The organism is uncultured Methanobrevibacter sp., assembly GCF_900314615.1.
In the GTDB taxonomy this organism is placed as follows: Archaea; Methanobacteriota; Methanobacteria; order Methanobacteriales; family Methanobacteriaceae; genus Methanocatella.
Map to the genome: position 1 here is coordinate 1 of NZ_OMWA01000012.1, position 57,188 is coordinate 57,188.

Below are 57,188 nucleotides of genomic sequence, written 5' to 3' on the forward strand. Positions count from 1 at the left end.
ATAAATTATACCATTAACAATATAAAGAGATAATCCAAGAGAGCATTTGAAAAGTAATACCCTGTTATTACAAAAAAATTCAACTCCTACACCTTAAAAATGCAATTCATCTCCGGCTTAAAGAAGCTGGAGAATTCTTGCACAACAATGTTAAAGTATTAATTAATAATAAAAGCAATATTAATAAGAGAAAATAAAAAAAAGAAAGTTTAAAAATTAATTTTAAACTTATTCACTGGACCAGAGTCCGTGTTGGTTACAGAATGCTAATGCTTTAACATCATCGGTTGAGTTTACAGTGAAAGTTGCTTCTGCAACATCTCCTGGTTTAAAGCATTTTGCGTATTGTTCAGCGCCTGCTTCAACAATAACAAATTCAATGTAGTGGTCGTCATCCATAGGGTGTGCTGCTTCACCGACTTTTACGGTTACTTTGTCACCATCGATTTCAACTACTGGTTTGTGTTTTGGAGATTTTTCTCCTTCAGTCTGTACAGGAAATTCAAGCATGTGGTCTGAACATACTTTTTCATCTCCTTCAGCTAAAACTTGGATAATACTTCCACAATCGTCACATTTTAATATTTTTGCCATAATAAACATCTCCTAAAAATTAGGTTAAAGATATTTTATTACTTAAAGTATTTATTATTATTGATTGTTTTCATAATAGTTTTCAATAGCTGCCTGAAGGCCGTCTGCAGCAAGGTTTGAACAGTGCATTTTAATTGGTGGAAGACCGTCCAGTTCATCTGCAACATCATTTCTGGATATTTTCAATGCTTCTTCCAATGTTTTTCCAACAGCAATTTCTGTTATCATACTGCTTGTCGCTATCGCTGCACCGCATCCGAAAGTCTGGAATGAAATGTCTTCAATTACTTCATCATCATTGACTTTAATATATATTGTCATCAAGTCCCCGCAGGTCGGGTTTCCGACAGTTCCAACACCGTTGGCGTCTTCCATCATTCTACAGTTTCTTGGGTTTGCAAAGTGGTCCATTACTTTTTCTGAATAATCCATAATTAACATCTCCTACAGTCATCGTGATCTTTTTTACACATTACACCATCATAGTCAAGTTCCTGATTCCATAACGGTGACATCTGTCTTAATCTTCCAACAGCTTCTGCAATTGTATTTACAAATTCATCAACATCAAAAGTATCGCTTTCAGGTGCCAATGATATCCTTAATGATCCATGTACATCAACAGGGTCAAGACCCAATGCAGTCAGTACAGGGGACGCTTCCAGAGTATTTGATGAACATGCTGAACCGGTTGAAGCCTGATAACCTTTCGCATCTAAAAGAAGAATTAATGATTCTCCTTCAATAGCTTTAAATCTGAAGTTTACAAGGTTTGGCAATCTGGTTTCTTTAGAACCGTTCAGGTAGGATTCAGGAATGGTAGTTAAAACTTTATCTATGAGTTCATCACGGATTGATGATAATTTTTCGTAATGTTCATCTAATTTGGCGGCTGCAATTTCGCAGGCTTTTCCAAATCCTACAATTCCAGGCACATTTTCAGTTCCTGATCTGATTCCTTTTTCCTGACCTCCTCCATGAATAAGAGGTACAACACGAGTTCCTTTCTTGATGTATAATGCTCCAACACCTTTCGGACCGTTGATTTTATGAGAAGATAACGAAAGCAAATCGACATTCAATTTCTCAACATCCACTTCAATTTTTCCGAAACTTTGAACGGCATCTGTGTGGAATTTGATTTTTTTCTCACGGGCAATCTTTCCAATTTCTTCAATTGGCTGAATAGTACCAAGTTCATTGTTAGCGTGCATAATGGTTATCAGGATTGTTTCATCAGTTATTGCATCTTTTAAATCTTCAATACTTATGATACCCTCTTCATTGACCGGCAGATAAGTTACTTTGAAATCAAGTGATTCCAGAAATCCTAAAGTATTTTTAACGGCAGGATGTTCGATATTTGTGGTGATAATATGTTTACCTTTTTTAGCTAATTTAAAAGCAATTCCTTTGATTGCCAAATTATCAGATTCTGAACCTCCGCTTGTAAAAATAATTTCTTCCGGCTTTGCATTAATTGCATCTGCTACTCTTTGGCGAGCCTGTTCTAAAGCTTTTTTAGACTCACGGCCAATTCCATAAAGAGTGGAAGGATTTCCGTACTCTTCAATGAAATATGGTTTCATTTCTTCAAAAACTTCTTCGCTAACTTGTGTAGTTGCTGAGTTGTCTAAATACATTTCATTATCTCCCAATTGTCTTTTTTAATATGGTAAAAACATTAACATTATAAATTAAATTAGATAGTAATTAAATACTATCTAAAGCCTGACTTAAATCTGCTATTAAATCATCCACATCTTCCAATCCTATAGATAAACGGATGAAATCTGGAGTTACACCAGTTGCCTCCTGCTCTTCAACACTTAACTGCTGATGAGTTGTACTTGCAGGGTGAATTGCCAGACTTTTTGCATCACCGATGTTTGCAAGTATGGAGAACAGTTCCAGTTTTTCAATTACTTTTCTTCCGGCTTCTTCTCCACCTTCAACACCGAATCCTAAGATGCCTGCAAAGTTATCTTTTAAATATTTCTTGTTGATTTCATAAGTTGGATGTGATTCAAGTCCAGGATAGTTGACCCATTTAACTTTAGGGTGTGATTCTAAAAATTTAGCTACTTTTAAAGCATTTTCGGAGTGTCTTTTTACTCTAACATCAAGGCTTTCAAGTCCCTGGAGGAATATGAAGCTGTGTACAGGTGCCTGGGTTGCTCCAAGATCTCTTAAAAGTCTTGCTCTAATTCTTACAGTAAAAGCAAGATTTCCGAGTTCAGGAACATCACCGAATGCATCCCAGAATACAAGTCCGTGGTAACTTGGGTCAGGTTTTGTGAAGTTTGCAAACTTGCCGTTTCCCCAGTTGAATTTACCGGAATCAACAATGTATCCTCCTATTGCAGTACCGTGGCCTCCGACATATTTGGTTGCTGATGATGCAATGACATCTGCACCATGTTCCAAAGGTCTGACTAATCCTACACCGACAGTATTGTCTACAATCAATGGAATGTCATGTGAATGTGCGATTTCTGCTAATTTTTCAAAGTCAGGTACGTCCAGTTTAGGGTTTCCGATTGATTCAACATAGATTGCTCTGGTTTTTTCATCAATTGCATCTTCAAAAGCCTGCAAATCCTGTGAGTTTACAAATTTGACTTCTCTTGCGAGATCCTTGAAAGTGTAATTGAATAATTGGTAAGTTCCGCCGTAGAGGTTGTCTGCAGAAACGATGTTGTCTCCAGGTTCTGTTACATTTAAGATTGCATATGAAATTGCTGCAAGTCCGCTTGCAGTTGATATTCCAGAGTTTCCACCTTCGATAGCAGCTATTCTTGCTTCAAATACATCGCTGGTAGGATTGGTTAGTCTGGAGTAGATTTGTCCAAACTCTTGAAGGGCGAATCTCCTAGCAGCTTCATCTGAGTCTTTGAATACGTATGAAGTGGTCTGATAAATTGGAACTGCCTGTGCCCCAGTTACGGGGTCTGGTTGTTGTCCTGCGCGTACACCTAATGTTGCTAATCCGTAATTTTTATTATCTGTCATTAATAATCACCTTAATTTTTGATTTTCTGTAAAATATATCACGTGTTATATTTACTATATAACAATAGTTATTTTTTATATATAAATGTTTTGTATGCCTAAATGCAAAACAAAAAAATAAATTATAACTAATGTTATACAGACATAACATATGTTATTTTTAGTATATAAACATTGTTATATTTTGAAAAAAAATTTGATAAAAAATAATTAAAAATCTCAAAAAAGAAAAAAATAAAAATATAATAAATAAAAAAACTAATTTAAATTTAAACCATAAATCTAATTTCAATCAAAAATTGACAATATTGCACATATACAAAAATAATACTATCAATTTTTATCGCCAAAATATTATCAAAATAACGTAATTACACTAAAAAAAAATAAGAAAAATAAAGAGAATAATTCTCTTTAGTCATTGATTTCATAACCTAATGCCTGCAGGTTATCACGGATTTTATCTGATAAGTCATATTGCTTGTTGGCTCTTAACTCTAATCTAACTTCTGAAATTAAGTTAAGCAAATCGTCAGATCCTGCAGAGACTTCTTCAATCTCAAAGCTAACTCCCAAAATATGAGCAGCATCATCAAGGAATGCTTTGATAGCTTTTTTATCCTCATCTGAATAACCACTTAAATCGTTTTTGGTGTCATTAATCAAACCGAATATTGCAGCAATGGCTTTTGGAGTGTTAAAATCATCATCCATGCTGTCAAAGAACTCTTTTTTGTGAGGAGCCAGTGCATCGAATTCATATTCTCCGTCATCAACTTCAACATCCAATAACTCATAGTATTTTCTGATTCTCTCAAGACTTTTTTCAGACTGGTGAAGAGAATCTTTTGAAAAGTCTATAGGGCTTCTGTAGTGAGTGGACAGAACAAAGAATCTGAATGTATCCGGTTCATAGGTTTCAAGAAGTTCACGGATTGTAATGAAGTTGTGGAGTGATTTTGACATCTTTTCTCCGTTAACATTTAAAAATCCTGTATGTAACCAGTATCTTACCATCGGTGATTTTCCGCTGACAGCTTCCATTTGTGTGATTTCCGCTTCGTGGTGAGGGAAAATCAAGTCCAGCCCTCCACCGTGCACATCATACTGTTCTCCGAAGTAGTATTCGGTAATTGCAGTATCTTCAATGTGCCATCCAGGTCTTCCGTCACCCCATGGAGACGGCCAGGTCGGTTCATCAACTCCTTCACGTTTTTTCCAGAGCGCAAAGTCCTGCTGATTTTTCTTGGAAGTTTCTGCGATTTCACGATGGGATTCCAGCTCTTCAACATTCCTGTTTGAAAGTTTTCCAAATTCTTCAAATGTATCTATTTCAAAATAAACACCGTCATCGGTTTCATATGCAAATCCCTTATCAATTAACCTTTGGATTTGGTCTATGATTTCAGGCATATGATCTGTTGCTCTTGCAAATAGATTAACGCCGTCCACATTTAATCTGTGCATGTCTTCACGGTATCTTTTTTCAAATTTGCGGGCAAGTACATCTGCAGGAATTCCGCTTTCTTTTGAACGGTTAATAATTTTATCATCCACATCCGTGACATTTTGAATGTAGAATACCGCATATCCTTTGTACTCCAAGTATCTTTTTATTGTATCAAAGGAGATGTAGGTTCTACCATGTCCAATGTGAGCATCATCATAAACGGTAGGACCGCATACAAATAAGTTAACTCTGTTATCGTTAATAGTCACAAAATTCTCTTTACTGCGAGATAAAGTTGAATAAATTTCCATAAAAAATAACCTCAAAAATAGTAATTGTAAAAAGGCAAGTGAGGGATTTGAACCCCCGTATTATGGTCTGCAGCCACACACCTAAGCCACTCGGTAAACTTGCCACTAAAATTAATAGGATAATAAAATATTGGTAATTAATAGTTTAAATAGTTTACTATTTTTTCCAATATTTTACAAATTTACTTAGCTTCAAGTTCAGAACCGATGCAACTTTCACAATCTTCACTAAGTTCAGATTTATCAATGTTGAGCTGTTCTAAAACATCAATAGTTCTTACGTTTTTGCATATCTTGCATGTTCTTGGAATCAAATCCGCTTTGGTTGCTTCACCTTCAGACAATTGGCGTGCGAATTCATGAATCATGCCTCTTACATTATCATCCAGTTTTATTCCGCTACCTCTTTTATCTGTAATGTACTGGGAAACTGCAGGTTGAGTAATGTCCATAAGTTCGGAAACATCTTTCTGCTTCATCCCCAAATTTAAAAGTTCTTTTGCTAGTTCTGATCTAATAGCTGGTATTACATACCATACTACGATTTCACAAGGTGGTTTCATAAAAATCCCTTCTATTTTTTAAACAAATCCTCTAAATCCTGTTGTTCATCTCTGATATCTTCAGTTAAACAAATTCCATGTTTTTCAAATAAAATCTCAAAGCGTTTATCATTATCTTGAAGATGTTTTTCAAGTGTCCTTAATGCGTCAGCCACTGGGTCAGGAAGTTTGTCGTGATCAAGGTCAACTTTCTTGCGTACCCCTTTATGCTTGACAATACGGCCAGGAACTCCCACACATGTAGATTCCGGAGGAACATCCTTCAGGACAACTGCTCCAGTACCTATTTTTGAGTATTTTCCAATTGTAATGTTACCCATTACTTTAGCGCCGGCTCCGATAATCACTCCATCTTCAATAGTTGGATGTCTTTTTGTTTTTTCAGTACTAGTTCCTCCAAGAATTACACCCTGGTATATCAGAACATCATCGCCAACAATCGCTGTTTCACCAACAACAACACCCATCCCGTGATCAATGAAAACTCTTTTTCCAAATGTTGCGCCTGGATGAATTTCAATTCCAGTTATAAATCTGGCCAAATTTGAATTCATACGGGCAAGAAGTTTAAGAGAATGATTCCACAGCCAATGACTTACTCTGTGGAAAAGCAATGCATAAAAACCTGGATAGCACAAAAATATTTCCAGTGTGGAACGTGCCGCCGGGTCCTTATCTTTTACAGCCTGAATCTCACTTCTTAAACCATCAAACATTTGAAAACTCCAAGTTTTATAATATTATATAATATAACATATAGTATAAATATTATTCTAAATATGATTAACAATTGTGCTCTCTCTGTTTGTTTATTTCTGTGTTTTGAGAGATAAATAACTGATTATACATTGTTGTACATAAATGTACATCAAAGTTTTTAGTTCACAATTGTTATATAGCATTTTATAACACATAGTATAAAAACTTTTAGGACAACCCAAAAAAAATAAGGGGGCCAACCAACTACAAAAATGTAGTCAATTGACCCCCTAAACCTAAAAGAGATAGTGTATCTATAGAAACAAAAACCCAACAAAACATCATACCATGAGCAATTTATAGAAAGTTGTGAGAGTAACTCTCAAATTATAATAATTCTATAAGCTTTTAAATAAAATTATTTTACCATCATTCTTTTATGATTTAATAAACGTAGGAATTAGTTTATTTAAATATTTTAGTTTTACATCCAACAACATTTCACATTCGCTGCTACTAATCATGCTAGATGGTCCATAAAAAACCCCATGACATAAATATTCAATTGGGTACTGTTTCTACAATAATATAATCTATACAATCTTTAACCAAATTGTAACAGATTGTTCTATAAACTATCCAACTTGAACTGCAGACGTGCAATCTCGGACTCAATCTCATCACGCTCATCATCCAAACAAGTCAACAAACGAAAATTCAAAGCCTTAATCTTAGCACGAATAACATTCCGTTGATTAGTCTCCTTCAAAACCTTATTCTCTTTAATAGTTAACATACTACCACTTTATTGAACATATTTATCATAAACAAGTTTAGATTCATCAGTAATATCATGTTTATGTCTTGCCTCATTTATCGCAACTTGTTTTTCCAAAACTTCATCGGTGAAACCTTCTTCCTCCATCAACTTTTCAACCTCTGCTTGTTTACGATTCAAATTCCATCCAATAACCTTCTTAATAGGATTAAACATAAAAGATTTACCCCCTTGTAATTACCATAACACTTTTCTGTGAAATTCCATTAATATAACTCTGGAATTCAGATTTAGAACGATATTCAATATATCCACAATAACAATCATTACATGACCTGTAACCTAAACTGTTCTGGACATTAATGTTACTGTCATTCACAGCATTAACGACTTCATAATGGCCGTCAGACAGACGATAGAGATTATGGATAATGCAATCTTGATTTTTGGAATTAACGATTTTTTTAATTCCATCCCAACCAAGTTCGCTGAAGCTATACCATTTAACAGTTAATTTCACACCTAATTCTTTAGCTGCTTTTGCAATAGCAGTTTCCAAACCTTGATGATCTGTACCTCCACTACCAGTTCCGGCCCATCCTGCAAGGGTAGCTTGAGGAATCACTTTACCAGTCAAGTTACGTATACATTCCTGCATACTATGAGGTCCACAATAAACTCCATTGTTTTGACCCATATTGTTACAGCCGGATTTGGTTGCATGGCCGTATTTGGATTTAGTGGTTGAAGTATTTTTATTTGAACTAGAAGAAGATGAGGAAGCTGTGAATCTACCGGAATCATAAGTGCAATAATTAGGTAAAGTCTTATTATGACCATAATACCAGACAATAATCCTTGCCAATGCATCAATACTTACACGTGGCCTAACTCTCTTCTTGGATTTCACACTAGTCACATAATTAGGAGCTTGACCATTCTGTTTAATATACTGTACAACCCTTTTGGATTGGTCTTTGAAATCAGATGGATAAACTTCCTCTTTAATATTATCCCCTACTGCTTTAACACAAGATTTAACACTTGGAACAGATGATAAACTTTTTCCAAGATTATTAACATGCCATGAGAAGATATACCATACCTGAGGCCAAGTATACTTCACATTAGCAATAGTTACTGTGGAAGGCAATTTCTTATTTGATTCAATATACTTTTTCACAGTAGTGGCTAAAACCTTAATGTTAGCTGCAGAAATACCAGTAGACTTAGTAGTAGTTGTGGTTTTGTCTTGCAATGAATTGAAGTTAAAATTAACAGATAACCCATAACGGAATAACATTATTCCTTTGGCACCGTTACTTATACAGGTTTTAGCATCATTTAATATTTCAGTACTTGATAATGCAACAGGGTTATCATCAGATTTATAGGACTGCAAACCACTCCAAATCTTAGCTTTACCGCTAAAGAATTTTGTAGTTGATTTCAACCAGTCCGCTCCACCTTTATAATTGCCTTTGTACTGCATTGGGATAACTGCATCAACAATTTTGCCCAATGAGTCTATGTCTTGCCCATAATATTTCTTGCACTCTGTTTCAGGCATTACTGCACAAGACAAGAACACTTTTGGATTTTGAGCACGAACTTTTTTCACAAAATTAGTAATAGCATCTGCGCCACCTTCAGTTTTATATGCAGTTCCAGGATATCTTAAATAATCAAGATGAATTCCTTTAACATTAGCTATACCCACATATTTCTTGATCTCTTTTAACTTCGCATTCAAGTTAGTTGTTTTAGGGTTATGCCATTCACCATCATAGAAGCATTGTACCCAAATATGCACGTTAATATTATTTGTTTTCGCTTTTTTAATCCAAGATGCGACCTTGGATTCTCCATGTGCTGTGAAAGCATAATAGTTTAAGAATATATCTGTAACTCCATTTTTCTTTAGAGTTTCAAGATTTACTTTATTCATGTCTGCTCCAAACAGCCAATAACCAAAGTTTTTCATAGTCTAATTCTCCTTTAATTTTTTTATTCTTTGTTGTTTTCGAGTATGCATTTGTTTTTGACTAGATAACAACACTTTTCCAATTCTTGGTCGCATGTTCTTCTGTAACAGCAACCTTGACAAAAATCAGTATTCTTTCTCATAACAATCATCTAAAAAAAGATTTATTTTAAGTTACTTGGATTTGTACAGTCTCCGATAATCCCATAACATTAGCAGTAATAGTTTTATTTCCTGTACTAGTTGGAGTATATGTTACACTAAATTCCCCGTTAGAATCAGTAGTACCATATAATCCATACTCATCAATAGTTACTGGAATATCTGATAAGATTGCACTTAAATCTCTATTAGTACAATCTACTGTACTACTATATCCTGGAACACTCCATTTGATTATTCCATACTCAACAATAAGACTAGATAAACTAGCAGTACCCAGTCCTCCAGTTCCACTTATATTTTCAACAGTTAGAGCAGTTCCCCCATCATTATATCGATAAAGATATACTTTATGGTCTTGGTCAAGATAAATTACCTCTCCACTAGCTAATGTAGGGATAGTAGGAAAACTATATTTACATCCAACAGGAGTTTCAGTATCAGCAAGAATCGATTTAGAAGTTGGTGTATTTGCTGCAATACCACAGAAATTCACCAATTCATTAGCCACAGGAACACCATTATTAGTTAAAAGAGCAGTAAAAGTAACAGTTTCATTAACATTCAAAGTATCCTTATCACAAGTTAAAACTAACACATAACCGCTAGGTTTTTGGTATAAAACTCCACCATTACTTGTAACAATAGATTGTACTTCTTTGTTTCCAATCATCACAGTTTTCGCATTAGTAAACAATACTATCACCTCTATTTTAACTGGATGGTGGAGTATACACTACAAGATTCTTAGTTTCAGTAGAATCATCAGTATATGTAATAGTAACTTGGACTGTGGAAACATTATTAACATCACTTAATGGATGAGTATGCGCTATTGTTTTCAAATCATAATCTGGCATAAAAAATAACCCCCATTATTTTTCTTCAAATATAAATTCAACAGTTTCACTTTCATCCTCACATTCCACACCAAATACATATTTTTTATTTGGTTCCAGACTGGTTCCTGCACTAATGTTTCCTTTGTCATCTGTCATGGTTGTTGCAAGATGATTTCCGTTAATAGTGAAGGTGATCTGTTTTTGTATGTGACTGGTTTCGGCGTGTATTTCATAGTATTCGATTGGATGGTTTTCTTCTATTTCTTCGATTTTTTTCGATATTTTTATTTGTATTGACATTTGGTTTTTCACCTCGAGTTTTGATTATAAATCAACAGAAAAATGCTGATTATGAAAGTGATAATGTAAAAGATAAAAATAATATTCTTAATTATAATCTTTGGAGCATGGGGGATTATTCAAATACTCTTGGATTTAACAATAATGGTGGAACTGGATTAACAGTAGTTAGAAATAATGAATGGGCAGTTAATGGAAGTTATAGTGCTAAAGCAACATTTTCTACTGATGGATATATAAGATATAAAATGGATGATGCTTCTAGTCTTGCAGGTAAACAAGTTAGTTTTAAAGCAAATGTGAAAAATAATTCATCTGTCCGTCTTGATCTATTTGAATATTATGAAAATAATTTTCATATTCACTCTACTTTGATTCCAGGAAATTCAAATAATTTATTTAGTGTTACTGTTAAACTTAATGAGGATACAAGTAAATTGTTATTAAGTATTAATAGTACTGGTCTTAATGTAGTGTATACTGATAATTGGCAATTAATTGTGTAAGTAAAAGATAAAGATTTAACATACTTATTCTATGATATGGGGGTTATATCAAATTACACTACTAATTATGTCTTATCTACAAATTTACTAGTTAAAACAGTATCAAATGAACATACTCTTCTAAAATGCAACACTAATTATGGACATTGTTTCATTATCAACAGTAATAAAAATTTTTCACACCCTCTTAAAATAGAATTTGACATTGATTCAATAAGTAGCAATCATTATTTCAATATTTTCGATGAGGATGCCGAAGTTCGAGTTACCCTTCCAACTATTGGGCATTACATAATCATTATCCCCTCAAATGGCATAATAACAGCAACATGTAATGGGAATAATGTATCTGTTAATTCCAATAATCCAGTTACAAATCTAGCAAGATTATCATTTTTTGTTGTAAATAATGGGGATTATTTGACATTTAAAAATGTAATAATATATTCCATTTAATAAACTAATTAAGTAAAAGATAAAAATAATCTCATCTCCTTTGATTACTGGAGCGGTGGAGACTACAACGGATTATCAGACTTAACATCAACCCAATATGTAACAATATCTATAGACTCCAATTATTCCACCAAAGGAGACCACTCATTTAAATTAGTTAATACAGAAGCATATCGTAATATCCAATTTAAATTAGACAACATATTAGCTAACACAACATATAATCTCAAAATGGATATAAAAACAAATAATGAATCAAACTTTTCATTAGTTGAAAGATCATCTTCACAAAGTGTAACTTTATTAATCCCTGCAAATGAAAACTGGGAAACATACAATTTAACTTACACCACTCCTAATAATCCAACATGGCTTAATTTCTTTATAAATCCTAGAAACGCAAATGCTACTGTTTATATAGATAATATTCAATGTTATATTCAGTAAAAGATAAAAATCAAACTTACATTAAATATGATTTAGGCGTCCTCACAAATCATAATGATATTTGGACAATTTCAGACACATGTAATTTAACAAGAGGAAATGAACATACATTTATTAAAGAATCATCTGTTTCTGATTGGAACGTTGTAAGAGTAAACACATTAATCCCAGTAAATACCAGAATAGAATATGATTTCAAAGTACATGATGGACTAGTTTCTGACTTCTTTTGCGCATTAAGTAAAACATTAACAAGCGGTTACATCAATGGTGCAGGGTTAGGACATTTCAATGGAACATTTGATACTTGGTATCATATGGTTATTGATATTAACTCCTCATCAGCAGTTTTTAGTTGTAATAATGCAACAAGAAGTATTAATTATGATTCATTGGAATCTGTAAGTTTCTATTATTGGTTATCTCGAGATATTAGTGAGTTATCGTTTAAGAATTTAATAGTGACTATTTTGTAAAAGATAAAACTAATCTTTTAACTCATAATCAATGGAGTAATGGGAGATATTTAAATAATACAACAGGTTTTGATTCTAATAACAATTCATCATTAACCATAGAAAAAGATTACTTAAAAGTTTCAGGCATCGGATATATTATATGTCGGATTAATTATGGATTAAATGCTAATGTTTGGTTAAGAACAATAAATGTCTCTTCAAAGATAATTACATTTAAAAATGCTACCTTTCAATTTAGTTTTGATGGTAATTGGAAAACAGGAATAACAATATCCTCTTCGAATAATTGGCAAACTGTAAATTTATCATATATTATCCCCGAAGATTCAAGTACAGTTTCTATTGCATGGGTTATTAACTCAAATGAACAGGATAATTTATTTTACTTAAAATATATCTCATTAACCATTCAGTAAAAGATAAATTAAATTATTATTCATTTAATGTTTGGTCAGGAGGAGATTACTCACATAACATTTCAAATACAGAATATAGGTTAGGTCCTGGAGCAAATGTTAGTGTATCAAATGATTATTCTTATAACTATAATTATTCTATTAAAATAACAAAAAACGGTTCTTCGGGTAATTGGTGCAGATTCCCAATAAACTTGGATAATACGTTATTGGGCAAAACAATTAATTTATCTGCAATGATCTACACTCCATATGCGTACTGTAATGTGTATCTTCTTCTTATGAATGATACTACTCCAGTAAAAACAATAACATCTGTTTTTGCTAAAAACACTTTATTTGGATTAGTTGAGTTATCTTCAGTCTTTGATGTTTCTGCGGAAAAAGTTTATTTCAATATTCAAGTAATTGACGGTAGTGTTTATGTAGATAATTTAATTTGCACTATTTTGTAAAAGATAAAGATATTAACTACTTCTGTTATGAAAGTGAATTAATATCCTCCAAAACATATAACATTGATTTGAATAATACAGATTTTTATTTAGAATTTATAATCCATCCTACTGCAAATAGTGATACTGCATACATCAACATTGGTGATCCTTTAAATAACCTGCAAATTGGTGATATATATGGTAATGCAAATTGTGGATTAAACTTTACTGGGGGTACTTTTTATGGGAAAGCAATTAGTATGAATGTTGATACAAAGATAACCGTAACTCGTAAAGGTACAAATGTTATTTTAACAGTTGGGGGATCTTCATATAGTATTTCAAATATGAATATTATTTGTTCTACTCTAAAAAATGTAACCATAAATGGAGAAGTTATGGAAAAACTTATTGTTTATTCTATTTAAGAGTGTTTCATAGGGGTTTTAACTAATTTATGTAAAAGATAAATCTAATTTATTAGATTATAATCTTTGGAGCGGTACTGATTATCTTAAAAATATAACTGGTTTCACAAAACATCCTACGTCTTCAACTGAATGGAGTGTTAATGGTGAACGAAGCTTAAAATTAACTCGAACAAGGGACCAATATGATGATTATACAACTGAATGGTTTCAATCAATTCCTACAGGGAATTATTTAGTTACTCTCAAACTTTATGCTCCAAATACTAATGGGCAGGTTTCATTATTTGTAGGGGCAAATGAATCAATTTCTGTAGGTTATTCTAAATCCAATACTGTGCAAAATATATCTATATCTGTTACAGACAATAATATAATTGGAATGAGAATATCAGTACACTCTTCTTTAGAATCAGTATACTTAGATGATTTAAGTGTAATATCTCAGTAAAAGATAAGAATATTAACTATATTGCATATGATATTGGAGTTACATCAAATTATAGTGATATTTGGCAAGATAATAACAATATGATTTCTCGTCAATCCGATGGAACAGAATTAACTGGAAACCAATGGAATAGCATATCATTAAAATTAAACAATTCAACCAATATACCATTTACTGATGATTTATGTATTGAATTTGACTTATTGGCATTAAGTGGGAACTTTAGAATTAATTTCAACGATGGTTCAGACCATTATTACACTTGGAATAGTTCAGACCAATATCAAGACATAGGACATTGGAAATTCATTATAAATAATGGAAAAATCACAAGACAATTAGATGATGGACAAGTGTATGATTTAAGCACTTTCGACAACACAGTAAGTACATTTACTTTTATGTTATATGCTTATCAAAATTTCCAATTTGCTAAATTTACTAATTTTCAAATATATCAAAGTCAGTAAAAGATAAAGATTTGAATTATTTATCTTATGATATAGGAGTATTATCCAACAATAATGCAGGTTATTGGACTGGTAAAGATGATAGGATTACAAGTGAACTAACATCTACTGGAACAGTTTTAACAGGAAATAACAGTAATTTATACAATTGTTATCTTGGAACATCATCTACATCCGGACAAACTTGTTATCAGGGAAAATTATGTGTTGAATTTGATGTTGTGTCAGTAACAAGCGCAAATAGTATAAGACCCCAATTAACAAATGGAACAACAAAAACATCTACATTTTATTTAAATGAGTTAGGGGTTGTTGCTGGAGATCATATTAAAATTGTTGTAGAAAATGATTATGTAGATTGGTATATTGGTAATGCAGTTAATCCAGTTAAACATGATACTGTTACTTTTAGCGAAACAACATATGCTATTGGTTTCAGGGGGAAATATCCATCTGTTTTTAAATTCAGAAATTTTATAGTTTATTCTAATTTAAATATGTAAAAGATAAAGATATCAATTATCTATTTTATGATATTGGAGTAACTAGTAATCACAACGATAACTATTCATTAAGCAACATAATTAAATCAGTTGATAATGGAGTTAAATTCACAAATGATACTTCAGTAGGATATGCTTATTTCAAAAATGGGGACTCCTTCAATTATCCAATAACATTAGAATTTGATTATTTAGATGCTTCCAATAGGTCAAATGTAGGTATTGATTTGCATACTGATGGAATACACAGATGGACTTTTGGAGAGTTTAAACTTAACACAGATACTCATGTTAAACTCATATATGATGGGGAGCACATAACCCCTTATATGGATGGTTCTATTATATCAACTGGAATACAAGAGCAATCTGCATTAACTAATTTTAAATTAGGATTTTATGTTAGAAATGATGGTTACCTTAAACTAAAAAATTTAATTGTATACTCTAATCAGTAAAAGATAAAGATTTAAATTATATCTTTTATGATGTTGGAACAACTACAAATTACAATAATTGGACTAACACTTGGTCTGCTATATTGACCCGTGGTTCAGAATACAGTACAATCGAAGTTGATACTGGACAATCATTAGCAACATATTACAAGTCTGTATCTGGCGATAATATCTGTTTTGAGATTGATGTAATGACTACACAAGCAACAAACAAAGGATTGATTACTTGGAGAAAAGTAACAACAGTACAAGGGTCATTTGTATTATCAGAGTTTAATCTTTCTGCAAATACTTGGTATCATTTTAAAATTGAGTTAAAAGACAAAATGTATGTTTATGTTGATGGAGTAGCACAAACACCTAAAAATTATACAAATGATTATGATAAATTCTGCATACATTGTTCAAGTGAGGGCGCTACAAATCTTAAAACATACTTTAAAAATTTTATGATATATGGAATATAAGACAGTAAAAGATAGAAGTTATCATGGTTGGAATTTATTATGGTATGATTTAGCAGAGGATAACACAAAGGAGTCAAGTTGGTATATAGACATTACAAACACTTCTGTTTCATATGATAGAAATGGAAGAACAGTTACAAAAATAGATAACAGTACAACTTGGAGATATTTCTATTATAACTCCAATGCAATTTCTACAACAACGGTGGGAACTAAATATACTATTCCGACTGGAAATGTTATAGAATTTGAGATTACTGCGATAACTGGAAGTGTTGTCTTTGATGTTTTAGATAATTTAAATAATCACTTGGATAATCAAGGAGCAACACAAACTGGACATTATAAGATTGTACTTGATGGAACAGACTGTAAAATGTACAAAGATAATGCTACAACTCCATATGCAACAAAAACAATGAATGGAACAAATGTAAGGTTCGGATTTATATTCAATGCTTACAATGAAAGCATTACTTATAAGAATTTCTTAATTTATACTCCGTAAAAGATAAAACTTTAACTTATACTTTTTATGATATTGGAACATCTACAAATTATGCCCCCTGGACTAATTCGGATTTTACTGATGGTAAGCTCAATCGTGGAAACGATTATACGATTCTAACTCCACAAGATAGTTTCAATGAACAGGATAAAATTATATCAATGAATGTTTGTATAGAATTTGATGTGAATACTTCATTTACTGCCAATAATCCTATTTTTAGATTTAGAAAGAATAGATGGGCTAGTATTAATGCAGATTTTGATTCAAATGGATTAAGTATGTCTACTGATGTATGGTATCATATAAAATTTGTTGCTACATCAAGTAAGATTACTCCATTTGTAGATGGAGTTGAAAAGCAATATAAAACTCCAAACGATACATTTGATACGTTTATGATTGCTTTAAATAATGGTTCAATTTCAAATATGAAATATAAAAATTTTATAGTGTATGAAATTCAGTAAAAGATAAAGACAAAACATACCTGTTATATGATCTACCTGAAACCGTAATTACAACTAAAAATTATTTTTTATCTACCGATAATGATTATTATGATTTTGAAGTACCATTTAAAATTGAATATGATATAGCAAATATTATTAATCCATCTAATTTTAGATTTAGAGTATATCAAAAAGATGGAGCTGCAAATCAAACAATGGTGGATAGTTTAACACAATATGGTATTTCTGATACAAAATATCATCATGTAAATGTTACTATACTTCAAAATAAGTATAGTGTTGTTGTTGATAATGTAATGGTTATAAATAAGGATACAAATTTCACAGATAAATTGCGTGTTAATTTTACAAGAACAAATACTTCTTCTTCATCTAAAGTTAAAAATATGGTAATTTATCATGATTAACGATTAGGTTTGTAAAAGATAAGAATAAAAATTATATTTTCTGGGATATTGGTAGATCATCAAATTATAATGTTTGGGATAATGTAACTTATTCTGCAAGTGAAATCAATCGTGGAGATGATTTTACCACATTAACCCCCGATAGTGATTGGGAAAGGGTAGACAAGACAATATCAGATGATAATGATTTCATAATGGAATTTGATATTAACTATAATTATTCTACCAGTTTTAGTTCAATTAGATATTATGATGGTAGTACTGGTAAAACAAGTTGGGATATGTTAAATGAGTTAGGATTAATTAGTGGAAATTGGTATCATATTAAATTAGAGAGAAATGGAAATACAATTACTCCAACAGTAGATGGAGTAACATTAACCAACAGAGCAAAGACATTTACTGGGAGCATTAATAAATTCAGTATAATTACAGATAACACAAAATGTACTAATATAAAGTATAAGAATTTTATATTTTATTCTATCTAATTTGTAAAAGATAAGAACAATTTATTAGATTTTAACTATTGGACTATGGGAGATACAGGAGTAAAACCTGTCTTAACAACATGGGGATATTTTACTTCTGAAATATCAATAGAACATGCAACTAATGGAGATAAATGTGTAAAATTAACATTAACAAATAATTCTGAGAAATATTTTAGTTTTAGAAATTCAGAATGTATTGGTAAAAAAGTAAATTGGAGAGTAGATTTATATGCTCCTGATTCTGTGAAATTAGTCATATATTATTATACAACTACTTGGATAACTGCATCTTCAGTAATAGTTCCCTCTGGAGCATCTACTACTACATTATCTGCAACAATTCCATCTAATGCAACAAATATATGGTATAGAGTGGAATGTGGTAATCTAACTACAGGAGATGTTATTTTCACAGATAATTGGAGATTATTCATAGAGTAATTTCCAATTATCAGTATAGATAATTCCACTAGTATTATTTGCAATTCTGAGTTGTAGTTGTGTTTCAGATCCTGTGAATTCATCACTTGTTATTCTTGCAGTTATTGTTTGTGTTGTTGTTGATGGTGCGAAACTTGCTGATTTCATAATAGTGTTGGTACTGTTTGGTTGGTCTCTTGCTATGAGGTATAGTATTCCATGACATTGTGATGTTACATCAACACTTCCAGTATATGACTTTGTCCGGTCTAAATTGTATTTGAAAAATACGGTATAGTCACCTGCGGATAGGTCTGATTTTATGCTTTTCTCAAAATTTGAAGACCATTCATTTGATGAAACAACGTTGGTAAATCCTTTTGAGCATGAGAATTGGATATTATCATCTTTTTCAGCTGAAACAATTCCAAGATAATCTGTTCCGCTCCAAAGGTTGACTCCGCATAAGTTCCGTTTCTCTTTTACAAACATAGTCAAATCATCACTGCACTTATTGATTTTCACATCACTAAAGTAAGTGGTGGTTAAGTCTCCGGTTAATACAAAGCAGAAACTGAAATAACTCATTGCAGCGGATAATGTAACACTTGCTGTACTGACAGCTTTAGTATCCAAATTAACTGCTTTGATGAAAACATCAGTACCTAATACGTTAATGTAGAATTTGTACCATTGACCATTGCTTGCATCTGTTAATCCTAATTGTGATAAGGTTATTCCATTCAATGTACCAGTCACAGTACCTGAACTGTTGGTTTCTATGAGGCCACAGAAACTATCGCTTGCTGCTGCGTCTACAAGTTTGGCTTTGAAACTGATTTCAGTATAACCTGATAAAACTGGACTATAAAGTAAGCTATCAAGACTGTCATCATCTTTATAGATCAATGTGTAGTCATGGTAGATTTCCTGTACGATATTGCCTGAATTACCCCATGTAGCAGTATTATTAAGAATAGCCCCATCATGGAAGAGATAATCTTGTGATAATTTTGCTTGAACGCTGAAGATATCGGAATCTTCCAATCTGAAGTTATAGTATGCTTCTCCGTTTAGGTCAGTTATTCCTTGACCTATGACTTCACGTGTTTTGCGGTTCACGAAATCTACGGGTACACCATAACAATTATTACTGTTACTGTCTGTTACTTTGGCTTTCAAAGTACCCACATCAGCAGTTGTAATCGCATTATTCGGAGTGGTTAAAGCAACATTTGCTGGTTCAGGTAAACCCACATGCAGTACACTATTATTATCCACAGTCACAAAGTTTTCAAGTATTTCTTTTGTCTGATCCCTATCAAAGAAATGATTATTAATCATTTGTCTTAAATTATGTTGTTCTATATTAGGCATGAAAAATCCTCCTCTAATTTTTAGTAGTGGTATAATATGTTCTGGCGAATGTTAATACCAGTGTCTTTGTTTCCTTTACCGCTTATGTTATGTACACAGATGCTCCCGTCGGTTTCCACACGAAATACGAAATCTCCCCTGTAGAATGGTTGGCCCACACGTCCATTTGGTTGGTATGCTTCCGGTATTGCTCCGGCTGTGTGAAGATATATTGACCCGTTGGTTGCTGCACCTACAATCCAGTATGGGCTTGGATTGTTATCCTTGTTTTTACTGTCTTTACTGGAAGCCACTCCTTTTTTAACAGAAGTACGACTATATGTGACTCTTGCTAATCTTAATGCTTGATTGACATATAAATTACAATAATTTGCTACATTATTATGACCTGATAATGTGATTTTTTCCCATTTGCAGATGTTAGTTACTGCTTCGTCAATCTTGTCGGATAAGACTTTTCCTTGATAAGCTGCTAATGCTTCACCATCAATGTAATTGCTGCTTGTTAAGTTATTAATGAGTTTGTTATGTCCATAATTAGCAGGTGTTCCTTTGCCGTATACATCTTGTGGAGTGGCGTGATTGATTTGTGCATATTCACTGTGACTGTGTAATGCACGTGCAAAATCTGCTGGAACATAACCTTGGAATCTTGTTGCATTGATTGTTAATGTTTCACTTGCATTCAATAGGATTGTGGTTAGTTCTTCTCTGTCGATGTAGGTGTCATCCATTTCCAGTACTTTTTCAGCGATTTCTTTTAATTTGGATTCACTTGTGATGACAATATTGTCGATGTTTTCTCCTTCTTCGCTGTATAATTTTACTTCAGCACCCATCATTCCTGTTTCTGTTTCATAGAAAATTCTTGTCTTATAATCCACCATAAATTATCACACCTTGTATTCTAAGTAGTTTGGAAGAATGCTGCATTGTTTGTTTAATGCGGATTCTTTTCTTTTCGCATAATATCCAATTGCTAAACCGGTTTCTTCGATGTTTGGAGTGTACACGACAGTTATGATATCGTTCAAGTTTAAGCTTGTTGAATCGGTTTCAATGTTTAATAGGTTGAATTTTACTGTCTTGGTTAGGTAGTCGACTGTGAAATCAACGTCTTCAACTAATTCTTTTTCATTGTCACCATCTTTGTTGAGGTAGATGTGACGTATTGGATCAACAGCTGATGCTCTTAGAACTATGTATTTGTCTTCAAGTATGTCTTGTGTTACTTGGATTGTTTCTTCGAAGTAGTCGAGGATTACAGGCATTTCTTCGTTGGTTAATCCTTGTATGAATACTGGATTATAGCTTACACTTAATTTACCTGGCACCATGTTATCGAGGACTGTTTCATCAAAGATTATTAAGTCATTGTCGTAATCAACTTTGTAGTCATACCATTCTCCATAAGATTGATAGTATCCTTCTCCGTTTGGTACGAGTTGGCATTCAAGTATTGGATAGGCAGGTATGTTGCTGAATTGGAATCCTGCTATGATTTGATTTTCATCTTCATCTAATCCTCCATCAAAACTGAGATATTCCATTGTGGTTTCATCAGTATAGAGGTATGGTTTGACATAGACATTGGATTTCTTGAATGTTTCAAGGATATCTGGGTTATCAACGAGATATGTGCATCTGGCGTCATCATCGGTTTTGTTTGCAAAGTTGGTTTGATGTGTTTCACTTAACAAGTAGGTGAAGTCTGATACTCCAGAGACATTAATGACTTCAAAGTGTTCCTTGACAACTTTGTCCTGTATGATTTCGGCGCTGCAATCTATCTCCGTTGATTCAACTGTGAATGGTGCATTGGCTTTTCCCCAAACTGCAGCACCTAGCATTGGAGTGATTTTAGGATTGTAAACTTTTGTCCTTACATACATGCTTGTTGGTAGTGTGCAGTAAACTTTAATGTTGACTTCCTGTATAGATGGAGTTAAAGCGTTATTTGTGGATGTTTGCCACATCTTTGCCCTTACAAACAATATTGTTGGTTTGCCGGTTATGGCTGCTCTTTCAGTACCAATGGTATGCCAGTCTTCAGGTTTATTCCTGTTACCTGTTGTGGAGTATTCAAATTCTAGGAATTTACCTTCGGCATGGTCGGTGTCATCCCATCCACTACATCTTGCACTAATGTCAATTCCAGTTATTGGATTTGTGAAAATAGGTTTGAAATATAAGTAATTATAATCCTCTTCTTCACTATCGAATGGAACATACTCTTCACTATGAGCTACGATTTTACATTCAAAAGCAAAGTCTTGTGGAGTGTATTTACCGAGTTTATATTCAATTTTATCAGGGTCATTTTTACCATAACGGGTGAATGATCTACCGTTATTCTCTGATAGGAATGCGTCACCGTTGTTGTATCTGTGACTGCAGTTACGACCCCAACCACCAATACGTGGCGCTTGCTCCCAATGAGCCAATGGACATAAGATTACAATTGCATAATGTTCATTTGCGGTTACGTTACATGGATTGTCAAAGACGAAACTATGGAATCCAGGAGTTGCATATTTAGGGTCGAATTTAGCTTCTGCCAATGGATGGTAAATACTTGCGGAACCTGAACTGTTGACTTTTGTTGCAGGATAATAGATTGTTTCAGTTCTGCGGACATATGCTCCATTTTTGTTTTTAACATATTTTCCTTTGTTTTTACCAGAAGTGATTTTCTTATATCTTTGTTTTGTAGTACCGGCAGGTGCAGCATCATAAACATATTCAGATGATTTTGTTTTCTTGTTCCATGTGGTTACTGCAACTTCTTTAGCTACTGTAGGCCATATTTGAACATATAATGGACTTCCCCATCCTACCCATTTGCTGCCGTTGGTTTCCAGTTTTAATGAAACTGATTCCAACACACCGGAGGATAATGCTTTGAAAGTTTGAGCTCTTACAATAGATGGAATATTATTGGCTTTTTCGTTTTTCATCCATTCCGGATATAAGACATATGGTTTTGTTTTATTGTATCCCACATACCAGAATGTGTTTACATTTCCGTTGGCGGACATGTTTTTAGTGTTGAAATCTTCAGTTACCAGTTCATGTTTTGGTAGAACTGCACGTTTATGTATACTAACTATTCCATTGCTGACGGTGGAGTAGGATTCAATAACACAATCGCTTATGCTCATATCAAGTAATGATTCATCTGTAAAATCAATTGGGATCATCAGTTCAGTATCGCTGTTAAAGTTAACTGTCCCATCCAAACCATTGATTTGATGCCCATAACTTTTCTCATCATCAACAAGTATTGGATTGAATCTTTTGCGGACATATGGGTTTATACGATAGTCCAGTCTTTCAACTTCCTGTTTCAAGTATTCATCATTTTCGCAGTTCTGGTCAGCCCATTGTGTAACGGCATATTTTTGCTCACCAGAGGAAGCGATTTTATTTAAGTTTTTATATACTGGTTTACAGTTTTCTGACATGTTTAATTCACCTGCACAACTATTTCTTCTTCGTTAATGTCTTTTATATGGGCAGAATCTTTAGTAGGTCTGATGTATAAGTTTTGAGACTCAAGGTCGTAGTAGTATCCGCCTTTGATTGTGTGTAAGTCTTGTAAGGTTGTTACTCTTCTGTATCCGTTTCCGGTATTGTTTTCAAATACTCCTATTACATTATTTTTCTCGGATATGTAGAAGATGTTGTTTCCTTGTTGTGATTCCTGCCAACCACGTCTTATGGAACCGGTTGATAATTGGAATCTGTATTCAACAGTAACTTCGCCAATGGCACCGGATAAGAATGTGTCGTCTATCTTTTCGTATCTGTCATGACTTATCATGATTTTATCATTGAATACTCCTATCTCTGATGTTCCTAGCATTTCACTTGCTTTGAATGCAGTTGTTAGGACTAATCTTTTGTTTTTCAAGTCTGCTTCGCAGTTGCATTTTCTCCTGCTGGTTTCATTGCCCAATGTCAAATCGGTTTTTTGTGGTTGGTTGCTACCATTACCGACGGCAATATATTCAATAGGGTCAAAGGCATCATTAATCCACCTATTCAAAAAGAATGATTCTCCAAACTGGGTGATTATATTCTTGTTTGTGAATTCAATCCGTTCATTCAGGAACATTGTTTGAATGGGCATGCTGATTGTGTAAATTCCTATTATACCTAAATTCATATGAACACCACCTTTTTATCGTTTACAGTCATTTCCGTGAACACTCCCACATGATTGTCTGCAGGAACTGTTGTTGAATCAACATTCACATGAATAATCTTTGTCAAAGGCATGAGTTTCTGCAATCTCCTCTCCAAATTATACCCGCTTTCACGTGGAATATTTGAAGGAATTTCCAATGGATTGAAATAAATATCAAAATTGTTAGGAGTCATGAAAGGTTCATTATGGAAACATTTCTTGTTGATCTCTTCACTAAATTCATCACTCATAAATATCACTCATAACCTATAGTTAAAATTAAATCAGAATCAATTGAGATACTGGAGATTTTATTATCCAATGCACCTTTAACAACCTTGTTCTGTACTGGATTTGTACTGCTATCTGATAAGCTGGAATCAACAGTCATTTTGTTTTCAGTTGTAATTTTCCCGTTACTGTCAGTGACCACATTCTTATTGGCTTGAGCGGTTGATCCGACCTGACCATCATTCTGCAAGTTGCCATGAGTATGACTTTTAGGAGTGAATTGGGTGTTCTGATTATCGGTTAATTGTGAAACATCAGATGGAATAGTGATGTTATCAAAGATATCAGTCTCCAAACTCTTCCAGTCATAAGTATTCCCATCTTTAATAGTATAATAAATATCTGTACTGGTAGGACTAACTTCAATGAATAACTTACCCATTGTCGATGCACTTGCCGTGCCTTTATCAGTTGTAACTTCGATAATGCCTCCAGCAGCAATTGCAGCTGCAATTTTACTTAGAATATAAGCTTCTAATTCTAGATTTTTAACAGTTTCAGTCATCTTTATCTCAACTCCATTCAATATTTATAACTTTTTCACAACCAAGATAAGCAACACCATCATCTACGAAACGTTCAAAGACAATACGGACAGTTCGACTGGTGTTCTTGTTTACTGGTATCGTGTAATCTGTATTATCAGCATAAGTGGCACTTGTAACTTCACCGGTGTTTAATTCAAAAGTAATACTTTGTCCGGCTATTGGGTGTAGAACTGATGGACTTAAAACGAGATTATATGAATCTCCACTAGTCTGTGTTAAGCTGACTTGTGTGACGCTGCAGATATGCTGGATTTCAAATTCATCAACTCCACGTTCAGCATATTCATATAATTCATCCCCATATTCACTAACATGAATCAAACCATCACTTGCAACAGAGGATTCATCATCAGTAATACTGAAAACCGCACCGGTTAATTCTGCAACCGGAGCATAAGGAGAATTACGTCTTAAATTATCCTCTCCTTCAGATGAATACTCAATGAATGTTAAGTCATCATCCAACTCCAAATTTAAGTTAGTGACAACACCGTCAAAATCAGATAACTTATTAAAGTCAGATGTAGGCACTTCTTTCCAAGATAAAACACCAGTTTCCTGGTCCAATGTCAAGTCTTTGATGAATTTGTCCACTATCAAATCTTCAATAAGAACATCATACTCATCAGTTTCCAATATGGCCGTAATAGTCTCATTCACACGATTTTCATTAGTGAATATTTGAGTATCAATCAACGTACTATAATTGCCTTTAACAAAAGTAATGTCCTGCACAGTCAATTGTTTATCTTGAGAAATATAGAAAAAACGAGGATTAGTGAGATTGGTTATCTCTGCGGTTTCACAACCAATTATTGTACAATTCTCACGGACAATGCAAGGTTCAGGTATAGTGATGCTTCCATATATTGCAATCAAGTCCAAGTTACCATTAACACTATTCAATGCTTTCTGCAATGTCTTGAATGGAGCATCAATTGCCCCAGAATTGTTATCATTACCACTATTGCAGACATAGAAATCCGCATCATCACAACCTCTTACATTAATTGTTATTTCAACACTATCAACATCATTATTCTCACCATCTTTACAGACAAAAGTGAAAACATTAGGATTATCCTCATCCAATAAATCAGGATTACATTTCCATTGTTGATTAGCATAAATTGGATCATCCAATTCTACAGGTTCATCATTCAGGAATATTGTAACAGTATAATCATTACTGATATCTTCAGCAAGACTGTTCAACACTTTAAAATTGAAAATAACTGGTTGTTTTTTGATTGGTCTTACTGTGCTTGCAGTTGCATAGAAGTATTCTCCAAGAACACTTTTACCATCAACCCATTTATCTTTATGTTCCCATGGTTGTGGAGTCCAGTCATCAACAACTAATGTTTCATATTCCGCACCACTGCAAGGGTCAATTCTTGTCTCTTTGTGGTGCGGGTGTCTTAGGATATCAAACCATTTTAGGATGTATCTTTCACGATTGAGCATTACTGCATCAATACCATATAATTTCCATATTTCCAGTACTGGTGCAGGAGTGTTGTGTAATCTGACGTTATACTCCAACATTCTTTTCATGTAATGGTAATCATCTTCGGTTAGTTGGTTGTTGAATGGTGGTTCTGATGTATAGTAGTCACCAAGGGTATCGATTTGAATATAAGTTTTTCTTGGTATTCTGTTTTGTGCTCCGAAACTATCGAGACTTTCATCATGGTCGTAGTGGTCTTCTTGGATGGTGTCGTTTTCAGGCCATCCTTTGAAGAGATGGTATTCATCATATGTTTCAACTTCGACTAAGAATCTTGATGATGTGATATATGATGCTTCGATTTCTGGTAGATATTTGGTTAAGACATCTTCTATGTCCCATAGTTCCACTTCAATGTAGAAAACATCATCCGGAGTATTGTTTTCTTCATCTTCATCAGTAACTCCCAAGTTTGTGATAGTGTTTCTGTAAGAATATTCAACAACTGTTTCATCTGCACTATCTTCATAGGAGTTAGTGTATATGACAGTATCATTTTTGTATAAAGTTACACTTTTCAGATGACTGAAACACCCATTGACATTAACATCAAAATTAAGATCATCAACATCAATACGCCAAAACAATAATTTATCCAATAAACTTTGAACTTCATCCGAAACAACAACAACATCACTATCCTCATCATCAGGATTAGTGAATAATAACTCATTACGAGTGTCATAAGAGTAATGATACTCACAAAGAGAAGTTCGATTATCGGCAAAATCTTCATTATGAACAAGGTTATCATCCTTGTAAATCTTAACAGTCTTCAAATTAGGGAAACTTGTAACAAAATTAATCGTATAAACATAAGGCACAGTCTGTTCCTTCCAAATCATCAATCTTTTATTCAAACGGAAACTTTCCTTAACCCTAAACAAGTCATTATACAAATCTTTGAAACGATTATTAGTAACATCCTGCGATTTATAAAAATTAGATGCACTATCCTTATCAAAGAGATATGGAAACATATCCAAAAGACTTTTCACACTATTACGAGGCATCTTACATCATCTCAATAACAACATTATTACTAACTCCAATCTCCTCATCAAGAATACTAATATACTCAGTAGGAAGAGAGAAATTAATATCTTTCACTTCAGAAATTTGTTCATCTAAAAAAACAGCAAGCTTATGAGGAATGAAATCCTCACCAATACCTAATCCATTATACCAAACCTTTGTTTCAGATTCACTATCGTAGACATAACCACCATCAATAAAAATCAAAATAGCAGATTTAATCCTTGATTCAATCTCCTCTTTTTCAAGACTACTATATGGGTTAATCTGGTCAATATCAACATTAACTTTAATATAAATATCAATAGGTTTAGCAACTGGTGCAAACATCACAATATCTTCAGTAGCTTGAGAAACAGTTTTCTGCAAATCATTATAAATACTATTCAATTGAGTGGATGTTCCAGGGTCAACAATTACTTTCATAGTACCTGTCTTATCCCAATTCGGAATTACCTTATAATCATCAACTCCATCAACATTAGCAAAATAATACTCATAAGCTTCCAATGAACCTTTAATTAAAATTTTAGTCCAATTCATCAAGAAATACCTGTATTCATCATCAGTATAAGTTTCACTTCCACCAGTACTGTTCTTATGATTAGTTACAGATAATGAATATGATGTTTGAGTTACAACTTCATTTAAACTACCTGCGGTAATTTTACTATCCAAACCAGGAGTAACTGCTCTTGCCATAACAGTAGTGGTAACATATCCGGTTGCAATATAGATGGGTTCTATTGTTTCATACCTAACACCAGAACTTGTTGAAACTATAACTCCTGCAGGAACATTAACATCTTCTTCCAAAATACTGGCTAATGTGAATTCACATTCCACCTCTGCACTAGTAGCTTGAGGTCGTAAAATCCCTAACTTATCCCCAAGATCATCTAAATCCTGACCCTCTGCATATTCAATCTTATCAGATTCATATACAGAAGTCATTGCAGTATAGACTTTGGAAACCATTAATGAGATTACTGATTTATCCATCACATAATAGTTGCTGATGTCCTCATGATTCTGAATGAAAGTGGGGAAGTCTTCAGCATGACTAATCAAGCCTTTTTCAAGACTGTCATTCAAAGCTTCTTCAAAGATTTCTTCATATTGCTTTTCAATATAATTCATAATATTACCTTCTGTTTTACAATTTCATCATTAACACTAGTGATGCTAAATTCAACACTATATCCCTCTGGGATTTCAGCAAGTTTCAAATAATTGATTGTTTTAACTCTTCTCATTGTATTCAATGTCTCTGTTAGGTATGTTTCGATTTTGAATTTAGTTAATTTGTTTTGATTGTCTTTAATAAGTCCATGAACTCGACAACCAAAACCAGTATAAGTGGGATTGTCTTTTAATTCATTGTATCGTGTTAATATTGCGATTATGCAGGCATTCGCCAAAGAATTAACACCAGTAACATTAACATAATCATCATTGTCCATGTCCAAATCATATTTACCATATTCATTACTCACAAGTTTCACGTCTTCATTCAAGGTTTTGTTATATTTGAAATCGTATCCGTTAGTGTCTATTGGCAAAGTCATAAGTATTCTATCTCCCTTTTTTTTATTTTAGTAGATTTTGAACTAATTCGTATTTATCATACCCAATCATTTTATGATCTCTTCGTACTTGGCTTCCTGCCCAGACATAAACTTCCTTGAATTTCTTTTCAATTGCATCATCCATGGATTGTTTGATTAGTCTCCAGTATATCCTTGCATCTTCAGGGTATTGTACAAATCCACCGAAGTAATGAAGGCGGTCCTCTGGGAATCCTAAATCTTGTCCGATGGTGTAAGCTTCTTTATGGTGTGGGCTTTCCCATATTACCCAGTCATAATCTTCAATCTGCAACACATCTAATTTGTTTGGGTTATATGCATCTTTCAAGTAATTGGCATCTTGCATCATTGCAGGAACACGGTCAACATCAGTAACAGATGGTGGGAAAAACAAGGCCATATACAAACCTTTACTATACCTATCCGATTTCACAACAGCCCTTAAAGAGTCACTATACTCACATAACTGTTTGTTTAACCAGAACATCATATCAGCATCATAATTAACATCCCATGATGTGGAGTATTCAGGAATGTTCTTGCCGAATTCATTATAGTATTTATTTCGTGTTGCTAGGTCATAGAAACAAGGAGGTTGGTTTGGTCTGTCGTTTTCATTCCACCACCACCAAGCTTCACCCATCTGAAGTATTGGTTGCATGCCGTTAGCAACAACAATATCCAAACAAGCTTCAGATACACTTTGCATATATGGAGCAACCTCACTATTGCAGGGACTGTAAAAGAATGTGGATGGAACCCAACCGGTTATTGCGTAGTTTCCGTTGCAATCCTTTTGCCTCCAACTCTGTGGACATTGTAAATTCTCCATCGATACGGATACAACAAGGTTAGGACAATCATTAGCTAATAACTCTCGACTGTAACAATCCAACCAAGCAATGAAAGCCTTATTCAAAGGCACAGTCTTATCCAACACCATTTTCTCTGTCCTTGTATGATTGAAAGCACTTGCATCAATCACATCATTAACAGTACCAGACTTTTCATAGAAATGGCTTGCACCAATGTATAAGTCACACCATTCAGTATAACCCAGTTTTCGCATCTCTTTACAGACACGATGAGGATTTAGGTTGTAGAAATCATCATAACCTTCGCAGATACGATATTTATGAGGAGCTAATGGTATATGCTCTTCACAGATAGCCCCATTAGTAACTTCAATGTTAGTAATCTCACAGGTGAAGTCAACATTTTCCATTATATGATATGTTGTTGGATGCGCGGTGTTTGGATCATAATTTTCAGGTATCAAAACAAGCATGATAAACTTGATGTCAGATGCATCAACTTTCTTTGTCTGGCCGTCAGGAACAGTTATTAGTTCTCCAGCAGCATTACGATATTGTCCACCAGCTCTTATGACAAGGTTATTGAATGGTATTGTAGCATGGCCGTTACTGATGAAATTGAACATGTTAAAGTAGTATGTTTCACCATTGCCTCCTGCAATGGTAACGCTGACTGGATAGTTTTCAAGGTCATCATAACTGAAATCTTTACAGCCTTCCATCTCATAATCGAACTCTAATACAACATTCCTATAATCAGTTCTTTTACCATAGCTGATGTAGGGATGAGTAATCAAGTCTTCAGAATTCCAATATATACCAACAAGGTCTTGTTTTGTCCTGAATGTACCAGTAACTTTGAAATCTATTGTGCTTTCACTTGTGATTGCAGCGGAAGATTCGAAATTATTGTTGATAGTCCAGCAATCCCCACGGAAAAGGAAGTATTTGTTCTCATAAGACATTTGCTTATAATCTTCACTGGCCTCTAACAATTCAGTATAAATCTTCTCATCAAGATTAGTATCCTTGCCTTTTTGAGCTTCTTTTATCTTCTCATCCACTTCATCTTTAGAATAAGTTTCATCTGTAGTGTAATGCTCAATTGTCTGCATTTCATCTTCAAAATAACCCACTTCAGTTGAAGATTTCTTCGGTAATTTATATGACAATCCATCTATACCAAACTTAATATAATAATCATTAGTTACTCCTATTGCTGCAAGTTTAGCATTTCCAGGACTGGCCGGATTAAACCCAACAACCTCATCTTTAAGGAAATATCCCAAGACAAGATTTTCCTGACTGTCATCATCATGAATTTTTAAAACAAGAACATTCTGATGAACACGTGGAACAATATACTTCTCACCTAACTTTTCATCAAACTCTACACGCTCAGCTAAAGGAGTGAAAAAATCAATTAACTCTCCACCATACCGGTGTAATATTCTGCAAAGAATTTTTTCATTAGTGTTATCTAATTTAACCTCTGCTCTGTCAATATAAGGATAAAATTTTGTGATAGTTCCGGTTCTTGTCCTGTCATTTTCAACAGCAGTTTTAACTTTATCATTGACCTTTGGCATCATCAATTCTGTTGTTAAACTATCAACTGCCTTTTTTGCACGGCCTTCAGTTACAATTATATCTTGAGAATTAGTCATTTTATGTTGCCTCCTCATCTGATGTTGTTTCACTATCTTCTTCAGTTTCTTCAGTTGACTCTTCTTCTTCAAATGTTCCGAAACTAGGAGGATAATCCACTAATGTGAGACCAGTAACCCAAGGGGTGCTTCCGTCTTCATCTGCAGACATTCTGGTAATATACATGTAATCGTCAATATAAAAAGAGGGTAAGTATACTCTTGCCCATAGGCCAGTTTTCCATTTACTGTCACCTTTGACTTTTAATTCAACTTGTCTTCCATCATCTCTGCGTATCTTATTCCATGCTCTTTGCAGGAACGAAACTGCATCATCATAAGTTTTCACAAATGCATCAACTTCAATAGTTTCAGCATTCACACCAAATCTTTTAATCAACAGATCATCTTGCAAGGTTAACTCATAACCTTTATAATTACAAGTTAATTTATTGGTGGTTTGTGGATTGATGTCTGTTACAGTAACAGAGTCAAATTGAACATTATCAAACTCATTAATAACAAGTTTAGTTTTGGTAGGGTCTTTAATCTTATTGACATAGACTGTGTCTAGTTCAACTCTGATTTCAGCATCACCATCCCAACCACTAACTGCTTTTTTTAAAGCTTCTTTAATGGTTGTTGCTGAAGCATTACTACTATTTTCACTTGAAGATGTGTCCCCACCAATTGCTTTAATGAAATTTTGTATAACATCATTAAAACTACAACCTTTTTTACCACAGGCATATCCAATATACTGCTTATTCGCATCAAAATAAGATTTAGCTGATTTACCAACAGATTCAATATTTGAACCACTATAATTATCATCATGAGCTCTAACAAGTGCTGTATTTGCTAATCCATTACAAGTAATCCATTTATCTGTAGTAGCAGTTTCACTTGCAAAAACAACCCACATATACTTATAATGATAATAACTTCGTTTCAAACCATCACGAAAATCAACATACATTCCGGCATCAGAGCCTCCAACAATAAACACTCCTATCTGTCCTTTTGAGGCATTTGATAAACCATGTGATTGAACAGTATTAGGTCCTACACCTCCATTAGTCGCAGTATGCCCATTTTTTTTTAAAGCTTGACATACCTCATTTATTCGTGAGTTTTCTTTTCCATCAATATTATCACTGCAAACCCAAAAATCCGACAAACGATTCCCCTCCTTTTATTTTAAGTCATATTTGTTACCGCATTTGTTGTTTTCCCAAGTGTCATTGAATGCTCTTTGACTTCTTTGACCTTCAGACCAAGTTAAATCTGAATAATATTTTGTTCCGCCAATTTCAATGACTGTGAAGTAATGTGCAGAGTCACATCTTAATACGATGTATGCGTTTAATCCACCGGATTTCATACAAGCTGTGGTTAATATTGCAGTATCTCCACAATTTAGGTGTTTGTGGTTTTCAAGACAGTTCTCGGGGGTATGATATTTTGAATTATAATAGTATGCATACCATATTCCTACTTCATCTCTTAAACCGGCGTGGATTGCTTTGGCTTTCTCCAAGTCTGATGTTTTGCCTTTACACCATTTTGCGACAAGGTCATCGATTTTAGCATTTCCAATTCCTGGAGTATCACTGCTTCCACTATCCCCACTTGAAGAAGATGTTTTGAAATCGATAACATCATCAACAAGGCCGGTGACATCAACTTTTGCTTTTAAACCGCTAGCTTCAATAATCTGTTTAACAATTTCTGAACGTTTGGTTTGTGTGAACTCAAAAGTATGTTCTGTTTCCATTAATTTATCCATACCGGATATTTTAATATCTGCTTTGTTTTTGTTCCAAGTGAATTCAGTTACAAAACCCAATATTGCGGTTTCCATATGCTCCCAATTCAAAGGCCCATTTTGCCATGCTTTCTTCAAGGCCACTTTTTTACCTTTGAAAAAAAGATTAACATACTTAATAGGAACACTAACAGTTGAATTACTGCTTAATTCACCGTAATCCATCTCATAACTGTCAGAGTATAATTCCCCAACATAATCTATTTGTTTTGTTTCACCATTTTCTAAAGTAAAATTAGTAGAAGGGTCAACATTAGCAGTAGTAGTTTCTTTTGTATCTTCTTTAGCTTCTGATGCAGCATCCCCTGCAACTTTCTCCGCTAATTTTTGCAAGTCAACATCTTTACCCGCTTCTTTTTTCACCATAGGCTCGGTGGTGTACACTTCAAGACCCGCTTTGGAAAGTGAAAATTTAACAGACATCAATATTCACTTCCCTTTACTTTTACTTTTCTTTGTAATAGTTTTATTTTTAAAACCAGCATTCTTTGAAGCAGATTTCATTAGTTTTGTAATGGTACTGGATTGTTTTTTAGTATTAGTCTTTTTAGTAGTGGTCTTAGTTTTCTTTGATTGGACTTTACGAGTTTTAGGAACAGAAAACTCTTCACCAGGAATCAAACTTTTACTATCCGGAACCTCTTTAACACTAATAGTTAACTTTAAAGTGTTCAGTTTATCCCTTTCCGGTTTAATAACAACAATCGCCTTAAACCTACCTCCAAGGTCAGGTGAAACAACCTCTACAGGTTTACTCATCATTTCCTGAAATATACTATTCCATTCATCCGGCCTATCCGGATCAATGAAAACATGAGTAGTAACTGTGAAGTCCAATCCCACATAAGCACCAGGAGTAACATCTTGAGTTCCACCAACAACGGCACTAAAGTTATATTCACGTCTGCGATAAGCCTCATTAGGACTGACATTATCTGCATAGAACGGATAACCCATAATTTCCAAGTTACAACCATCAGTAGGAATACCCTCTTTACTATACATCACATCTGCTGATTCCACCATACTTAAGCACCTCCTGTACCTTCAGGGTCTTTCAACGATTCTAATGCTAAAGTCACAACACCTTGAGCTTCTTGTTTAGTCATATTACGTGCATCAACAGGAACAGCACCTTCATGAACATGCACAATAGTAACATTACCATTACGCATACCATTAACACTATATTCTCCGTTTTCACGGACAACACCAAGTGTGCTCATTTTCATTTGAGGTGCATTGAAACCTTTAAGAATGTTACCTGCGTAGTCTTTTGCAGCATTGTATACATATTCACTTGACTCACCAATACGGCCAGGAATATCTGCAAACTCAATAGCTAATTTACGTTGAATAATACCAGGTGAAGCAATACCAAGAGCACCTAATACTGCATTTTTAATATCATTACCGAAATTGGTTGCAGCAGATACTGCACTACTTACAGAATCTCTGATTCTATCCCCAATTTTAATAAATTCATTATATACTGAATCTGCCAAACCCATAATACCATTAATTACTGCTTGTTTGGCTTGATTAGCAAGACTTGCTGCGGCTGCAGCAGCAGCACCAGCAGCACTTGAAATTCGACCTGGAATTTGGCGCATGAAAGCACCTACTCTTCCAGGTATTTGTCGAATATGATTAATGATACCGTTGAATATTCTTAAACCGGCTTGAACCGCATACATAGCTGCGGTAATACCGAAGGATAATATTCTCATTGAAGTTTGTTGTAAGAATTGCCAAACCATTGGAGCAATTCTTCTTGCAGCATTAGTTATTCCTTGTAATAATAATTGACCTGCTCTTGCTGCAAGCCTACCTATTTGAGTTGATAATATTCCAAAGTTGGTTATGATTCCCATTACGGCCTGTTCAAATGAGATTTCACCACTAAACAATCTTGAGATAACAGTTATGATTCTACCAATTGTTGTTGCGATTGGAGATAATGCTGTGAACACTTGACCTGCGACATTGCTTATTGTACCAAACACTTGAGATGCAATATCTCCTAATGTTCCGAATGCATCGATTATGCCTCTTACAATATCAGGGTTACTTCCACTATCTCCGAATAAATTAGTCCATGCTTCAGTAATCCATGAGAATACTGGTTGCATGAATTGCCATAATTGATTCAATGCATCTTGAACTGCTTTGATAGCAGCTTTAACATGAGGGTTGTTTATGAATGCGCTCCATAACCTTTGCACACCGGCACTTATAGCAGCTAACATAGAGGATACATCTGTCCACCATCCGAAGTAGATTCCCACTTCATATACTGCAACTGCGATTGCTGCTACTGCTGCAACTATTGCCCATAATGGAGCTCCTGCAACTGTTATGGCCATGAAACCACTTGCAGCACCATATAAGCTTGTGATGAAACCAGGCATTAATGCCATTAATCCACCTTCAGCTGCAGCTGCAACCGATAAAGCACCTGCAAATAAACCGAATCCAACTGCAAGACCACCTATGAGTAATGCTCCTTGAGCCCAACCATTATCTTTAACAAAATCAATAGCTCCAATAATTGCATTAGTCAATCCAAGGAAAGCAGGAGTTAAAGGTATGACAACATCTGCTAATAATCGTCCACCTGCAACAGTTAATGCTGACCATGCATCATCTAAATTGGTAATGTCTTTTGCAGTTTGTTCATACCCCATTTCATTCAAGGATTTATTCAACGCATCTATCAATCCTTTTTGGTCATTGAGGTCACCGCTCCAACCATTCTTCTTCAGAGTATCTTGAGTAATACCAATTTCCTGAAGTCTTTTGAATTGCCCATCTAATGCATCACTAACTGCAAGGATAGCATCTTCTTGAGTACGGCCTTCACCAACAAATGTTGATGAAAGTGTAGCAGTCATTTTAGTTAAATCTGCAAGTTCAGACTTTGGCAAACCCAATTTAACTGCAATAGATTCTGCGGTTGCTCCTACTGCAGTCATGTCAACTTTACGGAAATCTTTTTGAAGATCATTAATTTGACTTCTGAAAGTTTCAGTTTCTTTAGCAGAGAGATTTAAACGGCCACCGAAATAATCCAATTGTTGACTTGAATTTATTGCTGCTCCGCCAGCTTCAACTAAACTGTTCACAAGGTCGTATCCAATCATCCCTGCAGCCATTCCTACAGCACTACTAACCATGCTTTTCATACTACTGGCTTTCTGCTCCACACTACTGAATGCACCGCCAGTATTGTCTTGTCCACGGATTCTGATTAAAATATCTGATACTGAAGGCATAAATTCAATCTCCCAAATAATTATAAAAAAAATAATATTTAATTTTTAGTTAAATTCACTTGTTTTCTCCTTAATCTCTTCTGCATGCTTAACTTCCGCTCTAATTTGTTGGGAATACTTCATAATTAAAAATTTAATGTCCCATGTGAATTTTTTCTGTATCACTTCCGAAACAGGAATGTTCAAATGTTTGGACACTCTGAAATAAACCTCTCCATAGAAAGAATTAGCTAGTTGGAAATAATTTTTCATCTTGTTGATCTGTTAAACCAAGTCTATCTTCAACCTTGAACATGATAGCTGATTTAACAATGAATGGGAAATTAACCCAGAATTCTTTTCTAACTTCCACATCGGAACTGGAGTTAGGTAATCTTAATTGAGCTGCGAGGAATGTGTTCATTGAAGAAATTCTATTTTCACTTTGTTTATCTTCAATTTCTTTTGTGATTTTGTCCACGATTTGTTGTTCTTCAGGACTTATCTCATGTCCTTGTTGTGACTTAGTCCATGCCTGCAATTCGTCCCTATTATAATCCTTGAATAAATCAACATGAGTTTGTAATGCAGGAACAACACTACTATCGTCCAATGGAAGTATTTCAAATTCCATAGGATACCATTTTCCGTTTAATGGTACATTCACTTTTAACATTCTTGCGGATTTATCGTTCACTAATGCTAACCAGTCTTTTTCTGTTAAAATCATTTGTTCAGTATTTTCGTATGCTTCAACAGTTTCGGATGGTTTATGTTTACGGATATGTTCACGATATTTCTGCAATGTCATTTTCAGTAATGAAAATTCATCGTCGGATAGCTCTTCATGATTAATACATTTAGTTACAACCGCTTGTTCTTCAGCATCTAATTTGTCGAAAGGTAATTCTTCACATTCTTTAGGGAATTGTGTTTTTAACAAGTGTTTTTCCATTTTTTCTGCTTTTTTGTCTTTTGCCATGTACATGTCCTCCTCAAAAAAAAATAATCCATTAAAAAAAAATAATAATAATAATAAAAATCCCAAAAAAAAATTTAAAAAAAATAAAAGAAACAAAATTAATGGGATATTTAACTTTGTTTCTTATAACCAGTAGCACCAAATTTGATACTGAAAGGTTTAACAGCATTCTCTTTACTTAACTCTTTAACATATGCTCCATACAAGACATCATCTTCAATAAGATTTCCTGTAGATTCTTCAAAATCATATGAAGCAAGAGTATCTCTGATTTTTTGTTCCATTGCTTTTTTCAATGGTTTTCTTAATGCTGGGTCAATACCACTTGCCTCTGCCTCAACGGTTTCTTTACCGAATTGAGTGCCGTAAGGGGTGGAACTATTAGTAGCGGTCAAATCGTCACTATCCATTTTGAAAGAAATTTTAAATGACTCACATACAATTTCAATATCACCAAACATTAATTGAGATTCACCATAATAAATAGTATCAGCCATTATTACCACCTTTAACTAGTTGCTATTGCTTTTACAGCAGGGTTTTTAATTTTAACGTTCACAAGAATTGCATTAGTACAGTTGATTCCTTGGATTTGACCGTTTAACTCCATATCATATTCTTCAGAATCAGATTCAACAAGAGTTAATTTGGTTCCGTCTCCAGTATCACTGTTGTAAGCAATCATTCTTTCAGCTTCAACTTCATCATCAATTACTGCATCAACTTTGGTCTGTGCTTTAACAAGATATGATGCAGTTTCATTTGCTTTGATTTGACTGAAAACTGCTTTGAACACTTCACGTAACAAGTGATCTGCATTAAATCTAGCATGGAATAAACTGTCTGCAGGTCTTGGGTTTAAAGCAAAAGCTGTGGAAGTACTGAGATTAATTCTACATACAACAAGGTCATCAACAACCTCATCAGTACCAAAGATAATACCTGCATTTTGCAATGCTAAAATTTCAGCATCAGTTCTGGCTTTGAATTCACCAGGTTCAACACTACGGAATGGTAAGAAACCAGGTTCAATATAATATGGGGTGCAGCATAATCTTGCAGCATGTTTTCCAAAGAAATCAGGTTCAATTAAACCAAATCTTGATTTTAATATTCCTCCAGGATTTGGATTTAAAGCAATTAATTGAGCATCACTAGCACCGGCTTTGGTGGTGAATGCTGTACGAAGATTTAAGTTTGCAGTTTCAGTACTGATACTTGCACATGCAGCTGCAATGAAATCACTTATAGTATAGTTATTGTCAGTTATGCTTTCTGCTCCAACATAAAATTCAATGGTAGCTTTACGCATTGTTTTAGCAGTAGTTAATGCTGCTAACCATACATCTTTACTGGTTCCTGCACCTACATCAATAACATAGATGTATGGAATTCCAATCTGTTCACTTGACCTGACTTCAGCTTCTTCAAAAAAGTCTTTTAATGCAGCTAATAAAGGGTTAGTAGAAGTATCAGTTCCAATTCCACCATTTGCAATAGTACGGTTCACTTCTCCCCAGTTTCTAAAAGTTAATACTTGAGTACCATCAACTTTATAACCAGTTGCAGCTGAATTCCCAGTTTTACCAATCCATACTGGGATTTTTCCACCATTTCCCTGTAATTCAAACTCAGTAGTTTCATTAAGATACAAACCTGGTCGTTTTGTAATAGGCATAAATATCTAGGCCTCCATAATTTTGTTAAATTCAGTTAAAGTCATACTTGGCTCAATGTCTAAACGGCCGTATACTTCAACTTCTTCTTCATATTGTCTGAGTAAACCTGCACGAGAAAGATTCATTATAATGAGTGGGTAGTGCAAATCGGAATTAGACACTAATTCCACTAAGGTGAATTTTTCTTCTGAGGTTTCCTTTTTAGTCTTTTTTGTCATAATAAGTCCTCATTAACATGTAAGTTTTCACTGACTGCACCACCGATATTATAATATTCGTAGTAGCTAAAGTAGACTCGAATAATACTTCGCAATACAGGTGGATTAGTAGTTGTATCGTCTTGATTATAAGGTGGAGCAACGTGGAATGTTGCTCTTATAATATCAAATGCTGTGAAAATGTTTTTGTAATGATAATCGTATGGTTTGGGGCATTGGTTTTTAATTCCCCTTATAGAATGAGGGTTCACTTTACATTCTGTATCGAGAAATGTACAGTTTCCATTATCGTATTGTTGGCAGAATTTGTAATGATCCGATTGCACCATGTAAAATAATGTCCTGACTTTATTGGTGATTTCTTCTCTTTGATGTTCATCATCACACCAGATGTGAACTCCTAAGTCTATTGCTAATTGTTCTTGTATGACTTGTTGAGAAATAGTTTTATCAGGCTGTTCAGGGTCATATTGAGGATGAGTGACGGGTATAGTGTAGTCACGGTTTGTGATGTGTTTGTTGATAGTTGCAGTTCCACCGGAATCGTCAATCGTAATGCATGGAGTATGGTCATATGGGTAGTCTCTTTTTATCACATTGACTGGAGTACCATCGTTTAAAACGATTCTTCCTTGAAGTATTTTTAATAATGCTTGTATTGGTTTAATCATTTTATTCAAGCACTCCTTTTTTAGCCAATTGAGTTTTAAAAGTTCTACTCATGTAATTCTCACTATACAAACTATTAACAACAACTTGCGGATAGTTACGAGCTTCCATTTTACTGGTTCCAAAAACAACAAACACCCAATAATCCTGCCGGTTCCTGACAGTACCCAACTCAGGAGATATTGAAGTGGAATGACCTCTCATCAAAGCCCCTGTATCATAAGGACAAATCTTTTTACAACGAGATTCCGCTTCCAAAGTAGTGTTCTTGACAGTTATAGCTTCACACTCTTTGATAATCGACCTATTTATCTTCTTACGAAAACTAGGCTCAATTTCAACATCAACATCAATCATCGGTAATCACCTTTGTAGGTTTCCGTTGTTTTTTAAGAACAAGTTTCGTATGTCGTGTAGGTGTAAAATGAGTGTTAACCATAGGGGTTCCGGTAATCTCATAAGTGTCAGGTTCTCCTTTGACTTTAACCAACATGCGAGGATTAACCTCAACATTAGAATCAATAATGGCCTTGTAAGTGTCAGTTAAAATCTCACCAAACTCTTTCAAGGAATCATTAGGAGTCATAGGTTGGAAATTACACGGAACAGTCTCTTTAAGTGTGTATTCTCGCAATGGTTCATAATAAGAATTGAATTCTGTGAGAGAATCAGTATATTCATATAACTCTAATTCAACATTAGGGAAATACACCATCCTCATCACAACCATCTAACTTTTGGAGAATAACAATTAATCTGTTTCAATGCATCAATACGACTGTAAATACGACTACCAAGATTATTCTTAGTATCATAACTAACACTAGTGTCCATTTCATGAATGGAAGTAATCTCTCCCATATCCTTATTATCATTAGAAAGATGATAGAAAACCATATCAGAAATCAAAGGATTAATCTTACCCGCAATCACATCATCAGATATTTTCTGATGATATTCAATAACCAATAGGCCTTGTCTGATTCGAGTAAGATAGAATATTCCCGCAGTTTCATCAATGATATAGTCTTCATCAACAGTTAATTCAACATTATCAATCTTAAAAGAATCCACTTTACAAATAGGATACCAATCCGTTTCGAAAACATCCCCTCTGAAACGTTTAATGATTTGTTTTCGAGTTACTGGATCAACTGGCAAACCAGTCAATGCAATAATCTCCTCTTTCTTCAAATCAATTAAACTTTGCAATACAGTTAAGTCTTCTAATTCAGAACTAGCAATCCCTTGTAATTCTAAAAATGTTTTCAAGTCTTCAGGAGTAATTATTGCCAATTTTAATTCCTCCCAGTTTTTCATTTAAAAAAAAAATAATAATAAAAAAAAATAATATGAAATTAATTTTTATCCATTATTTTCCAATGCTGCTAATCTTGCAAGAATAGTACCTTCAGCAGGTTCATCTGCATCACCAATTGCAGCTTTAACATCAACCATATCTTTAGCTAAACCACCAGCACCGTCACCAGATGCTTTGCCCACAGTAGTTTTCAAAGTAGCAACATCTTCAGAAATACTGGATTCACCAGTTTCAGCAGCTTCAATTTCAGCAGCAAGAACATCAAAACGGTCTTCCTTACTAGCTTTTTGTTTTGTAGATAAATCATTAAATCTAACCATAAATAAGCACGCTCCAAATTTAAAAAAAAAATATGGGCAAAATCTAGGAGTTAGATTTTGCATTTTTAGTGTAAGGTACAACAAGAGTGTCTTGGTCGTAATGGATTTTAGCGTCAGCTTTAGCAAGACCAACTACTTTGTAACCAATTTCATCAATATCAAATTGGTTTAAAACATCCATATCACGCATCATACCAAATACGATGTTGGAAGGTTCACCAATGAAAGCGTACCTTAATTTATCAATGTTGGAACCATTACCAGCCATTTTACCGGTGGTTGTGTTGAATTTTTGATTGTCCCAACCATGTCTGGTGCTTCTGAGAATGTTGTCTTGTTTAACTTCCATTCCCATAACCATTGGGATTTTACCATCCTTAAGGACTGCTTCTCCAAGGTTGTCTTCACGAGCTGCAATGTCCCTTACAAGTTTAGTGTACATGGAAGGTGGGACAACAATGTTAGCGTTTTTCATGTTACCGTCTTGTTCAACGTAGATTTCTGCTGCATCAAGTAAACCATCCAATGCAGTATTACTGTATACTAATGGTGCGAAACCTTCAGCATCAGTAGTAGCATCTGCTTGAATAGCTTTTGCTTGAGCAAGTAAACCATTGGTTGCAGTGAAACCAGTTCTTTCACCAGTTTGAGTGGCAACACTAGTGTCAGCGTAGATACCGTATCTTTCCATAGCAGGACCCATTTCAGTACCTAATAAACCTAACCATTTAGCAAGGAAGTCTTCGCCTTCAATGTTTTCATCGATGAAGTTTAAAGGAATAATGGTTTTAGCTTGTAAAGGTTGAGCTAATAATTGTTTCCTTTTTAATACTGGTGCGGTTTCGTTACTGGTTAAACCAGTAGAAGCACCGGTGGATGCATTTCTTTGAATGTCGAAATCTAATTCAATACCGAGGTCATCAATATCATGTTGTAATGATCTCATTTTAATTACTCTGGATTGTTCGAGTAATACAGGTTCATCAGTTACTCTGGTGAAAAAGTCATCAAAGGTAGGTTCAGCCCAACCAGGGTTGAGGTCACCAGAAGCATTGAAAGCTGCGTCTGCAAATTTCATGTTAAAATTTTCTTGACTTAAAATTTTTTCTTCAATTGTAGTTGACATAAAAAATATCCTCCATAATAGGTGTTTTTTAAAATGGTCTTCCTTTTTAGCAAAAGAATATTTTTTAAAAGGTAATCCTAGCATTAGCTAACTGGGATTTAGTTTTTTGCTAAAAAGAGTAAGTATCAAATAGTTTTTTGTTTAAAAAATAAAAATACAAACAATTAAAACATTAAATTAAATTTTTAGATGTAATTGAGGTTTCTGCCGTAAGCATCACGCTTAGGTTTAGTTTCAGAATCAGTTTTTGTTTTAGATTCTTTTTTGAACCTGTTAAATTTGGAAGAAATAGATTTTTCACTAAATTTCTCATTGAATTGTTTAACAATCTCATTATGGACTATTTCATCCAATGATTTTTCTTCAATTTCCTCTTCTTCTGGTTCGGATTCTTCAACTTCTTCTGAATCAACTTTATCTTCTTCTTCAAGGTCACCGGTTGTAGGTTCACTTGCACCTGCTTCAGATTTATCTTCCTCTTCAATAGGTGTTTCAACTGGTTCAGAAACTTCTTCAATTTCCTCTTCTTCTGTTGGCAATTCTTTTTCTTCAACAGTATCTTCTTCCTGAACAGTAGTAGTAGCTTTTAATTCTGCAACAATCTTATTAGCCACTTCTTCAGCAGCTTTATTGGCAGCAGAATCTGCCATGCTTTCAAGTTCAGGTTTAAGATTTTCAATAATACGAGGTTCTAATTCAGCTATAACCTCATTCATTATATCTTTCACTTCATTTTTTTGAGCATCAGATAAACCAGCATCGTTATTCATATCTTTTTCATCAATTACTGGTTCTTCTTGAATAGGCTCAGTTTTGGTTTCTTCTTCACTCATAATTTCACCATCATTTAACGCATGATAACATGCACCAGTCAAACAATTGCTGGCTATCAAATTCTGAGATTTATACTCAACAGTACCGTAGGTATCCCAGTTCATTGGGATGTAAGTTAAGGTAATGTCTTTCAAGTCATAATCAACAATCAGTAGGCCTTCTGGAGTTCTTTGTTTCTTAGGGAATCCGGATATACTGAAACCAAAGTTCATACCTATGTCAAGGCGCTCTTTAATTCCAGGTGCATATTCTGATAGGATTTTTCCTTCGATCCAAAGTTGATTGTCAGTTACCCATGCTCGGGTAACTGCTCCTATTCCACCATCGTAATGCCGGTTGTGGTCTCGATATATGTTGATTCCAACGGCTTGCTGTGCTAATGATTCTAAAACTTCTGGTGATACTATTTCATTAGCATAGTCTTTGTTGGTGGTTGATGCAACACCTACAATTGTTAATGTTCCATCGTCGTTCATGTCATAGGATTTTGCCTCGATGGGTAATCCGTAGACACGATACTCTAAAGCTTCGGTTGTCATTTTGTATCACAAAAAATGTTTAATTTAAAAGGGGTGTTCTTTTCACTAGCTTAAAAGTTAAAAAAGAACATGTTTGACTAATTTTTGAAAAGGTTTGAAAAATGAAAAAAACCCCAAAAACGATGAGGAACAATTTTGGGGAAAAACATTTTTCAAAAAAAAAAACTTGGAATATTTTTTTTTGGTTTTCCCTTAATATTACGCAGATGTAAAAGAGGAGGGCGTTTTGTAGATTACGTGTTTTTAAAGCACATATAGAGCTACATTTTATTGTTGCGGAAAATGCACAAAAAATAGGCAGTTATGTTTGGAGGATAAAATAGGACAGTTTATTGACTTAACTTTTTAATCCTCTGTAATGTTGGTCATAGCGGTGATTAATGCATTTTTGTGTTCGAATTTAGAAAACGATTTTTTTTCTCCAGTTTTTTTTGGAGGTTTACCGGACGAATCTATTATGTGTGGAATAGTTTAGCCACTTGTTCCAGGTGGAGTCACAAAAGGTAGCGAAATGACCATGATAGATATTGGAGGAAAAAAAAGGAGGAGATTAATCCTCCTTTATTCTCATAGAAACTATTTTGATGTAAAAACGATGAAAATAAAATAAATATATTTTATAGGAGGAGGTGGTTTTTTGATAATGGAGAAACCACCACAAAAATGGTCTATAAGAAAACTCCAAATTCGTACTTTTATATCCTTAAAATTTCGGAGATTAAAATATGGTCTTATATTTTTGAAAATATATTAGATTTTTTTGACAGAAGAAAATATATTTTATAAAAAAACACACACCATTTTTTTTGTGGATGAAAAGTAAGTTCATCACCATGATATAGTTATATGATAACATTGACTTTTTTGTAACACTCTAGGCAGTAGCATTAGGCAATGTCATTCTTTGAGTTAAGTCAATGATAACGGGATTGTCTTCAGGGAAATACAATGGGGTTTCCACTACTGGTCCATAGCTGCATCTGCAATTTGGATGAGCGGGCAACAATAACATTGCTTCCTGTAGAGTATAAGGATTATTATCTGCTAAATCAAGACAAATATCACAAACATGACTATCTCCAACAGTAATTATCTCAACATGCTCCACACCATAATTAGCATAAGCCTGTAAAGTACCTGTATTAACTGCTCTTGCATGTTCAGTACGGGCAATCATCCTTGCTCTTGCACGAGGAGAAATCAACCGGACAACTTCACCTTTTTTATTTCGTATTGGTAGAGGTTTGATTCCAAGGTTTAATATTTCACGTGTGGTTACATCGGCACCATGACCTGCTGCAACAGTATTAAATATTGTCTCTTGAATACCCTCAAACAATTGATTATTCAAATCTCTTATCAAATCAAAATTATACTGAGTCACATGAAACAATGCTTTTTTATCTGCAGGAGTATACAGTAACTTTTTATGAATGTCTCTGTAACCCAACTGTGAACCAACCTTGTAAAATTTTTCAATCAGATCATCACTATCACTTGCATTATAATCAATAATGTCACGAAGTTGTTGTCTGATTCCGGACTCCTGGAAGAATTCCCTTATCTCACTTTGTTGAGTATTGAAAAATTTCTTAGCTTCATCTGTACCTAACCATTCAGCAGCAGTTAGCATTTGATTATCCAAACCAGATAATAATCTGCGAAGATATTCTTGCTCTCCACGACTTAACTTTTTATCATTTGGAATATGTAAGTCTGTAATGTTAGGTATCATTTTTAAAACATCCAATTTTCAAGTAATCCGGATTTGTATAAGTTGTTTTTGTATCTTTGAGTATTTTCTAAGCTTTTCATATTAAACTCATCAACATTGGAACTGGTATTGTTGAGTGGGTAATCCCCCCAGTCAACTGGTTCCCATCCATAATCTTTACGAACTTCATTAACAGTACGCACACCATCCCTTACCTGTATAGATTCAATGTTAGCACGTTTCAATTCATCTTCAATATCAATCTCATTAAACTGGAAAACCTCATTAAACCCATTACGGCCCAATGCTTTGTTGAATCCAGCTTCATAAAATTTGGCCTTTGCATTCATCACATTTTTGAACTGTTCCTTTTGAGCTTCACCATTACCACTTCCAAGGTTAGCAGTTTCAATGATTCCCACAATAGCCGGAGGAACACGGAATAAACTGATTATCATGTCTCTGCACATGTTCATCATATTAACATAATCCATATCCTTGTTATTCATATTCGCAGACTGATAACTGGCTCCTTTAACAGCCAACATTCCACCACGTTTACGAACTTCAGATTGGATCATAGCTTGTAATCTTAAAAGTTCAGTATTGAACTCATCATTATCCATATCCTTATCAAAAGCCAATATCGCTGTAGGGTCAATACCCTCATTCTCCATGAGTTTCTGATTGTAATCCATTCCCAGAAACATCATCAACAATGGCTTTTGAATTGTCTCTAATTTGGACACTCCAAACTTACTGTCATGAAATTCCGTTGAAGGTTCATAGATATGAATCAACTCATCCGGCTCATAACGGATATGAGGCTTGTTACGAAAACCGTACTGATCTGTATCATCAAAGTATCTGATGAGACTTGCAGGAATATACTGCAAACCATTAATGATATGATAATTGTTATGGTCAAAATCAAATTCTTCATAGTTGACTTCAATAAAAGTATCACCAACGAGTTCTTGACTGTTTACGATTTGTTTGATGAATACAGGGAAAGTGATACTGGATTCATTAGATACCGGATGATTAAACAAGTTAGTTAAATATCTTCTATTATTGATGTTCACTTTGAAATCATCAGGATTATTAATTTTAAATCCATTAATCAGGAAAGTATCACTGATTGCGTTTACACAACTGTAGACATATGGATTATTTTTAGCTTGTTTGAAGAAACCATAATGTCCAGCTGTTTTATTTACTGTATTGAATATAAAATGATAATCACGAATATATTGTTGGAATAAGCTATCCTCATATGGTTTTCGGAGTACTGGCATTACAGCATTCCAGAATTTGGATTTCATATTCATACGGAAATTATCTAACATAATAAACATGTCTCCTATTCATTAATTTTTTTTTAGAAGTAGATTACACCTAATGGTGTTGCATTATTTGTAGTATTAGCTGGACCATATAATCCGCCACGCCACATGTCTGGGCAATGGTCGTTTAGTTTCAATGGTCTATCTTCACCACGTTGTTGGGCTTTTTTATCCCAACTGTAAGTTTGAGCTTGACTGATACTGTTAGTACAGTCTTGATGTATTAGGAATTTGTTATTATTGAATAAATCTTGAGTTTTCTTGATGTCTTCATATGTATCTGGTGCATAGGTTTTGATTTTGAGTTTAACACGACTGTCTTTTTGACAAGCAGTCTTCAGACTTGCTGCATCGTGAGGTAAAAATATTGTACTGTTGCTGTCCAAGTGATATTTGTCTTGCAACATTACAATGTCATCAACTCTTTCGGAATCTGATTGCGCTACACCGATGTCTTCTTTGTCATAATAAGTTTCCTCTAACAGGTAGTAGGTGTTACCATGTGCCATGTCACGATGTATTCCCATCACTCCAAAAGTTGTAACGGTACTAACACCATAGTCGCAGCATAAATTGATTTCATGAATACGTTGATTATCTGGGAATTCATCTTTCAGGTAATTCCATGTGAAGACATTCTGTTTTGTGTCGAACATGTCATAGATTGCTCCTTCGGCAATAACCCATTCACCCAATATATTTCTTTTGTAGAAGACTTCACTTTTCTGATTAACACGTTTCAATTCTTCTACATATTCCGGTGGTAAATTAGGATTATCATCCAAGAGGAACTTCCATGTCTTGACAGTTCCGGCTTCCAATAATTCCTTGTCATTAATGTAATTAGTGAAAATGTAATGGTAAGGACTATCTGGGTTGGTGTTCCAGAACATTTTAGCTCCAATGTCAGAACATCGACTGATTGCCATTTCAACTGCAGATTGCGGACATCTTGCTATCTCATCAGCATACCACCCACCAACACTCATACCTGCAATAACATCAACAGCTTTCTCATCATTGAAACCCATACAATAGCATACTTTATCTTCAATATACAATTCACCATCATGAGCTCGGAATTCATGAGGAATATCCTCAGTATTCATCATAGCTATTAATGGATTAATCACATTTCTTTTCAAAGATGATGATGTCTTACCAGATATCAAGAATTCATCAGAATCAGATTCAGCAAGAAATGTTAACCATCTGGCATTACATGTAATAGTCTTACCAGACCTGACTGATCCATGGGCAATGTTAATCCAAGCATTACTATTTTCAAGAAAATTAATGGCAGTTCTTCCAAACTCACCATATTCAAAATAATTCTTACTCGGCCTCATCTTCTCGCCTATGCTTCTCTTTACTTGCAGATATAGCATCAGCTAGACCAGATAAACCTTTATGTGTAACATCAGCTTCGATTTTATCTCGTTTACCATACATGTTAGGATGCCTACGCTCTAACATCCATGCTGCAGCTTGCCAATGTTCCGTACTTGCCCTTGTAATCACTTGTTCAAAATTATGCAATGCTTTTGCTTTCGCTTTATCAACACATTCTTTGAACTTAACAAATTTACTTCTGCCTTTAGCTTCCTCTGCTTTTTTCATCCACTTATAATAAGTGGACTCATCTATTCCCACATATCCACATGCACCAAGAATACTATCCCCATTCTCAATAGCGTCACAAAACTTCTTCTGCAACTCTGGAGTTAATTTAGACTTAGCCATATAGTATTCCTCCCTCTCTTTTTTTTTAATACTTGAAAAACTTGATACAATAAAAAAAAAATTTATGAAATTTTTTCCAAGACATTCACTCGGATATGCTCTGCAATGGCCCTCATCAAGTTAGGTGGTACACTATTACCAATCCTTTCTTTGACTTGATTATCCGAACCAATCCAATTGAATTCATTATCCTCATATGTGAAACTTTGAAGTATGCTTAATTCTTTCACATCTAATTCACGATTTTCTTTATAGTGAACTAATTGAGGTTTTCTGGTTATGGTTGGGCATGGCCTATTTGGCAGTAAACGATATATGTCTCTGGTCTTTGTTGGGAAGTTTGGAACATCACCACTTTTCTGACCAGGTTTAAGATATTTTGCATATCTTGTGATGCTTGAATTGTTAGGTTTAATCTTACCCTCCAAATGTCCAATACTCTGTTTGCAGGTTATTGGTTTATTTTGAGGTTTTGGATGTGACGCTGGTATACCAAGGTCTTTACGGACTCCTATGAATATCATTCTTTGCCGACTTGTTGGACAATTGTAGTATTGTGCATTCATCAGTTTGGCTTTGACATCATAACCTGAGTTTTTCAATTCGTGTAGGATGTCTTTGAAGATGATCTTCATATTGCCTTTAACCATACCAGATACATTTTCCATTACGAATGTTTTTGGATATAATCCTCTTAGTAGTCGGACGTATTCATGGTATAGTTGGTTTTTGGTATCGCAGAAGTCACGGGCTCCAGCAGTACTGAATCCTTGACATGGTGGTGACCCATCGAAGAGGTCTAGTTCTCCTGGTATTAATCCGGTTATGTCAAGGACTTTTTCAACACTTAGTTTGTGGATGTCACCATAGTAGATTGGTGTATTGGGGAAGTTTCTTTGGTATGTTGCTACGGCATGTGTGTCCATTTCAACTGCTAGCAGGACTTTGTATCCTGCTAACTTATATCCATAACTGGAACCTCCGCATCCGCTGAATGTTGATATAACCTTAGGTTTCTGAGTAGTCTTGTTTTGGGATTTCATACCCACACCTTGGACAAGTGACTGTTTCAATACCGTCAGCTATGGATTCATCGTATTCTGGTTCGTCTTCAGGGATTATCATATTAGTGTCTAGGTTGATGTCCTCTTCTTTTACTGTTGAGGTTTCTTCAACTGTAGTAGTTTCTGTTAATCCTTGGAATCCGAGAATATCTTCATTGTTGAATCCTGTTAAACTTGTGTTGAAGCCGGATTCAGTTAAATCAGTGAAGACTTGAACGAGTTTGTCTTCATCGAAACTACCCATGACCTTGGTATTGTTTAATACTAGGTTGAGGGCTTTTTCCATGTCCTCGGAGTCTAGTGTGATGTCATTGTCTGGGAATACCCATCCGTATGAATCATTTAACTTCAATAAGTTTAGTTCTGCATATAAGTCATTGTCGAGGAGGTATTGTTCCCATAATATTTGGAATCTTTGATGTCCTCCGATGATCTGATTATTATTTTGCAGGGCTATTAGTATTGGTTCGACTATTCCAAAGTGGTCAATACTATTTTTGAGTCTTGTTTTTTCATCAGCTGTGATTGTTCTAGGGTTGTATCCTGCTGGGGATATATCAATGATTTTTATTTTTTCTATTTGCATTTTAGTTGTCCTCCGATTAAAATATCGATATATACCAAACCCTTATATTCATTAAATCATGATTTAATGAGCATTAAAAAAATAATAATAAATAAATAAAATTTATATAAATTTGAATAACACACCAACAACAATACTAATAATGATTGGCGCACCAATAGCAACCGTATTACGGAAACTTCTCTGTGATGCTGTGAAATCAGTTAACTCTTGTTTGGTTTCAGCTAATTCATCTGATACCTTGTCGAATTTTTCTTCAAGGTCTTTGAATTTCTTTTCAATATCTTTGTTGTTTTCATCTCTTGATTTTTGACTTGCTTTCAATAGAACTGTCACTTCAGTAACCTTCTCAATGAGTTCAATCTGTTGTTGTCTGTCTGTAGTAAGTTCTTTGTTGATGTTATGAATGTCTTCTTTTTTATTATCCATTCGTGCTTTTAGTTCCGCATTTTCTTTTTCGAGGTTTGCGAATCTTTCTTCGTATAAGCATCCTGGATGGTCTTGACTAACTGGTGGTGTCATTGTTATCACCTGTTAGTTCTTCGTATTCTCCGGCTGGGTCAATGTCTTCAATGATGTTTTCATCAGGTTTAGCAGCCTTCATTTTCATCACCAACTACCATATCAGCATCATCATAGGTTAATATTTCATCTTCATTGATAGTTGGATCAACATCATTTTCGAATTCATTTTTATAATCTTCGATTGCTTTTTGTTCTGCTACAACGACTCTGTGGTCTTCTGTTTTTTGCGCTAGAATCCATGATGCCACGCCTGTTAATATAGGTATTATCCAGATATATTCTTCTGGTATGATTTGTGTCAATCCATCTTTTCCGAGACTTACTATTATCATAGCTATGAATGCTATTGCTGTTGCTATTTTACTTTTATATTTGAAAGATTCAACCATGGTTAATCACTTTGTTTTAGTTTTTTTTCATAAAAAAAATTAGTTGTAAAGTGTTATGGAGAGGATTTGCACCCCCTCAGCCTATTTATAACACCAAATATGAAATTCTTAGATGCAATACGTTTTTTTTAATCGAAATTAAAGAATACAACATTTTTTTGGTGTTATGGTTCGCCCATAACATCTTGATATATGAAAAAGGGAGTAATGGAGTAAAAAAAAGAAAATGTGGAAGTAAAAATTTGTATATGAAATTCGAAAAAGCAAAGTTTTTTGATGAAAGTACCTGGAAACGAAAAATCTCTTTTTTTTACTCTCTTGACTCCTTTTTTCATCTCTAATTGAGGTAATCAAATGATAAGAATAAAAAACTAGTATTTATATGATGAGTAATCCATATGGTAAGTCGAATTTGATTCCGGCGCTATAGTTGTAACTAGCACGGGTGATTAAACCACACTTTGTACAGTATTCATAGCTGCGGTCTTCACTACGGACTATTGTTAATGTCTTGCATTCGGGACATTTGTCAGTATTTTCGACTTCTTCTATTTCATCTTCAGGAATTTCATCACACATACTAATAATCTCTTATATTAGTAAGTTACATCGTCCTGGAAAGATTAATCTGACTTTATAATCTTTTCCAGTCTTGACTAGTCAATACCCTAAAAAAATAAGTAATATATTTATACTAGTACATATAGATTACATATCAGTATAAAACTTTTTTTGATTCTTTTTTTATAAAAAAAAGAATAAGATGACAAAAAGAGTTTTAGTCATAGTAAGCAGGCTCCCACTCAAAAAACCAGAAAAAATTCTTACCAATAACTATCTCATGCACACTACCATCCAACAAACTAAAAATCAATTTATCCGAATAAACTTCCACTTTAACAAGACTATTCAACGGGAACGTGAAATCCTTTCTTTTACGACCTCCCTTAATATCTTCCCATTCATTATTAGAAACAGTTAAATCCGCAAGAAAAACCACATTGCGTTGACTAAAGAATTCTGCTAAAGCATCCAGTAAACTATCCACTTCCTCATTTTTTTCACGATTTTGGTCCACCATGCACATAGGTGGTTTTAAAGTAATATTATCTGCTCTAATCATCGTTTACCCTCTCTTATTAAAACATCATGCGCATCTTTACTGGTTTGACGAGGTACAATTGGAACACGCTGCATGAATTTCAAAGCTAATCTGCATAAAATGTTCTCAAAGATTTGGTCTGTTAACTTATATTTTTTAGTGATCCTGTAATTGGATAACTTGATTCTTGGAGTTTCTAATTTTTTCACAAAGAATATGAAAGCAAGTATAATGCATTCTTCACTTGCTTGACGGTGCAGGTTCTGGAAATCAGAATTGAAATCATCTATTAAATCTCTTACTAATTGTTTCTGATTTGGAGTTAGCACTAATATCTTTGCTTCCAGTAACAGTTCATCTAGTATTAAGTGTCGGTTTTTCCTTTTGCTTTCAATGTTAATCTTGTTTTTTGTATCATTGCTTCTTTTTTCACCTTTCACATAGGGTTGTTTATATAAATCTAATAAGAAATCAATGTCTCTTTCACTCATAGGGTATCACCTGATTTGTTCTATTTTCCCGTCTGTGTTTACTGTGTATAGTTCGAAGTCATCATTGCATAGGATGTTGTGTGCTGCGCATGCTCTGATTGCGGTTGCTACAATGTATCCTTTTGATGTTATGTAGTCATCTTGATTGGTTGTGTATAGGCTGCCTAATGCAATATCTCTTGGTGCTCCAATAGCATAATATGGGGTTGTGATTTCGAAGATTCCAAGGTTGTATTCTACTTTGAATAACTGGTTTTTATATGCTAGGAGTAGTTCCCATTCCACACCTGTTTGTCCATTATTATAGCTTCGGATGAACTGGTATTCTTGCAGATAGGAATTTAATGAAGGAACAAATTTATCATATAAATATTCTATAAAAGATTCATTGGAATTTTTAAGTGGTACGGTGAATGTTTTAAGTAATTCAAATAAGGTGTATAATCCGCTGAATGCTATTAAGAATTTTTCATGTTTTATTGTATGGGAATTTTCAATGGTCAAATCTTTTATTAGTATTTTTGATGATTCTTCTGAGACTATTGTATCGTCTTCAATTACTCTTTTATCCGCACCTATGATGATATGTTCATCTGTTTTCACGGCCACTATTACTGTCATAGTATCCCCCCCATTAGTCTTTGATGTTTAGTTGAGTTCGTATTTGACTGTTTAATCTGTGCATTGTTTCAATAGCTAATTGGTGGCATGCTTCTTCTTTGAATACTTCATTTGGATAGAATTTAACAAATGGAGCACCTTGGAATATTAGTGTAGGGTAATCTGCTGTTGTAGATAATTCGATTTTCAAGTCTTCGTATATTTGGCGTATTAATTTTTCTCCATCTACATTAAGTGTTACGGTGTCTTTTGTTATTTTTTCTATGTCTATGCATTCTTTTATTTTAACTGAATCAAGGTATACCATTCTATAACTCTCCTATGCATCTTCTTTTAGCTTTTACTCCTAATTTAACATAATCTGTTTCATCAGGGTTTTCTGCTATTACTTCATTAATTATTCTTTCAATTTCTTTCTTGTCCGCACAACGGTAACTGTCCCAGCATGTGCGGACATACCAATGTACTTTTTCATGCAATGTCATCAACTACTTTAAATTGAATATAATAAATTCGTGTGAGATTATCTAAAGTCGGATAGATGTCTAATAGTTCTGATTTTAATTTTTTAACAGATGTGTATCCTTCTCTTTTCGCATCTTCATCATTCACATATTTGAATTGCTTATAACCGGAGTGGGTTATTTGGATAAAGCATTCATTTTCACTTCCTGGGAAGATTGCTTTTACTATTTCACCATCTTTGAATTTTTTATTATGTTTTCTGATGGTCTGTGTTTTTACTCCAGATATGATATCTGCGTAGTATTTTTTGTTGAATTTCAGTAATTCGTACATTGTTTATTGTCTCCTTTTTTCATAGTATTGGCATGCAGCGTCATTGAATTTTATTTTTAATATTGGTACTTCATGTTTTGTTTTTTCTGCTGAGTCTGGTTGTGGTTCAGATTCCTCTGGTTGTGGTGGGAATAGTTCATCTGCTTTATTGCAGTAATGATAAAAATATCCATCATTGGTTGTTTCGCTTCTCATGAAGTGTTTGCATTTTCCACAAATATTAACCATTATTATTCACCTTCTATTTCTTTTAATTTTATAGATAAGTTGTAATGTTTTCCACCTTGATAATTTAAAAAGAATACTCCTCCGATAGTATGCTCTCCATTTTCAAAGGTATTATCAACTAATTCTTTGAAATTATTACTTCTTAATTCTCTTATTTCGTTAAGATGATTTTCATTTACTCCATCGACTCTTAATGCAAAATAATCAATGAATACTTGGGTTAGCATTTCTTTTGCTTCTTTTTCATTCATCATATCTTACCCTCATTTCATCTTCGTATATTTTTTTCAAATGACCGCAGTAGTCAATTGCTTTAACCATGTCTTCTGAAGCATTATGTTTATGCCCCGCTCTTGTAACATATTTGATTATGTTTCCTTTGATGAATCCTATTGTTTCTTCACGTGATAGTAATCCTTTTTTGAATGCTTCCAATGGACTTAATCCATTGCCTGCATAATAGTCCGGTTCAGCTAATCTTTTAGTTGGTTCATTTTTATGTTTTTCTTCAAGTTCTCTAATATTCATTGGTATGTCTTCCATATTATCCGCTCCTTTGCTAATACTTTTTATTAAATCTTGTTGATATTGCTCTAATTCTTTATCAGAAACTCCTAAACTAATAGAACCATCAGGTGATGAATGCATCTCTTTTATTAACTTCTGTTTAAACTGCTCCAATTCATCTCCAACTAATGGTACTGGTATACATCTTCCGTTATAAAAAGACTGCTCAGGCATTTCAAATCCCATTTTTAGATCACTCCTAAATTAATAACATCTTCAGCATTAATCACAGCATATTCCACAATATTTTCATAACTAATGAAAACATGACAATTTTTCTCTTGAGCAATATGCAGCATATCTTTACGGAATTCAATTAACTGCAAATGTTTTAAATAAAAAAGAGTATTGGTATCCTTGTAATCTAATTGTAAACTTAAAACATAATTCTCAATATCGGATAATCCTCCAATAATTTCTTTAATTTCATCTCCAATGCTTGGAGAATCAATACAAGTTTTCACTTCCATTTTTCATTCTCTCCTTTTTCCTTTAATGGACCTCATAACAATACCTGCTGTTTTACTTCCTATCCCTTTTATTTCCTGTAGACTGTTATTATCTAACTCCAGTAAATCTGTTAAAGAGTATAAATCTTTGTTTTCAACGATTAATTCTGCGGTATCATCGCCAATGTGTTTAACCAATGCTAACCAGTTGAAAGCAGGGTTGTCTGTTTTCTGTTTTAATCTTTTTATGACTTTTTTGTTGTCTAAGCATTTTCTTGCTTGTTGTCTCATGAATCGTATTGCTCTTTCTTCAGTTGAACATTCCTTAACAGTTGTAAATGTGTTCAATCGAGCAATAGCTCCGTCATAATTATCCCATCCGAATACATATGCTTCTTCATCGAATCCATCAAGATATTCTTCTTTTTCTTTGTCGCTTGCAACAATTATCACAAAATGATATGAATATTGAGCGGATTGGTCTATCGCTTGGTTAAAGACTCTTCCGGATTCAACGCTTTGGATGAAGTCGTTCATTGTTTTATACTCAAAGGCCACTTGGTTGTTGAAAACATAGTCTCCTACTAATAGTTCTTTGACTTTTACATCGTCTCCTTTGCTTTTGTAATAGTATGCTGCTTCTTGTATTCTTTCATCGTTTTCTCGATGATCTATTTCTATTTGGAATTTCATTGTCTTTGCTCCAGTCATATTCGGATAGGTATTTGCATATGTAATAGTTGTTTATTGCTTTTTGTAGTTGGTTTTGGAATACTTCAAAGGCGAATGCAACGCCAATGAAGATTCCACAAGCTAATACAAATATATAGTTTATTAAAATGGTTAACATAATTAATCTTGCTCCAATCTAGGTGCGAGAAGATATTTTACTCTACCGTCACCTGTTGGTAGTTCGAATGTTACAACAATAGGCATGTCATTTCCTAAACCTATCTTGCATTCTTTACTGAATTTACTGGCCTTGAAAATGTCTTTTAATTTGTCAATGTTGTATACTGATTGTGCAACTTCAAGAATGTTTTCTCCGTGCAAGTATTTTATATCAACATCTCCAAATTCTCCGTCGGATATGATTTTGAGATAGTTTTCATCTATGAGCAGTCGTAGTTTATCGCTGAATATTAACATGTCATTTAATGCGTCTTGCATCATAGTGGAAGGTACTTTTATATTGATGTTATGATTAATATTTGGAGGGACTTGTGTCTCATACTCTGTATCTATTACACGGATTTTAAATCTCCTTGTAGCATCACCTT

72 protein-coding genes, 1 tRNA gene and 2 pseudogenes are annotated in these 57,188 nt (G+C 34.1%); 15 read left to right on the forward strand and 60 right to left on the reverse strand.

The features are described 5' to 3' along the window. Positions 1-228: 228 nt before the first annotated feature. The 13 genes from QZN33_RS05075 to QZN33_RS05135 all read right to left on the reverse strand — a co-directional run bounded on the left by QZN33_RS05075 (position 229) and on the right by QZN33_RS05135 (position 10,695). On the reverse strand, positions 229-594 hold the full coding sequence (locus QZN33_RS05075; RefSeq protein ID WP_292746404.1) for a desulfoferrodoxin family protein: 366 nt from the start codon (positions 592-594) through the stop codon (positions 229-231). 57 nt (positions 595-651) lie between these two features. After that, complete coding sequence (gene nifU / locus QZN33_RS05080) at positions 652-1,026, reverse strand: Fe-S cluster assembly scaffold protein NifU (protein ID WP_296789873.1); 375 nt, start codon at positions 1,024-1,026, stop codon at positions 652-654. A 2-nt stretch (positions 1,027-1,028) separates the two neighbouring features. Continuing rightward, positions 1,029-2,237 carry a cysteine desulfurase NifS gene (gene nifS / locus QZN33_RS05085; protein ID WP_296789874.1) on the reverse strand — a complete coding sequence of 403 codons (1,209 nt, stop codon included), beginning with the start codon at positions 2,235-2,237 and terminating at the stop codon, positions 1,029-1,031. A gap of 70 nt (positions 2,238-2,307) precedes the next feature. Further along, a complete protein-coding gene (locus tag QZN33_RS05090) occupies positions 2,308-3,606 on the reverse strand; it encodes an O-acetylhomoserine aminocarboxypropyltransferase/cysteine synthase family protein (protein WP_296789875.1) in 1,299 nt (432 codons plus the stop codon). A 414-nt stretch (positions 3,607-4,020) separates the two neighbouring features. Beyond that, positions 4,021-5,367, reverse strand: coding sequence for a cysteine--tRNA ligase (gene cysS, locus QZN33_RS05095; protein WP_296789876.1), 1,347 nt, complete (start codon positions 5,365-5,367; stop codon positions 4,021-4,023). 32 nt (positions 5,368-5,399) lie between these two features. Continuing rightward, positions 5,400-5,471, reverse strand: a tRNA-Cys gene (locus QZN33_RS05100). Positions 5,472-5,549: 78 nt separating this feature from the next. After that, a complete protein-coding gene (locus QZN33_RS05105) occupies positions 5,550-5,930 on the reverse strand; it encodes a transcriptional regulator (protein ID WP_295159663.1) in 381 nt (126 codons plus the stop codon). A gap of 11 nt (positions 5,931-5,941) precedes the next feature. Continuing rightward, positions 5,942-6,646, reverse strand: a complete 705-nt coding sequence (cysE, locus tag QZN33_RS05110) for a serine O-acetyltransferase (protein WP_296789877.1) — start codon at positions 6,644-6,646, stop codon at positions 5,942-5,944. A gap of 788 nt (positions 6,647-7,434) precedes the next feature. After that, a complete protein-coding gene (locus QZN33_RS05115) occupies positions 7,435-7,623 on the reverse strand; it encodes a hypothetical protein (protein WP_296789878.1) in 189 nt (62 codons plus the stop codon). A 7-nt stretch (positions 7,624-7,630) separates the two neighbouring features. Beyond that, complete coding sequence (locus QZN33_RS05120) at positions 7,631-9,391, reverse strand: hypothetical protein (protein WP_296789879.1); 1,761 nt, start codon at positions 9,389-9,391, stop codon at positions 7,631-7,633. A gap of 169 nt (positions 9,392-9,560) precedes the next feature. After that, positions 9,561-10,250, reverse strand: coding sequence for a hypothetical protein (locus tag QZN33_RS05125; protein WP_296789880.1), 690 nt, complete (start codon positions 10,248-10,250; stop codon positions 9,561-9,563). 16 nt (positions 10,251-10,266) lie between these two features. Further along, on the reverse strand, positions 10,267-10,413 hold the full coding sequence (locus tag QZN33_RS05130; protein ID WP_296789881.1) for a hypothetical protein: 147 nt from the start codon (positions 10,411-10,413) through the stop codon (positions 10,267-10,269). Positions 10,414-10,428: 15 nt separating this feature from the next. After that, positions 10,429-10,695: a hypothetical protein gene (locus QZN33_RS05135; RefSeq protein ID WP_296789882.1), complete on the reverse strand. Its 267-nt coding sequence runs from the start codon at positions 10,693-10,695 to the stop codon at positions 10,429-10,431. Between QZN33_RS05135 and QZN33_RS05140 the strand changes: the two genes are divergently transcribed. From QZN33_RS05140 to QZN33_RS05210, 15 genes are all read left to right on the forward strand, one after another. Then, positions 10,689-11,201 carry a hypothetical protein gene (locus QZN33_RS05140; RefSeq protein WP_296789883.1) on the forward strand — a complete coding sequence of 171 codons (513 nt, stop codon included), beginning with the start codon at positions 10,689-10,691 and terminating at the stop codon, positions 11,199-11,201. The two genes, QZN33_RS05135 and QZN33_RS05140, sit on opposite strands and share 7 nt — an antisense overlap. Positions 11,202-11,237: 36 nt before the next feature. After that, positions 11,238-11,657: a hypothetical protein gene (locus QZN33_RS05145; RefSeq protein WP_296789884.1), complete on the forward strand. Its 420-nt coding sequence runs from the start codon at positions 11,238-11,240 to the stop codon at positions 11,655-11,657. Between the two features lie 231 nt (positions 11,658-11,888). Continuing rightward, positions 11,889-12,104 (forward strand): hypothetical protein, encoded by a 216-nt coding sequence (locus QZN33_RS05150; RefSeq protein ID WP_296789885.1) that lies wholly within the window; start codon positions 11,889-11,891, stop codon positions 12,102-12,104. After that, complete coding sequence (locus QZN33_RS05155; RefSeq protein ID WP_296789886.1) at positions 12,089-12,580, forward strand: hypothetical protein; 492 nt, start codon at positions 12,089-12,091, stop codon at positions 12,578-12,580. Before QZN33_RS05150 ends, QZN33_RS05155 begins: the two co-directional genes overlap by 16 nt. Positions 12,581-13,280: 700 nt before the next feature. Further along, entirely contained in the window at positions 13,281-13,454 is a 174-nt protein-coding gene (locus QZN33_RS05160) for a hypothetical protein (RefSeq protein ID WP_296789887.1), read from the forward strand. A gap of 68 nt (positions 13,455-13,522) precedes the next feature. Then, positions 13,523-13,864, forward strand: a complete 342-nt coding sequence (locus QZN33_RS05165; protein ID WP_296789888.1) for a hypothetical protein — start codon at positions 13,523-13,525, stop codon at positions 13,862-13,864. Between the two features lie 531 nt (positions 13,865-14,395). After that, positions 14,396-14,785 (forward strand): hypothetical protein, encoded by a 390-nt coding sequence (locus QZN33_RS05170; protein ID WP_296789889.1) that lies wholly within the window; start codon positions 14,396-14,398, stop codon positions 14,783-14,785. Between the two features lie 11 nt (positions 14,786-14,796). Next, the gene (locus QZN33_RS05175) at positions 14,797-15,288 is read left to right on the forward strand and encodes a hypothetical protein (RefSeq protein ID WP_296789890.1); all 492 of its coding nucleotides are present in this window, start codon (positions 14,797-14,799) and stop codon (positions 15,286-15,288) included. A gap of 227 nt (positions 15,289-15,515) precedes the next feature. Further along, positions 15,516-15,746, forward strand: a complete 231-nt coding sequence (locus QZN33_RS05180; RefSeq protein WP_296789891.1) for a hypothetical protein — start codon at positions 15,516-15,518, stop codon at positions 15,744-15,746. 83 nt (positions 15,747-15,829) lie between these two features. Continuing rightward, entirely contained in the window at positions 15,830-16,213 is a 384-nt protein-coding gene (locus QZN33_RS05185; protein WP_296789892.1) for a hypothetical protein, read from the forward strand. Then, positions 16,203-16,721, forward strand: coding sequence for a hypothetical protein (locus tag QZN33_RS05190; RefSeq protein ID WP_296789893.1), 519 nt, complete (start codon positions 16,203-16,205; stop codon positions 16,719-16,721). Before QZN33_RS05185 ends, QZN33_RS05190 begins: the two co-directional genes overlap by 11 nt. 161 nt (positions 16,722-16,882) lie before the next feature. Further along, positions 16,883-17,191: a hypothetical protein gene (locus QZN33_RS05195; protein WP_296789894.1), complete on the forward strand. Its 309-nt coding sequence runs from the start codon at positions 16,883-16,885 to the stop codon at positions 17,189-17,191. A gap of 197 nt (positions 17,192-17,388) precedes the next feature. Beyond that, on the forward strand, positions 17,389-17,601 hold the full coding sequence (locus QZN33_RS05200; protein ID WP_296789895.1) for a hypothetical protein: 213 nt from the start codon (positions 17,389-17,391) through the stop codon (positions 17,599-17,601). A 194-nt stretch (positions 17,602-17,795) separates the two neighbouring features. Further along, the gene (locus tag QZN33_RS05205; protein WP_296789896.1) at positions 17,796-18,092 is read left to right on the forward strand and encodes a hypothetical protein; all 297 of its coding nucleotides are present in this window, start codon (positions 17,796-17,798) and stop codon (positions 18,090-18,092) included. A gap of 45 nt (positions 18,093-18,137) precedes the next feature. Next, a complete protein-coding gene (locus QZN33_RS05210) occupies positions 18,138-18,536 on the forward strand; it encodes a hypothetical protein (RefSeq protein WP_296789897.1) in 399 nt (132 codons plus the stop codon). Here the strand turns inward: QZN33_RS05210 and QZN33_RS05215 are convergent. From QZN33_RS05215 to QZN33_RS05440, 47 genes and pseudogenes are all read right to left on the reverse strand, one after another. Further along, a complete protein-coding gene (locus tag QZN33_RS05215; RefSeq protein WP_296789898.1) occupies positions 18,522-19,892 on the reverse strand; it encodes a hypothetical protein in 1,371 nt (456 codons plus the stop codon). The two genes, QZN33_RS05210 and QZN33_RS05215, sit on opposite strands and share 15 nt — an antisense overlap. Before the next feature lie 20 nt (positions 19,893-19,912). Then, positions 19,913-20,779 (reverse strand): hypothetical protein, encoded by an 867-nt coding sequence (locus QZN33_RS05220; protein WP_296789899.1) that lies wholly within the window; start codon positions 20,777-20,779, stop codon positions 19,913-19,915. Between the two features lie 6 nt (positions 20,780-20,785). After that, entirely contained in the window at positions 20,786-23,356 is a 2,571-nt protein-coding gene (locus QZN33_RS05225) for a hypothetical protein (protein ID WP_296789900.1), read from the reverse strand. 2 nt (positions 23,357-23,358) lie between these two features. Then, positions 23,359-24,060: a hypothetical protein gene (locus QZN33_RS05230; RefSeq protein ID WP_296789901.1), complete on the reverse strand. Its 702-nt coding sequence runs from the start codon at positions 24,058-24,060 to the stop codon at positions 23,359-23,361. Next, positions 24,057-24,332 carry a hypothetical protein gene (locus QZN33_RS05235; RefSeq protein ID WP_296789902.1) on the reverse strand — a complete coding sequence of 92 codons (276 nt, stop codon included), beginning with the start codon at positions 24,330-24,332 and terminating at the stop codon, positions 24,057-24,059. Before QZN33_RS05235 ends, QZN33_RS05230 begins: the two co-directional genes overlap by 4 nt. A 5-nt stretch (positions 24,333-24,337) precedes the next feature. Continuing rightward, positions 24,338-24,877, reverse strand: coding sequence for a hypothetical protein (locus QZN33_RS05240; protein WP_296789903.1), 540 nt, complete (start codon positions 24,875-24,877; stop codon positions 24,338-24,340). A 7-nt stretch (positions 24,878-24,884) separates the two neighbouring features. Beyond that, positions 24,885-27,443 (reverse strand): hypothetical protein, encoded by a 2,559-nt coding sequence (locus QZN33_RS05245; RefSeq protein ID WP_296789904.1) that lies wholly within the window; start codon positions 27,441-27,443, stop codon positions 24,885-24,887. Position 27,444: 1 nt separating this feature from the next. Beyond that, the gene (locus QZN33_RS05250; RefSeq protein WP_296789905.1) at positions 27,445-28,605 is read right to left on the reverse strand and encodes a baseplate J/gp47 family protein; all 1,161 of its coding nucleotides are present in this window, start codon (positions 28,603-28,605) and stop codon (positions 27,445-27,447) included. Next, a complete protein-coding gene (locus QZN33_RS05255; protein WP_296789906.1) occupies positions 28,602-29,033 on the reverse strand; it encodes a hypothetical protein in 432 nt (143 codons plus the stop codon). The genes QZN33_RS05250 and QZN33_RS05255 overlap by 4 nt, the downstream gene beginning before the upstream one ends. A 22-nt stretch (positions 29,034-29,055) precedes the next feature. Then, positions 29,056-31,536, reverse strand: a complete 2,481-nt coding sequence (locus tag QZN33_RS05260) for a hypothetical protein (RefSeq protein WP_296789907.1) — start codon at positions 31,534-31,536, stop codon at positions 29,056-29,058. 1 nt (position 31,537) lies between these two features. Further along, on the reverse strand, positions 31,538-32,695 hold the full coding sequence (locus QZN33_RS05265; protein ID WP_296789908.1) for a hypothetical protein: 1,158 nt from the start codon (positions 32,693-32,695) through the stop codon (positions 31,538-31,540). Positions 32,696-32,710: 15 nt separating this feature from the next. Then, positions 32,711-33,766 carry a transglutaminase-like domain-containing protein gene (locus QZN33_RS05270; protein ID WP_296789909.1) on the reverse strand — a complete coding sequence of 352 codons (1,056 nt, stop codon included), beginning with the start codon at positions 33,764-33,766 and terminating at the stop codon, positions 32,711-32,713. A 6-nt stretch (positions 33,767-33,772) separates the two neighbouring features. Beyond that, complete coding sequence (locus QZN33_RS05275) at positions 33,773-34,369, reverse strand: hypothetical protein (protein ID WP_296789910.1); 597 nt, start codon at positions 34,367-34,369, stop codon at positions 33,773-33,775. A gap of 2 nt (positions 34,370-34,371) precedes the next feature. Further along, positions 34,372-36,618, reverse strand: coding sequence for a hypothetical protein (locus QZN33_RS05280; protein WP_296789911.1), 2,247 nt, complete (start codon positions 36,616-36,618; stop codon positions 34,372-34,374). 226 nt (positions 36,619-36,844) lie between these two features. Further along, positions 36,845-37,579, reverse strand: coding sequence for a hypothetical protein (locus QZN33_RS05285; protein ID WP_296789912.1), 735 nt, complete (start codon positions 37,577-37,579; stop codon positions 36,845-36,847). A 110-nt stretch (positions 37,580-37,689) separates the two neighbouring features. Beyond that, entirely contained in the window at positions 37,690-38,076 is a 387-nt protein-coding gene (locus QZN33_RS05290; protein WP_296789913.1) for a hypothetical protein, read from the reverse strand. Between the two features lie 11 nt (positions 38,077-38,087). After that, entirely contained in the window at positions 38,088-39,257 is a 1,170-nt protein-coding gene (locus QZN33_RS05295; protein ID WP_296789914.1) for a hypothetical protein, read from the reverse strand. A gap of 6 nt (positions 39,258-39,263) precedes the next feature. Beyond that, positions 39,264-39,476 carry a hypothetical protein gene (locus tag QZN33_RS05300; protein ID WP_296789915.1) on the reverse strand — a complete coding sequence of 71 codons (213 nt, stop codon included), beginning with the start codon at positions 39,474-39,476 and terminating at the stop codon, positions 39,264-39,266. Continuing rightward, entirely contained in the window at positions 39,473-40,147 is a 675-nt protein-coding gene (locus tag QZN33_RS05305; protein ID WP_296789916.1) for a hypothetical protein, read from the reverse strand. The genes QZN33_RS05300 and QZN33_RS05305 overlap by 4 nt, the downstream gene beginning before the upstream one ends. Position 40,148: 1 nt before the next feature. Further along, positions 40,149-40,502: a hypothetical protein gene (locus QZN33_RS05310; protein ID WP_296789917.1), complete on the reverse strand. Its 354-nt coding sequence runs from the start codon at positions 40,500-40,502 to the stop codon at positions 40,149-40,151. Next, positions 40,495-40,866 carry a hypothetical protein gene (locus QZN33_RS05315; RefSeq protein WP_296789918.1) on the reverse strand — a complete coding sequence of 124 codons (372 nt, stop codon included), beginning with the start codon at positions 40,864-40,866 and terminating at the stop codon, positions 40,495-40,497. The genes QZN33_RS05310 and QZN33_RS05315 overlap by 8 nt, the downstream gene beginning before the upstream one ends. Then, positions 40,866-41,441, reverse strand: coding sequence for a hypothetical protein (locus QZN33_RS05320; protein WP_296789919.1), 576 nt, complete (start codon positions 41,439-41,441; stop codon positions 40,866-40,868). Before QZN33_RS05320 ends, QZN33_RS05315 begins: the two co-directional genes overlap by 1 nt. A gap of 69 nt (positions 41,442-41,510) precedes the next feature. Next, positions 41,511-41,786, reverse strand: a complete 276-nt coding sequence (locus QZN33_RS05325; protein WP_296789920.1) for a hypothetical protein — start codon at positions 41,784-41,786, stop codon at positions 41,511-41,513. A 43-nt stretch (positions 41,787-41,829) separates the two neighbouring features. Then, positions 41,830-42,912 carry a hypothetical protein gene (locus QZN33_RS05330; protein ID WP_296789921.1) on the reverse strand — a complete coding sequence of 361 codons (1,083 nt, stop codon included), beginning with the start codon at positions 42,910-42,912 and terminating at the stop codon, positions 41,830-41,832. A 185-nt stretch (positions 42,913-43,097) separates the two neighbouring features. Further along, positions 43,098-44,285 (reverse strand): hypothetical protein, encoded by a 1,188-nt coding sequence (locus QZN33_RS05335; protein ID WP_296789922.1) that lies wholly within the window; start codon positions 44,283-44,285, stop codon positions 43,098-43,100. An 874-nt stretch (positions 44,286-45,159) separates the two neighbouring features. Next, positions 45,160-46,020 (reverse strand): minor capsid protein, encoded by an 861-nt coding sequence (locus tag QZN33_RS05340; protein WP_296789923.1) that lies wholly within the window; start codon positions 46,018-46,020, stop codon positions 45,160-45,162. Between the two features lie 2 nt (positions 46,021-46,022). After that, complete coding sequence (locus QZN33_RS05345; protein ID WP_296789924.1) at positions 46,023-47,357, reverse strand: phage portal protein; 1,335 nt, start codon at positions 47,355-47,357, stop codon at positions 46,023-46,025. A gap of 23 nt (positions 47,358-47,380) precedes the next feature. Then, positions 47,381-48,694, reverse strand: coding sequence for a PBSX family phage terminase large subunit (locus QZN33_RS05350; RefSeq protein ID WP_296789925.1), 1,314 nt, complete (start codon positions 48,692-48,694; stop codon positions 47,381-47,383). Next, positions 48,681-49,088 (reverse strand): hypothetical protein, encoded by a 408-nt coding sequence (locus tag QZN33_RS05355; RefSeq protein WP_296789926.1) that lies wholly within the window; start codon positions 49,086-49,088, stop codon positions 48,681-48,683. Before QZN33_RS05355 ends, QZN33_RS05350 begins: the two co-directional genes overlap by 14 nt. Before the next feature lie 62 nt (positions 49,089-49,150). Continuing rightward, positions 49,151-50,131 (reverse strand): DNA cytosine methyltransferase, encoded by a 981-nt coding sequence (locus QZN33_RS05360; RefSeq protein WP_296789927.1) that lies wholly within the window; start codon positions 50,129-50,131, stop codon positions 49,151-49,153. Then, entirely contained in the window at positions 50,097-50,504 is a 408-nt protein-coding gene (locus tag QZN33_RS05365) for a hypothetical protein (RefSeq protein ID WP_296789928.1), read from the reverse strand. Before QZN33_RS05365 ends, QZN33_RS05360 begins: the two co-directional genes overlap by 35 nt. Before the next feature lie 60 nt (positions 50,505-50,564). Next, positions 50,565-50,738: pseudogene (locus QZN33_RS11750) on the reverse strand (ParB N-terminal domain-containing protein); the annotation flags it as partial. 102 nt (positions 50,739-50,840) lie between these two features. After that, entirely contained in the window at positions 50,841-51,260 is a 420-nt protein-coding gene (locus tag QZN33_RS05370; protein WP_296789929.1) for a hypothetical protein, read from the reverse strand. Positions 51,261-51,328: 68 nt separating this feature from the next. Then, a complete protein-coding gene (locus tag QZN33_RS05375; protein ID WP_296789930.1) occupies positions 51,329-51,652 on the reverse strand; it encodes a hypothetical protein in 324 nt (107 codons plus the stop codon). Positions 51,653-52,030: 378 nt separating this feature from the next. Beyond that, complete coding sequence (locus QZN33_RS05380) at positions 52,031-52,231, reverse strand: hypothetical protein (RefSeq protein WP_292809229.1); 201 nt, start codon at positions 52,229-52,231, stop codon at positions 52,031-52,033. Between the two features lie 199 nt (positions 52,232-52,430). Beyond that, a complete protein-coding gene (locus QZN33_RS05385; RefSeq protein WP_296789931.1) occupies positions 52,431-52,775 on the reverse strand; it encodes a hypothetical protein in 345 nt (114 codons plus the stop codon). Continuing rightward, positions 52,772-53,245: a hypothetical protein gene (locus tag QZN33_RS05390; RefSeq protein WP_296789932.1), complete on the reverse strand. Its 474-nt coding sequence runs from the start codon at positions 53,243-53,245 to the stop codon at positions 52,772-52,774. The genes QZN33_RS05385 and QZN33_RS05390 overlap by 4 nt, the downstream gene beginning before the upstream one ends. A 6-nt stretch (positions 53,246-53,251) precedes the next feature. Beyond that, positions 53,252-53,866, reverse strand: coding sequence for a hypothetical protein (locus QZN33_RS05395; protein WP_296789933.1), 615 nt, complete (start codon positions 53,864-53,866; stop codon positions 53,252-53,254). A gap of 13 nt (positions 53,867-53,879) precedes the next feature. After that, complete coding sequence (locus QZN33_RS05400; RefSeq protein WP_296789934.1) at positions 53,880-54,173, reverse strand: hypothetical protein; 294 nt, start codon at positions 54,171-54,173, stop codon at positions 53,880-53,882. A 1-nt stretch (position 54,174) separates the two neighbouring features. Next, the gene (locus QZN33_RS05405; RefSeq protein ID WP_296789935.1) at positions 54,175-54,345 is read right to left on the reverse strand and encodes a hypothetical protein; all 171 of its coding nucleotides are present in this window, start codon (positions 54,343-54,345) and stop codon (positions 54,175-54,177) included. Further along, the gene (locus QZN33_RS05410; RefSeq protein ID WP_296789936.1) at positions 54,338-54,664 is read right to left on the reverse strand and encodes an ASCH domain-containing protein; all 327 of its coding nucleotides are present in this window, start codon (positions 54,662-54,664) and stop codon (positions 54,338-54,340) included. The genes QZN33_RS05405 and QZN33_RS05410 overlap by 8 nt, the downstream gene beginning before the upstream one ends. A gap of 3 nt (positions 54,665-54,667) precedes the next feature. Then, positions 54,668-54,892, reverse strand: coding sequence for a hypothetical protein (locus QZN33_RS05415; RefSeq protein WP_296789937.1), 225 nt, complete (start codon positions 54,890-54,892; stop codon positions 54,668-54,670). Between the two features lie 2 nt (positions 54,893-54,894). Beyond that, positions 54,895-55,143 (reverse strand): hypothetical protein, encoded by a 249-nt coding sequence (locus tag QZN33_RS05420; RefSeq protein WP_296789938.1) that lies wholly within the window; start codon positions 55,141-55,143, stop codon positions 54,895-54,897. Beyond that, entirely contained in the window at positions 55,136-55,633 is a 498-nt protein-coding gene (locus QZN33_RS05425) for a DUF3310 domain-containing protein (RefSeq protein WP_296789939.1), read from the reverse strand. The genes QZN33_RS05420 and QZN33_RS05425 overlap by 8 nt, the downstream gene beginning before the upstream one ends. Positions 55,634-55,647: 14 nt before the next feature. Beyond that, complete coding sequence (locus QZN33_RS05430; RefSeq protein ID WP_296789940.1) at positions 55,648-55,929, reverse strand: hypothetical protein; 282 nt, start codon at positions 55,927-55,929, stop codon at positions 55,648-55,650. 3 nt (positions 55,930-55,932) lie between these two features. Then, entirely contained in the window at positions 55,933-56,619 is a 687-nt protein-coding gene (locus tag QZN33_RS05435) for an ERCC4 domain-containing protein (protein WP_296789941.1), read from the reverse strand. A 141-nt stretch (positions 56,620-56,760) separates the two neighbouring features. Beyond that, positions 56,761-57,188, reverse strand: a pseudogene (locus tag QZN33_RS05440) (DNA polymerase sliding clamp); the annotation flags it as partial.

Bases quoted from the DNA above. Each gene is read 5' to 3' on its own strand.
- QZN33_RS05075 (WP_292746404.1), bottom strand. From the start codon at position 594: ATGGCAAAAATATTAAAATGTGACGATTGTGGAAGTATTATCCAAGTT.
- nifU (WP_296789873.1), bottom strand. From the start codon at position 1,026: ATGGATTATTCAGAAAAAGTAATGGACCACTTTGCAAACCCAAGAAAC.
- nifS (WP_296789874.1), bottom strand. From the start codon at position 2,237: ATGTATTTAGACAACTCAGCAACTACACAAGTTAGCGAAGAAGTTTTT.
- QZN33_RS05090 (WP_296789875.1), bottom strand. From the start codon at position 3,606: ATGACAGATAATAAAAATTACGGATTAGCAACATTAGGTGTACGCGCA.
- cysS (WP_296789876.1), bottom strand. From the start codon at position 5,367: ATGGAAATTTATTCAACTTTATCTCGCAGTAAAGAGAATTTTGTGACT.
- QZN33_RS05105 (WP_295159663.1), bottom strand. From the start codon at position 5,930: ATGAAACCACCTTGTGAAATCGTAGTATGGTATGTAATACCAGCTATT.
- cysE (WP_296789877.1), bottom strand. From the start codon at position 6,646: ATGTTTGATGGTTTAAGAAGTGAGATTCAGGCTGTAAAAGATAAGGAC.
- QZN33_RS05115 (WP_296789878.1), bottom strand. From the start codon at position 7,623: ATGTTTAATCCTATTAAGAAGGTTATTGGATGGAATTTGAATCGTAAA.
- QZN33_RS05120 (WP_296789879.1), bottom strand. From the start codon at position 9,391: ATGAAAAACTTTGGTTATTGGCTGTTTGGAGCAGACATGAATAAAGTA.
- QZN33_RS05130 (WP_296789881.1), bottom strand. From the start codon at position 10,413: ATGCCAGATTATGATTTGAAAACAATAGCGCATACTCATCCATTAAGT.
- QZN33_RS05135 (WP_296789882.1), bottom strand. From the start codon at position 10,695: ATGTCAATACAAATAAAAATATCGAAAAAAATCGAAGAAATAGAAGAA.
- QZN33_RS05145 (WP_296789884.1), top strand. From the start codon at position 11,238: ATGGGGGTTATATCAAATTACACTACTAATTATGTCTTATCTACAAAT.
- QZN33_RS05150 (WP_296789885.1), top strand. From the start codon at position 11,889: ATGGATATAAAAACAAATAATGAATCAAACTTTTCATTAGTTGAAAGA.
- QZN33_RS05155 (WP_296789886.1), top strand. From the start codon at position 12,089: ATGTTATATTCAGTAAAAGATAAAAATCAAACTTACATTAAATATGAT.
- QZN33_RS05160 (WP_296789887.1), top strand. From the start codon at position 13,281: ATGAATGATACTACTCCAGTAAAAACAATAACATCTGTTTTTGCTAAA.
- QZN33_RS05170 (WP_296789889.1), top strand. From the start codon at position 14,396: ATGATTTCTCGTCAATCCGATGGAACAGAATTAACTGGAAACCAATGG.
- QZN33_RS05190 (WP_296789893.1), top strand. From the start codon at position 16,203: ATGGAATATAAGACAGTAAAAGATAGAAGTTATCATGGTTGGAATTTA.
- QZN33_RS05195 (WP_296789894.1), top strand. From the start codon at position 16,883: ATGAATGTTTGTATAGAATTTGATGTGAATACTTCATTTACTGCCAAT.
- QZN33_RS05200 (WP_296789895.1), top strand. From the start codon at position 17,389: ATGGTGGATAGTTTAACACAATATGGTATTTCTGATACAAAATATCAT.
- QZN33_RS05205 (WP_296789896.1), top strand. From the start codon at position 17,796: ATGGAATTTGATATTAACTATAATTATTCTACCAGTTTTAGTTCAATT.
- QZN33_RS05210 (WP_296789897.1), top strand. From the start codon at position 18,138: ATGGGAGATACAGGAGTAAAACCTGTCTTAACAACATGGGGATATTTT.
- QZN33_RS05215 (WP_296789898.1), bottom strand. From the start codon at position 19,892: ATGCCTAATATAGAACAACATAATTTAAGACAAATGATTAATAATCAT.
- QZN33_RS05220 (WP_296789899.1), bottom strand. From the start codon at position 20,779: ATGGTGGATTATAAGACAAGAATTTTCTATGAAACAGAAACAGGAATG.
- QZN33_RS05225 (WP_296789900.1), bottom strand. From the start codon at position 23,356: ATGTCAGAAAACTGTAAACCAGTATATAAAAACTTAAATAAAATCGCT.
- QZN33_RS05230 (WP_296789901.1), bottom strand. From the start codon at position 24,060: ATGAATTTAGGTATAATAGGAATTTACACAATCAGCATGCCCATTCAA.
- QZN33_RS05235 (WP_296789902.1), bottom strand. From the start codon at position 24,332: ATGAGTGATGAATTTAGTGAAGAGATCAACAAGAAATGTTTCCATAAT.
- QZN33_RS05240 (WP_296789903.1), bottom strand. From the start codon at position 24,877: ATGACTGAAACTGTTAAAAATCTAGAATTAGAAGCTTATATTCTAAGT.
- QZN33_RS05245 (WP_296789904.1), bottom strand. From the start codon at position 27,443: ATGCCTCGTAATAGTGTGAAAAGTCTTTTGGATATGTTTCCATATCTC.
- QZN33_RS05250 (WP_296789905.1), bottom strand. From the start codon at position 28,605: ATGAATTATATTGAAAAGCAATATGAAGAAATCTTTGAAGAAGCTTTG.
- QZN33_RS05255 (WP_296789906.1), bottom strand. From the start codon at position 29,033: ATGACTTTGCCAATAGACACTAACGGATACGATTTCAAATATAACAAA.
- QZN33_RS05260 (WP_296789907.1), bottom strand. From the start codon at position 31,536: ATGACTAATTCTCAAGATATAATTGTAACTGAAGGCCGTGCAAAAAAG.
- QZN33_RS05270 (WP_296789909.1), bottom strand. From the start codon at position 33,766: ATGTCTGTTAAATTTTCACTTTCCAAAGCGGGTCTTGAAGTGTACACC.
- QZN33_RS05275 (WP_296789910.1), bottom strand. From the start codon at position 34,369: ATGGTGGAATCAGCAGATGTGATGTATAGTAAAGAGGGTATTCCTACT.
- QZN33_RS05280 (WP_296789911.1), bottom strand. From the start codon at position 36,618: ATGCCTTCAGTATCAGATATTTTAATCAGAATCCGTGGACAAGACAAT.
- QZN33_RS05285 (WP_296789912.1), bottom strand. From the start codon at position 37,579: ATGGCAAAAGACAAAAAAGCAGAAAAAATGGAAAAACACTTGTTAAAA.
- QZN33_RS05290 (WP_296789913.1), bottom strand. From the start codon at position 38,076: ATGGCTGATACTATTTATTATGGTGAATCTCAATTAATGTTTGGTGAT.
- QZN33_RS05295 (WP_296789914.1), bottom strand. From the start codon at position 39,257: ATGCCTATTACAAAACGACCAGGTTTGTATCTTAATGAAACTACTGAG.
- QZN33_RS05300 (WP_296789915.1), bottom strand. From the start codon at position 39,476: ATGACAAAAAAGACTAAAAAGGAAACCTCAGAAGAAAAATTCACCTTA.
- QZN33_RS05305 (WP_296789916.1), bottom strand. From the start codon at position 40,147: ATGATTAAACCAATACAAGCATTATTAAAAATACTTCAAGGAAGAATC.
- QZN33_RS05310 (WP_296789917.1), bottom strand. From the start codon at position 40,502: ATGATTGATGTTGATGTTGAAATTGAGCCTAGTTTTCGTAAGAAGATA.
- QZN33_RS05315 (WP_296789918.1), bottom strand. From the start codon at position 40,866: ATGAGGATGGTGTATTTCCCTAATGTTGAATTAGAGTTATATGAATAT.
- QZN33_RS05325 (WP_296789920.1), bottom strand. From the start codon at position 41,786: ATGGTTAGATTTAATGATTTATCTACAAAACAAAAAGCTAGTAAGGAA.
- QZN33_RS05330 (WP_296789921.1), bottom strand. From the start codon at position 42,912: ATGTCAACTACAATTGAAGAAAAAATTTTAAGTCAAGAAAATTTTAAC.
- QZN33_RS05335 (WP_296789922.1), bottom strand. From the start codon at position 44,285: ATGACAACCGAAGCTTTAGAGTATCGTGTCTACGGATTACCCATCGAG.
- QZN33_RS05340 (WP_296789923.1), bottom strand. From the start codon at position 46,020: ATGATACCTAACATTACAGACTTACATATTCCAAATGATAAAAAGTTA.
- QZN33_RS05345 (WP_296789924.1), bottom strand. From the start codon at position 47,357: ATGTTTATTATGTTAGATAATTTCCGTATGAATATGAAATCCAAATTC.
- QZN33_RS05350 (WP_296789925.1), bottom strand. From the start codon at position 48,694: ATGAGGCCGAGTAAGAATTATTTTGAATATGGTGAGTTTGGAAGAACT.
- QZN33_RS05355 (WP_296789926.1), bottom strand. From the start codon at position 49,088: ATGGCTAAGTCTAAATTAACTCCAGAGTTGCAGAAGAAGTTTTGTGAC.
- QZN33_RS05360 (WP_296789927.1), bottom strand. From the start codon at position 50,131: ATGAAATCCCAAAACAAGACTACTCAGAAACCTAAGGTTATATCAACA.
- QZN33_RS05370 (WP_296789929.1), bottom strand. From the start codon at position 51,260: ATGACACCACCAGTTAGTCAAGACCATCCAGGATGCTTATACGAAGAA.
- QZN33_RS05375 (WP_296789930.1), bottom strand. From the start codon at position 51,652: ATGGTTGAATCTTTCAAATATAAAAGTAAAATAGCAACAGCAATAGCA.
- QZN33_RS05380 (WP_292809229.1), bottom strand. From the start codon at position 52,231: ATGTGTGATGAAATTCCTGAAGATGAAATAGAAGAAGTCGAAAATACT.
- QZN33_RS05385 (WP_296789931.1), bottom strand. From the start codon at position 52,775: ATGATTAGAGCAGATAATATTACTTTAAAACCACCTATGTGCATGGTG.
- QZN33_RS05390 (WP_296789932.1), bottom strand. From the start codon at position 53,245: ATGAGTGAAAGAGACATTGATTTCTTATTAGATTTATATAAACAACCC.
- QZN33_RS05395 (WP_296789933.1), bottom strand. From the start codon at position 53,866: ATGACAGTAATAGTGGCCGTGAAAACAGATGAACATATCATCATAGGT.
- QZN33_RS05400 (WP_296789934.1), bottom strand. From the start codon at position 54,173: ATGGTATACCTTGATTCAGTTAAAATAAAAGAATGCATAGACATAGAA.
- QZN33_RS05410 (WP_296789936.1), bottom strand. From the start codon at position 54,664: ATGTACGAATTACTGAAATTCAACAAAAAATACTACGCAGATATCATA.
- QZN33_RS05415 (WP_296789937.1), bottom strand. From the start codon at position 54,892: ATGGTTAATATTTGTGGAAAATGCAAACACTTCATGAGAAGCGAAACA.
- QZN33_RS05420 (WP_296789938.1), bottom strand. From the start codon at position 55,143: ATGAATGAAAAAGAAGCAAAAGAAATGCTAACCCAAGTATTCATTGAT.
- QZN33_RS05425 (WP_296789939.1), bottom strand. From the start codon at position 55,633: ATGCCTGAGCAGTCTTTTTATAACGGAAGATGTATACCAGTACCATTA.
- QZN33_RS05430 (WP_296789940.1), bottom strand. From the start codon at position 55,929: ATGGAAGTGAAAACTTGTATTGATTCTCCAAGCATTGGAGATGAAATT.
- QZN33_RS05435 (WP_296789941.1), bottom strand. From the start codon at position 56,619: ATGACTGGAGCAAAGACAATGAAATTCCAAATAGAAATAGATCATCGA.